This window comes from Mycobacterium sp., assembly GCF_035633495.1.
Taxonomy (GTDB): Bacteria; Actinomycetota; Actinomycetes; order Mycobacteriales; family Mycobacteriaceae; genus Mycobacterium.
Genome location: NZ_DASQEU010000098.1, coordinates 57,045 through 102,794 on the forward strand (window position 1 = coordinate 57,045; position 45,750 = coordinate 102,794).

The following is a 45,750-nucleotide window of genomic DNA, read 5'->3' on the forward strand; positions in this document are numbered from 1 at the left end:
GCACGTCGCCAACTCCTCGGCGAATTAGCTCAGCCGGGAAGGACCGGAAGGGCACCTGCCACCATGAGCGGCCGCACCTCGGCCCACATCAGGTCGTTCTCGGCGGCTGACCCCGAAAGCTGCAGCACCCCGCGCTGATCCGCGACGTACAAGGTCGACGGATTCGCCGCGACCGTCGACACCGGGGCAAGCAGGTTCTGGCTCGGACCGTCGGAGTTCACGCCGTCGAGGTTGACGTAGGACACCGGATGCTGCCGATCGGTACGGCTGACGACGATGTCGTCACCGGTGCGCCACGACAGCGACACGGCAGTGTCTCCGAGGCCGAAGCCCAGTCGACGGGGATAGGTGAGTGCGTAGAGCCCGCCCTGCGTCTGCTCGACACCAGCCATGATGACCTGACCGTTGATGACCATCGCCGCTCGCGTGCCGTCGCGCGACAACTGCAGTTCGGACACGGGGCCTGGGAACTTGGTGAGCACCGCGGTGGCGTCCACGGGAATCCGGGCGGGTTGTCCAGAAGCCGCCTCCTGGATCACGCGAACAATGTTGTTGCCGTCCACCGCCACCCAGATCGCATCGTCGAGCGACCAGCTGGGCCGCGACAGCGTACGCCCGTCGATGGCCTGGGACGCGTTCCCGCCCACCTGACCGATCCACAGCGACGACGCCATGTCCGGCGCCCCGGGGCGCAGCGTCACCACCGATGCCGCCTCTTGCCCGCTGCGGGACAAGGTCGCCGCCGTCTGGTCCGGCATGTCACCGAAGGAACCGGGCACCCGCGGTGCCCGCTGACCGTCGAGTGACACGAGCGAGCCACCGATCAGCGCATGCAGACCGGCGGCCGCACCGGGATCGGCGCCGGGGTCGGTCGCAGCGACGTCGGAGGTGTTCCAGCCCTCGGCGAACCGGTCGTCGAGCGCTGCGCCGTCGGAGTTGATCACGTACGGCCCGTTGATGCCCGCCCGATTCAGGGTCCAAATGATCTGCGCGGCAAGCAGTTGCCGGGAATGCGGGTCGGTGGTTGACAGGGTCTCCAGGTCGATCTGCGCGCCGCCGTACCCGCGGCCGACGCCCGTCTTGCCACCGTCGGCGCGCGTGACCGGCCCGCGCAACCGCAGCGGCGGGCCGAGCAGGTTGCGCACGGTGTTGGCCATCTCCGGCCGCGGCCCGGCCACCAGCTTGCTCACCAGCTCGGTGGCCAACTGATCCGGCTCGGACACGGCTACGTAGCGTGGGTCCGGAACGACCGTCTTGCCGGTCGGGTCGACGAAGTACAGCGTGTTGCGCTTGTAGGTCGACTGGAATTGCTGCCAGTCGAGGAAGACGCCGTTGGGCAACTTGTCGATGCGCCAACCACCCGGCGTCTTCACGAGTTCGATCGGACCGGGGTCCGGCAACGCGCCCTCTCCGGTCTCGAACACCCCCATGTCCGACAGCGAACCCAGGATGTCGGCCTTCATGGTCACCGAAACTCGTTCGGGGCCGCGCGTTTCCACGAACACCACGAGGTCGATCAGCAGCGCGCTGCCGGCGTCGTCCCACTCGTTCGACGCCGACTCGGTGAGAAACTGCCTGGCGGCGAGATGCCGGTTCGCCGGATCGGCGGTGGCCTTGAGGAACTCGCGCAACAGGACGTCGGGGTCCATGTCGGGTGTCGGGGTCGGCAGGCTCGGCGGGGCGGGGCGGTCCATGGTGCCGAGAGCCTGCGGCGCCGACGAACTCGGCACACCTGCACACCCGGCGAGGGCCAGCACGAAGGCCAGCAGCAGCGAAGCCACCGCCAGCGTGCGTGTCACGTGCGGTCCCCGGCTGGTTCGCGCTCGCGAACTGGGCGGCGCGGCGGGTTGTCGGGTCCAATGGGCTTGAGCGGCAACGGGCTCGCCGTCACCTTGTGGCCGCGCACCAACGGCAGCGTCAACCGGAAGCATGCGCCCTTGCCCGGCTCTCCCCACGCCTCGAGCCTGCCCTGGTGCAGCCGCGCGTCCTCGATGGAGATGGCCAGTCCCAGCCCGGTCCCGCCGGACCCACGTACGCGCGACGGGTCGGAGCGCCAGAACCGACTGAACACCAGCTTCTCCTCGCCGGGGCGGAGTCCGACGCCGTAGTCGCGCACCGTGACAGCGACGGTGTCCTCGTCGGCAGCCATCCGGATCCGCACCGGCTTGCGCTCGGCATGGTCGACGGCGTTGGCGATGAGGTTGCGCAGGATGCGTTCCACCCGCCGCGGGTCGACCTCCGCGATGACGGCCTCCGCAGGCATGTCCACGATCAGGTCGACGGAGGCGTCCTTGGCCAGGTGACCGACGTCCTCCAGTGCGCTCTCGACAGTCAGCCGCAGGTCCTCGGACTCGACCGACAGTTCCGCGACGCCCGCATCGTGGCGGGAGATCTCGAGCAGGTCGTTGAGCAGTGTCTCGAACCGGTCCAGTTCGTTGACCATCAACTCGGTCGCCCGTCGCAATGCCGGCTCGAGGTCGTCACTGTGGTCGTAGATCAGATCGGCGGCCATGCGCACGGTCGTCAGGGGGGTGCGCAGCTCGTGACTGACGTCAGAGGTGAAGCGGCGCTGCAGGTTTCCGAATTCCTCGAGCTGGGTGATCTGTCGCGAGAGGCTCTCTGCCATGTCGTTGAACGACACCGCAAGGCGAGCCATGTCGTCCTCGCCTCGGACCGGCATGCGCTCGGTGAGATGCCCTTCGGCGAATCTCTCGGCAATGCGCGAGGCGGACCGCACCGGCAGCACGATCTGACGTCCCACCAGGAGCGCGATCGCGGCTAGCAACCCGAGGAGGACGACGCCAGCGGTGGCCATCGTGCCGCGCACCAGCGCAATGGTGTTCTCTTCATTGTTCAACGGAAAGATCAGGTAGAGCTCGAGATTGGTCACCGGTGACGACGTCGGACTGCCGACGATCAACGCCGGGCCCGAGAAACCGTCGGTGTGCACCGTCGCGTACTGATAACTGACCTGCCCGGCCTTGACGAACTCCCGCAACGCGTCGGGCACCTCTTGCACGGGACCCGCAGCAGTGGCCGCCCGTGGTCCGTCGCCCGGCACGACGAGCACCGCGTCGAAAGCACCCGCGAGCCCCGCGCCGGTGTCGACCTTGCGGTCGACGAGCGTATTGCGCGCCAGTTGCAGGCTGCTGTCCAGTGACCGCGTCTCCTCGCCACCGACGATGCCGCTGACCGTGGTGCGGGCCCGCTCGATCTCCTCGGTGGCCGCGCGGAGCTTCACCTCCAGGATGCGGTCGGTGATCTGGCTCGTCAGCACGAAGCCGAGAACGAGAATGACCGCCAACGACAAACCAAGGACGAGGGTGACGACACGCAGTTGCAGCGAGCGACGCCACGCGAAACCGAGCGCCCGGCCCAGAGTGCCGAGGCCCCGCAGCATCGGGGCCGAACGGCTCCGGATGCGCCGCCTCGAACCCCAGATCACGGAGGTCCGGCCTTGTACCCCACTCCTCGAACGGTGAGCACCACCTGCGGGTTCTCCGGATCAGTCTCGACCTTGGCGCGCAACCGCTGGACGTGCACGTTCACCAGACGGGTGTCAGCGGGGTGTCGGTAACCCCACACCTGTTCAAGCAGCACATCCCGAGTAAACACCTGCCGCGGTTTGCGTGCCAGCGCCACCAGCAGATCGAACTCCAACGGTGTCAGCGAAATCTGCTCACCTTGCCGGGTGACCTTGTGGGCGGGCACGTCGATCTCGACGTCGGCGATCGACAGCATCTCGGCGGGACCGTCGTCATTGCGCCGCAGCCGCGCCCGGACGCGGGCGACGAGCTCCTTCTGCTTGAAGGGCTTCATCACGTAGTCGTCGGCGCCGGACTCCAGGCCGAGCACCACGTCGACGGTGTCGGTCTTGGCCGTCAGCATGACGATCGGGACACCCGAGTCGGCGCGCAGCACGCGGCACACGTCGATGCCGTTCATCCCGGGCAACATGAGGTCGAGCAACACCAGATCGGGTCGCAGTTCGCGGACCGCCGTCAACGCCTGGCTGCCGTCACCGATGACCGCGGTGTCGAAGCCCTCGCCCCTCAGGACGATCGTGAGCATCTCGGCGAGCGACGGATCGTCATCGACGACCAGAATCCTTTGCCTCATGGTGTCCATCGTGTCACCAGATCGCGATAAACCCGGGATACCACACCGGGCGTTTTGCCTGCGGATCAGCCCGTCAGCGCCTGCGCGAGGTCGTGCGAGACCACGTCGGGCCCGGCGACCGCCCACCGTCCGCACCAATTCGCCGCGGCCAACGCGGCGTAGGCGACACCCGTCCGGCGCTGCAGACCGTCGTCGCGTTCGTACGCGTCGCGGGCGCGGTCGGCCTCCGACTCCTCGCGCCGCCGGGCACGTTCGGCCGCCAACTCGGTCGGTACCGCGAGCAGCACCTGACAATCGGGCGCAGGCATCCCGAACCGGTCGAACTCCAACTCCCGCACCCAGGCGACCACGTCGCCGTCGATCCCCTGATGCAGCCGCGCCGCGCTGTAGGCGGCGTTGGACGCCACGTAGCGGTCGAGGATGACGACGTCGTGCGCCGTGCGCAACCGCTCGATCTCACCCTTGGCATCGCACCGGTCGAGCGCGAAGAGCGCGGCCATCGCGTACACCGACGACGACAGGTCTCCATGCTCACCGTGGAGCGCCTCGGCAGCGATGTCGGCGTGCACGGACTGGTGGTAGCGCGGGAAGGCGAGACGGGCGACGGTCTTGCCCGCCGCCTCGAACGAGGATCTCAGCCCGTCGGTCAGCGTGCGCTTGCCTGCGCCGTCGACACCCTCGATCGCGATGAGCACGGGGCGAGCGTAGCGCGCTAGAACTGCCCGCAATTCGGCGTGGTCGGCACGCCGTTGAATCGATCGGCGATCCACTGCATCGCCGCCTCACCGTCCACCAGCATCGGCAACTCGTGGTTCATGACCAGCTTGTTGAGGAAGGGCGGCTCCTCATTGGTGCGGAACTCGACGTCGGCTCCCTGGGCACACCAGTCACGGCCCAGCTGGTTGGCACCCGTCCACGGCACCAGCGGATCGAACCGGTTGCTGTTGATGCATGTCGGACAGCGTCCGGAACGGTTCCTCACCGACGAGCTGGTTGACGTCCTCGTTGAAGTAGGGCTGCAGATGCCGAAACATGAACTTGGCGAGGGTCCGCGATGCACTGACCGGCAACCTTTTGGAGCAGATCCTCACCGCGCGGTGTGAGAGTCGCCCGGATCGCCCCCTCGAACTCCGGGTAAGTCGCGATCACGGAGTTCAGGGCATACCCGACCACCCCCACCAGCGCACTACCGTCCGCGTAGGGGAAGAGCTCCTCGAGGTTGGCGGGCGGGGCACCGGCGTAAGAGCCGACGACGAGCAGCTCGGGCGCATACGACGCCGCCAGTTCGGCGGCGGAGGCCGCCGCTCCCCCACCTTGCGAATATCCCCAGAAGACGAGGGGCCCATCAGGATCCAGCGACGTGTGTCGGGGAGCCGCATCGAGGCCCGCGCCGCATCGAGCATCACATCGCCCGCGGCTACCCGATTCACGTGGGTGTGGACGCCGGGAGTTCCCAGACCCTGGTAGTCGGTCATGACGATCGCGAATCCACGGGCCACCATCGTCGCGACGAACAACTCCTCGTAGTTGAACGCGACGTCGAGATACGGTGAGAAGTGGATGCCCTGGTTGAACTGCCGCGACGGCGCGCACTGGTCGCCTTGGCCCTGGGTGCCGGGCCCGTACACGATCAAGGGCCGCGGACCCCGACCCGGCCAGTCGTCAAACGGCTCGAAGTAGGTACCCGTCACCGCCATGGGGCTGCCGCGAGCATCGTTGCTGCGGTACATGATTCGCGTTCCGGTCGCCATGATGGCGCCCAGTTGGCCCGAGGATTCGAGCACCAATCGCGAAGGCTCGCTGCGGATCAGGTCACCCGGCTGCCCCGCGGGCAACGGATCGGGCGGCGTGTAGAACTCGATGTAGGAGTCCTCATTGAAGTACGGATCGTGATTGCGGTCGGCGCTCGCGGGTGGGGTAATGCCGATGCATCCGATCAGCACCAGCGAAACCAGACCCCCCCCAGACCCGACACACGAGGCCGAACCGTAACAGAACGGCGTGTCACTCAGGGCCGTATTCGTAACGTTGACGAGACTCCCGAATCCGGTTTCACGGCAATGGATTTGCCAGTTCTGCACCAGGTCAGTCATCCAGCGTGGAGATCACCAGCTGGTGGGCGTTCCGGTCGAGGTACGTCGAGCTTCGCCAGCGGGACGAACTAAGCGCTTCGTCCAACGACGCGGACACGACGAAGGGGCATGCGGGAACCTCCGCGGCAAGCAGCGACTGAACGGTGGGGCGCTTGCCGCCGTCGGTCGGATGATGGGTCGCCATCAGCGCCGCCGTCGTCTCGGGTGTCAACGTCACCACCGCGTCGATCCAGTACGTCGTCGGCGCCGCGGGTCCACCGGTCGCACTGTTCCACGTCACCCAACTCGCCGACACGGGGGTGCCGATCACGGGGAACCTCTTCGTCAACGGATCCAGGTCGTGCCGCACGTCCGTCGGCGGTGGCGGACCGCTGACCGACTGCTCGTCACCCCTCTGGCAGCCCGCCACCATCGCGCCGATCAGCACGACGAAAAGTCCCTGGCACACCAGGTGCGCCAGGGACTTTCGCATGTCTCAGTCGATCAGTAGCGGTAGTGCTCGGGCTTGTACGGGCCGTCGACGTCGACGCCGATGTACTCCGCCTGCTCCTTGGTCAGCTTGGTGAGCGAGCCACCGAGCGCCTCGACGTGGATCTTGGCGACCTTCTCGTCGAGATGCTTGGCCAGTCGGTAGACCTCGTTGTCGTACTCGTCGTTCTTGGTCCACAGTTCGATCTGCGCGATCACCTGGTTGGAGAAGCTGTTGCTCATCACGAACGACGGGTGACCGGTCGCGTTGCCGAGGTTCAGCAGGCGACCCTCGGACAGCACGATGATCGAGTGGCCATCGGGGAAGATGAACTCGTCGACCTGCGGCTTGATGTTGATCCGACGGATGTCCTCGTCACGCTCGAGGCGAGCCATCTCGATCTCGTCGTCGAAGTGGCCGATGTTGCCGAGGATCGCCTGGTGCTTCATCGACCGCATGTGGTCAAGGGTGATGATGCCCCGGTTGCCGGTGGCGGTGATGACGATGTCCGCCCAGCCGATGGCCTCTTCGACGGTCTTGACCTCGAACCCGTCCATGAGCGCCTGCAGGGCGTTGATCGGGTCGATCTCGGTGACCGCGACGCGCGCACCCTGAGCCTTGAGCGCCTCGGCGGAGCCCTTGCCGACGTCGCCGTAACCGCACACCAACGCAGCCTTGCCGCCGATGAGGACGTCGGTGCCGCGGTTGATGCCGTCGATCAGCGAGTGGCGGGTGCCGTACTTGTTGTCGAACTTGCTCTTGGTGACCGAGTCGTTGACGTTGATGGCCGGGAACGACAGCTCACCCGCGGCGGCGAACTGGTACAGCCGCAGCACACCGGTGGTGGTCTCCTCGGTGACGCCCTGGATCGACGCGGCGATCTTCGTCCACTTGGTCTTGTCGGTCTCGAAGCGCTTCCGGACCAGCGCCAGGAAGACCTTCCATTCGTCGGAGTCGTCGTCCTCCATGGGGGGCACGACGCCGGCCTTCTCGTACTGCGCGCCGCGCAGTACGAGCATGGTCGCGTCACCACCGTCGTCGAGGATCATGTTGGCGGGTTCCCCCGGCCAGGTCAGCATCTCCTCGGCGCACCACCAGTACTCCTCCAGCGTCTCGCCCTTCCAGGCGAAGACCGGAATGCCCTTGGGCTCCACGGGGGTGCCGTGCGGGCCGACGACGGTCGCCGCGGCCGCGTGGTCCTGGGTGGAGAAGATGTTGCATGACGCCCAGCGCACCTCGGCGCCCAGAGAAACGAGCGTTTCGATCAGGACGGCGGTCTGCACAGTCATGTGCAGCGAGCCGGACACCCGTGCGCCCTTGAGCGGCAGCACGTCGGCGTATTCGCGGCGCAGCGTCATCAGACCGGGCATCTCGTGCTCGGCGAGGCGGATCTCCTTGCGGCCGAACTCGGCCAATTCCAGGTCGGCCACCTTGAAGTCGATGCCGTTGCGGACATCGGCGGTGAGTGTTGGTGCAGTCATGTAGAGCCCTTACTTCGTTGGTCTTCTTGGGTCGTCATTGCCTATGTGCGCACGCAGGTGCGCCGGCGACATCCGAAGCCTGCGGGCTCGCGGGACAGGCGCTAGGGCGCTCTGCCGGCTAGGAGATGTCCATTACACCGTATCGCTCGGCGAAGGGTGTCATCAAACGGGCCAGGTCTCGGGCAACGTCGTGATCGGCTTCGGGCGGCATGGAAACGTAGCTCATCGCCAGCCTGACGATGGCTCTGGCCAGCACTCCTGCGTCTTCCTCACTCACGCGGACCCAGCTGTCTATCAACGTCGACGTGAGTCGCTGCGAACAGCGCGTGATGATCGGCGCGCTGTCGGTGGTGATGATCTGAAGGAGCTCGGGCTTGGCCGCGCCGGTGAGCAGGGAGATGACGAGCGGGTCGGACGCCGACTCTGCGAAGAACGCCCGGAACCCCTCGAGGAACGCCGAATAGACGTTGCCGACGTTGCCGGCGATCGCACCGTCGACCGCATCCACCAGCCGGTCGGCCAACCGCAGGGCGTACCCCTCGGCCAGACCCTGGCGTGACCCGAACTCGTTGTAGATGGTCTGCCGGCTGATGCCGGCCGCCTTGGCGACGTCGGACAGCGTGATGGACGACCAGTCACGGGTCAGCAGCATGTCCCGCATGCCGTCGAGGATCGAGCCGCGCAAGAGCACTCGCGACGCCTCGGCGTACGGCACGCGAGGTGCCGTACGCCGATCGGTCGGACTGTCCATACGCGCGACAGTATCGTTCCCCGACACTCCGCTAGCCCAGACCGCCGTCACGGACGGGCAACCTCCACCATCTCGAAGTCCGACTTGGCCGCGCCGCAGTCCGGGCAGCTCCAGCCCTCGGGGATGTCGTCCCAGCGCGTGCCCGGGGCGATCCCGTCCTCGGGCCAGCCCTTCTCCTCGTCGTACTCGAATCCGCATTGCACGCAGACGAACAACTTGAAGTCATTCACGGGGAAACTCCGATCTCTTCGAAATCAACCTTCTCGCGGACTGCGCAGTCCGGGCAGCACCAGTCGTCGGGCACCTGGTCCCACGGCGTCCCGCCCGGAAAGCCCTCGCGCGGAGCGCCGTTCGCTTCGTCGTAGACGTAGTCACAGCCGGGACAGCAATAGGCCGTCATGCCACGACATCCTCAGTCCCGTACTTCGCCAGCACCTTGTCGCGCATCCGCGGATGAATGTTGACCCGACTGAGGTCGCCGCCGTAGTGCGAGAGCACGCGGTGGTCCATGACCTTGCGCCACAGGGGCGGGAAGTACGTCAGCCCGATCATCGACGCGTAGCCGCTGGGCAGGTTCGGCGCGCCCTGCATGCTGCGCAGCGTCTGGTAGCGGCGCGTCGGGTTGGCATGGTGATCGCTGTGCCGCTGCAGGTGGTATAGGAACAGGTTGGTCACCAGATGATCGGAGTTCCAGCTGTGTTCGGGCGCGCAGCGCTCGTAGCGTCCGCTGGCGGTCTTCTGCCGGAGCAGGCCGTAATGCTCGAGATAGTTGACGGTCTCGAGCAACGTGAAGCCGAACACCGCCGAGATGACCACGTACGGAATCAACGCGAGGCCGAAGATCGCGATGAGCGAGCCGTACAGCACCACCGACATCGCCCACGCGTTCAGCACGTCGTTGGAGGGATGCCACGGGCTCTTGTTCACGCGGCGGAGCCGCTGGGCTTCGAGCTCCCACGACGACTTCAGGCTGCCCCACACGCTGCGCGGCAGGAACTCCCAGAACGTCTCACCGAAGCGTGCCGACGCCGGATCCTCCGGAGTGGCGACCCGGACGTGATGACCGCGGTTGTGCTCGATGAAGAAGTGGCCGTAGCACGTCTGCGCCAGGGTGATCTTGCTCAGCCACCGTTCGAGGGTGTCCTTCTTGTGCCCCAGCTCGTGCGCGGTATTGATCCCGACGCCACCCATCATTCCCACCGACAGCGCCAGGCCGATCTTCGCGGGCCATCCCAGCGACCCGTCGAAACCGAGCCAACCCAGGTCGGAGGCGGTGAACAGGTACGCGCCGAGGATGACGGTGACGTACTGGAACGGGATGAAGCCGTAGGTGCAGTAGCGGTAGTACTTGTCGTTCTCCAACCGCTCCACGACCTCGTCGGGCGGGTTCTCCCCGTCCGGGCCGAACCGTCGATCCAATAGCGGCAGGACGAGGTAGACCAGGATGGGGCCGATCCAGAACGGCACCTGCGCGGCACCGCGCCAGCCGAGTTCGTTGAGTGCCCACACGATGGGGAGCATCACCAGCACCGCGGTGGGCACGATCAAGCCCATCAGCCACAGGTACCGTTTCTTGTCCCGCCACTGTTCGACCGGGGTCGTGGGGTCCATCTGCGTCGTCACGGTCAATTCACCTCCATGTGAGTGCCATCACTGCTCGGAGTTGACTATAGAGCGACATTTGTCCGTTGTCTAGACACAGGGTGTTGTTTTGTAAAGCAACGTTTGGCGCAATGGCTCACCGAGGTCTACGTCAGGGTCGTGATTCGGCCGGAAGCCAGCCGTCATGCAGAAATCGGCGAGGGGCCGCGCGGGCCGCGGGTCAGCTTTCCGCTTCGACGGACGCGGTGATGGTGAACATGCCCGCCAGGTCAGGTCTTGCGGAGCCGGGTATCGGGCTCGTCGGTGTCGGCGATCGACTGCTCGACCGACTTGATGCGCCATCGATCCGTCATATCTCGCCGCCCTTCGTGGTTCGTGTGACGGGCACCCTACCTAGTACGGTCCCGGTCATGGGCAAACACGCAGTCGTCATCGGCGCGAGTATCGCGGGCATGTGCGCCGCACGGGTGCTCTCCGATCACTACGACAAGGTCACGGTCTACGAACGCGACGACCTACCCGGCGAACCCGGCAACCGGACCGCCGTGCCGCAGGGCAAGCACGTACACCTGCTGATGGCGCGTGGTGCCAACGAATTCGATGGCCTCTTCCCCGGACTGCTCGACGGCATGGTGGCCGACGGCGTCCCGAAGCTCGCCAATCGGCCGGACTGCATTCACTTCGCCGCCGCGGGACACGTGCTCGGGACCAAGACGACGTTGCGCAGGGAGTTCACCGCCTACGTCCCGAGCAGGCCGCACCTGGAGTGGCAGATCCGCAAGCGGGCGCTGGCGATCCCGAACGTCGAGTTGGTGCGCACCAGCGTGGCCGAGCCACGGTTCGACTCGGCGCAAGAGCGCGTGACGGGCGTGCTGCTAGAGGCCGGTGACGAGTCGAGTGCGGTTCCGGCCGACCTCGTAGTCGATGCGACCGGGCGCGGCACCCGCCTCCCGGTGTGGCTCGAGCAATGGGGTTACGGCCGCCCGCCGGAAGACACCGTCGACGTCGGCATCAAGTACGCGACGCACCAGGTCCGCATCCCGGACGGCCTCGTCAAGGAGAAGGTCGTGGTCGCCGGGGCGTCCCGCGAACACCCCGTCGGCCTCGGCATGCTCCTCTACGAGGACGGCAACTGGAGTCTGACCACGTTCGGCACCGGCAAGGCCGAACCGCCGAAGGACTTCGCCGAGATCTGCGACCTGGCGGACGTGCTGCTGCCGCCCCACCTCAGCGCGGCGGTGCGCGCCGGCGAGCCGCTCGGCGAGATGGCGTTCCACAACTACCCGATGAGCCGGTGGCGCCGCTACGACCAGATGGAGCGCTTCCCCGCCGCCATAATCCCGTTCGGGGACGCCGTCGTGAGCTTCAATCCGACCTACGGCCAGGGCATGACGATGACGTCGATCCAGGCGGGCAACCTGCGCACGGTGCTGCGATCCGGCGATCCGGACATCGCGGGTCGGCTGTCGCTCGCGACCAAGAAGACGACCTGGCCGGTCTGGACGATGAACGCCATCGGCGACCTGGCATTGCACAACGCGAAGGCCGAGGACGTGCCGTGGTGGTACCTCCGCGTGGGCAACCTCTTCGATCAGTTCCTCGGGGCCGCGGAGACGGAAGCCGATCTGGCCGAATGGTTCCTGCGTCGGTTCAGTCTGCTGGACAGCCTCTACATGGTCCCGGACGCCAGGACTCTCGGCCGGACCGTCCGACACAACATGGGTCTCCTGTTGGCCGAGAAGTTCGGCCGGGCCAAGAGACGGACTAGGTCGTCGACGCGCGATCGAGATCCGGTTCCAAGTAGATGACCGTCGCCGCGGGCACCGCGGCACGAACCGCCACCTCGGCAGCATCGATGGTGACCGCCACGGTGGCGAGGTCGGTCCCCGCTGCCAACGCGATCTTGGCGCCGACCAGCATGTCGTCGGGGCCCATGTACTGCGTGCGGAGGTGAATCACGCGGTCGATGTGCGGGGTCTGCTCCAGCGCGGCGCGGATGGCATCGTCTTCCCGTGGCGTCGCACCCTCACCGATGAGCGCGCTGTGCATCTCGATCATCAGAATCACGGCGATCACCGCGAGCAGCGCACCGATGCAGAGGGTGCCGACGCCGTCCCAGACCGGGTTGCCCGTGACCATCGTCAACCCGACGCCGACGAGCGCAAACGCCAGTCCGATCAACGCACCGGTGTCTTCGAGCAGCACCACGGGCAGTTCGGGGTTGCGTGAGCTGCGGATGAATCGCCACCACCCGCCAGAGCCCTTCAGCGGCCGGGACTCCTTCATCGCGGTCCGAAAGCTGTAGGACTCCAAGCAGATTGCCGCCACCAGGATGACGAGCGCCACCAGCGGTGACGTCAGCTCGTGCGGGTGGACGACCTTTTCGTAGCCCTCGTACAGCGCGAATGCCGCGCCGAGGGAGAACAACACCAGCGCCACCACGAACGAGTAGAAGTAGCGGCTGCGTCCGTACCCGAACTGATGCAGCGCATCGGCGTCCTTGCTCGCTTCCCGCTGGCCCCACAGCAGCAGACCCTGATTCGACGTGTCGGCGACGGAATGCACGCCCTCCGCCAGCATCGACGAACTGCCGGTGATCGAGAAGCCGACGAACTTGGCGGCCGCAATGCCCGCGTTCGCCAGCAGGGCGGCAATGATGGCGCGCCTGCTCCCGGACGCCGACATGGTCGAGCCCCCCTCAGATGCCGACCGTGGCACGGAACAACGCGGCCGGCTGCTCGGCGACGAGGCGGATGGGCCCGTCATCGGCTGCCACCCACGCCGCCGCTCCCCGGTCGAGGGTCAGCGTGCTCGACTTGGCGTGCACCTGAACCGAGCCCTCGGTGCACAACAACACCTGCGGACCGTCATGCCGAGCGGGCACATCGGTCTCGTGCCCGAGTTCGCGACCGTCGAGTCGCAGCACGGACACGGCGAACTCGGGTGCAGGCGTGTAGTAGACGAGCTCGATTCCGTCACTGGCAGTCCTCGGTTTGAGCGCCAGTTCGTCGGTGGGCGTGAAGTCGAGCACCCGGAGAAGCTCGGGAACGTCGACGTGCTTCGGAGTCAGACCTCCGCGCAACACGTTGTCGGAGTTGGCCATTACCTCGAAGCCCATCCCGTGCAGGTAGCTGTGCAGGTTTCCGGCGGGCAGGTAGATTCCCTCCCCCGGCTGCAGGGTGATCCGGTTGAGCAGCATGGAGGCCAGCACTCCCGCGTCACCGGGATACAGTTCACCCAGCTGCAGCGTCGTCTTGGTCTCGTTCGCGAATTCCGTTGCACCCGAACGCAGGTAGCTGACGGCGCCGTCGAGCACCGCGGGCACCAGAGCGTCGAGATTGGCCTGCGGCGCCGTGATCCACGTGGTGAACAGCGCACGCAGCCCGTCGGCGTCCGCCGGGCCGGACAGCAGGTTGACGAACGGGTCCAGTTCCGCCACCTCCAGCGCCTGCAGGAGTTCGACGCTGCGGGCGACGGGCCGGAAGCCCGCGAGCGCCTCGAAGGGGGTCAGCGCGACGATCAACTCCGGTTTGTGGCTTCGGTCGCGGTAGTTCCTGGTGGGTGCCGAGATGGGGATGCCGAGGCGATCCTCTCGCGCGAATCCCTCCGCCGCCTGAGCCGCACTGGGGTGCGCCTGTAGCGACAGGGGTTCCTCCGCGGCGAGCACCTTGGCCAGGAAGGGAAGCGCGTCACCGAACCGCTCGCGTGCGACCGCCCCCAGCTGGCCCTCGGGATCTGCGATGATGGTGTCGAGCAACGACCGCTCCCCGCCGTCGCACTCCAGCCACGCGGGGTCGCCCGGATGCGCGCCCAGCCAGAGTTCGGCCTCGGGATGCGGTGTGGGACTGGGCCTTCCCGCGAATTCGGCGATCGCAGTATGCGATCCCCACGCGTAGGTCCGCAGCGCGCCGCGTAATACGTCCACTCGCCTAACCTCGAACCAGTCTCAGGTACGCTGCCGTCATTTCGAGGCGCACCGCCAACATCGCCAATTGCTGTTCGGGGCGCCCGCTCGACCGTGGCGTCACGGCGTCGGGTACGTCGTCGGCGCTGACCACGTCGACGTCGTCATATCCATTGAGTGTCGCGATCATCCCCGGCCGCTCCTCGTCGGTGGCGAACACGACGGTCCGCACTCGCGCGGGCAGCGGGCCGTCGATCTCCTCGTCGTGGAAGATGGAGGACTCGGAACCGGTTGCACTGCTTGTCAATCCGCGACGCAGCGCAACTAGCACGTCGGCCAGTCCCACGGCAGCCACGGGCTGTTGCGCTACCCGGAGCAGGATCGAGCCGACGTGCCTCGCGAGTGCCACGGTGGCGGCATTGCCACCGGCCAGGACGATGTCGCGGCCCGACATGCGCTCGGCGAGTGACTTGGCGGGGTTGGTGAACGACTCGCGGCCTGCGCTGTTGCGCAACGCCTCGGCGTCGAGCGCGTCGGCAAGTCCGGCAAGGTCGACGCTCAACCCGGGGAGGACGACGTGCAGGGCGGCCAGTCCGGCGGCGAGGTAGCGCACGAGGGCGAACTCGTCGGACACGAGCAGTCGCGGTGGGAGTACCACGGCCCTCCCCGCCGCGACCTCTCGAAGCGGTCCCTCGTCGGGAGCGACCACGACCACCCTTGCGCCACGCCGAATTCCACTCGCCGCGGCCGACACCAGCACCTGGTCGGCGGGATCGTCACCCGCCACGACCATGACGTCGAGAGCCCCGATCCAGGGAGGCGCCTCCGATGCGACGACGATCGGCGCCGCGCTCGACCCGCCGAGGGCAGCCGCCAGCATGGCGCCGGCAGCCTCGGCAGCCCCTCTACTTGCCACCCAGATCACGGTGCGCGGCGGCTGATCCCCGCGAAGGGGCTCAAGGACGCCCTCCTCCAGAGCGGCGGCCACCGCCCGCATCTGCGCACCCGCCATCGACGCGGCTCTCAGCAATCCCTCCCGGTCGGCCGCGAGCAGACCCTCGACGTCGTCGAGGTCGATGGTCGCATGCGCGGCACTCACGTGACAGTCTCGCTGAGCGCTGCGATCTGGGCCGCGACGTCATCGACGATCGCGGAAACGCCCTCCGCGCTCCTGGCTTCGACGTTGAGCCGCAGCAACGGCTCGGTGTTGGACGTGCGTAGGTTGAACCAGCTGCCGTCACCGAGATCGACGGTGACGCCGTCGAGGTGGTCGATCGACTGGATGCGGCTGCTGAAGGACTTCAGGACCGCGTCGACGCACGCCGGCGCGTCGGCCACGGTGAAGTTGATCTCCCCCGACCCTTCGTACCGCTGGTAGTCGGCCATCAACTGAGACAGCGGTCGGTCCTGCTCCCCCAGTGCCGCAAGCACGTGCAGCGCGGCCAGCATCCCGGAGTCGGCGCCCCAGAAGTCACGGAAGTAATAGTGCGCCGAGTGCTCCCCGCCGAAGATCGCGCCCGATTCGGCCATCAACGCCTTGATGTAGGAATGCCCAACTCTCGAGCGAATGGCCGTACCACCGCGTTCGGCGATCAACTCCGGCACCGTCCGCGAGGTAATCAGGTTGTAGATCACCGTGGCACCGATCTCTCGACCGAGTTCGCGCCCGGCCACCAACGCCGTCACCGCTGACGGCGACACCGGATGGCCGAGTTCATCCACGACGAAGCAGCGGTCCGCGTCACCGTCGAAGGCCAGCCCGATGTCGGCACCGGTCTCGACCACGTGACGCTGCAGATCGACCAGGTTCGCCGGATCGAGCGGATTGGCCTCGTGGTTCGGGAACGTACCGTCGAGCTCGAAGAACAGCGGCAGCAGCGTGATTGACGTCAGGGGACCGAGTACCGCAGGTGTGGTGTGCCCGCCCATCCCGTTCCCCGCATCGATCGCTACCCGGAGCGGCCGGAGGCCGGCGATGTCGACGAGCGACCGCAGGAAGGCTCCGTAGTCGCTGAGCACGTCACGGTCCTCGATGGTCCCGGGTGCGCCGTCGAAGGCCGGCACGCCGTTGACGACCTCGTCGCTGATGGTGGTCAGACCGGTGTCCTTGCCGACGGGTCTTGCTCCGGCGCGGCAAAGTTTGATGCCGTTGTAGGCCGCGGGATTGTGACTGGCGGTGAACATGGCCCCGGGGCAGTCGAGCAGACCGGACGCGAAGTACAGCTGATCCGTCGACGCCAGGCCGATCCTGATGACGTTCAGACCCTGCGCGACGACTCCTTCGGCGAACGCCGCGGCCAACGACGGGGAACTGGCCCGCATGTCATGGCCGATCGCGACGCGGTCGGCACCCGGCCGACCCTCGTCGCGTACCAGCCTGGCGAACGCGCCACCGACGTCGGCGACGAATTCTTCGTCGAGTTCTTCGCCGACCAGTCCACGGACGTCATACGCCTTGATGACGCGGTTGACAGCCGCAGCGGGCCGAGACATAGATCTCCTCGCGAAGGGGACTCTTGGGGCCAGCCTATCGGCTGGACACCGGCTCGGGTGAAACCACGGGTAGGCCGAGCCGTGTCAGGGCTCTCGCTAGTCCATGGGATCCGGCAGCACGCGCAAGTGCCCGCGCCTGCGCAGGTTCTGCTCCGACCGAGTCACCGGCGGGGCCATCAGCGCGCCGCCGTGCGCACCGGTGACCGGATCGGAGAACCCGGCGGGTGGTCCTCCCACCGCAGCGTCGCGACCCTCGCGCACCGCGTCGGCGAGTGCGACGAGGTCGTCGTCGTCGGAATGCGAGGGCAGCGGTCCCGCGTGCCTGACCAGTTCCCATCCCCGCGGCGCAGTGATCCGTCCGGCATGGATTACGCACAGGTCCCAGGAGTGAGGCTCGGAAGCGGTGGCGAGCGGGCCGACGACGGCAGTCGAGTCCTTATAGACGAAGGTCAGCGTCGCCACGGCGTAGTGCGGGCACCCGGGCCTGCAGCAGCGACGGGGAACGTTCACGGACACGAGGCTATCGCGCGGGCACGTCTCGAGTCGGCGACACGCGCAGCACGCAACCGGCCGATCTCCAACCGTTACGATCGCCGAATGGTCGAGCGGCAGCCTGGACGAGCGCACCGCGGACGCCGGCAGATGCGCGGCCCGCTGCTGCCTCCCACGGTGCCGGGCTGGCGCAGCCGAGCGGAGCGTTTCGACATGGCCGTGCTCGAGGCGTACGAGCCCATCGAGCGGCAGTGGCAGGACCGGGTGTCCGGTCTGGACGTCGCGGTCGACGAGATCCCACGGATCTCACCGAAGGATCCGGACAGCGTCCAGTGGCCACCCGAGGTGATCGCAGACGGGCCGATCGCCCTCGCCAGGTTGATACCCGCGGGCGTCGACGTCAGGGGAAATGCCACTCGGGCGCGAATCATGCTGTTCCGCAAGCCGATCGAGCGACGGGCCAAGGACACCGTCGACCTGTCGGACTTGCTCCACGACGTCCTGGTGGCGCAAGTGGCCACGTACCTGGGCGTCGAACCCTCCGTCATCGACCCGACGATCGAGGACGACTGACCGGCCCGGGTCAGAGGTCGATCAGATGATGCCGCGCTTGAGGCGGCGCCGTTCCCGTTCCGACAGGCCGCCCCAGATGCCGAAGCGTTCGTCGTGGGCCAGGGCGTAGTCGAGGCACGCGTCCTTCACCTCGCACCCGAGGCAGATGCGCTTCGCCTCGCGGGTCGAGCCACCCTTCTCGGGGAAGAACGCCTCGGGGTCGGTTTGCGCGCACAGTGCGCGTTCCTGCCACTGCTCGTCGTCGATCTCCGGTTCGTCGTAGAGGTTGGAGTGGTCGGGAACCACGCTCAACTGGGGACGGCCGATCACCCCACCCTGCGACGGCCCGGTTTTGGTATGCGGTTCGTTGCCTACTGAGCCGAGCATCCGACTGTCGAATCGGATGACACGATCGAAATCTACGTGCTCATAGGACATCTTCCGCCTCCTTACCTGGTTTAAGCGTTCCCTGTTGTCAACCCCACTGCGAACCGTGCGGACACTTCAATTCGAACAAGTGATCGAATCTCGGTCTGCGACACTGGAACCGGAAGCGAACCGGGAAATGACACTGATGTGATTAGACACGCGTTAGCTGCGGGGGTCAAGCGCTAGAACGCGTTTTCATACCATCCCGTGACCTAATGTCGGCGCGTCGGTTACCTGGCGTGTCGCGAAAGTGACCAATTCAACCCCCGCCGTGGACCACGGTCGCGCGGATGCGCCTAGTGTCGATCGATGTGAAAGTCAGTGTTCTGGTGGGCGGCGTCGGCGGCGCGCGCTTCCTCCTCGGCGTCCAGCAGTACCTCGGCCTCGGCCAATTCGCGGGGACTGCAACGGGGCCGGCGGGAGACCACGAGCTCACCGCAGTCGTCAACGTCGGTGACGATGCCTGGATGCACGGTGTCCGCATTTGCCCGGACCTCGATACGTGCATGTACACCTTAGGTGGAGGTATAGATCCCAACCGAGGCTGGGGCCACGCGAACGAAACCTGGCACGCCAAGGAAGAACTCGCCGCCTACGGCGTGCAACCCGACTGGTTCGGTCTGGGCGACCGCGACCTGGCCACCCACCTGGTGCGCAGTCAGATGCTCAGGGCCGGCTACCCGCTGACTCAGGTCACCGAGGCACTGTGCGCGCGATGGCAACCGGGGGCCCGGCTTCTGCCCGTCACCGACGACCGAAGCGAAACCCACGTCGTCGTCACCGATCCCCAACCCGGCGCCGACGAAGGCACCCGGCGGGCCATCCACTTTCAGGAGTGGTGGGTACGCTACCGCGCCCAAATCCCCACGCATGCCTTCGCATTCGTCGGTGCCGATAAGGCCACCGCGACACCGGGTGCGCTCGCGGCCATCGCCGAAGCCGACGTCGTCTTCGTGGCACCGTCCAACCCGGTCGTCAGCATCGGCGCGATCCTCGCCGTGCCGGGAATCCGTGGGGCACTTCGATCGACGGCGGCGCCGGTGATCGGGTACTCACCCATCGTCGCGGGACGAGCGCTGCGCGGGATGGCCGACGAATGTCTCTCCGTCATCGGGGTCGAGACCTCGTCGCAGGCCGTCGGTGCCCACTTCGGAGCGCGCTCGGGCACCGGCCTGCTCGACGGCTGGCTCGTCGACGGGGGTGACACCGCCACCGTCGACGGCATCGAGGTTCGCGCCATCGCGCTCTTGATGACCGACCCGAAGGCCACGGCCGAGATGGTGCGCAACGGAGTCGAACTCGCTGGAATCGGGGCGGGCGCGTGACGTCCCCCGACCACACGTCCGATCACGGTGCGGCGGCCGCGGTCGAGATCCTGCCCGTGCCCGGACTGCCCGAGTTCCGGCCCGGCGACGACGTGGCGGCGGCGATCGCCGCGGCCGCCCCGTGGCTTCGCGACGACGATGTCGTCGTGGTGACGAGCAAGGTCCTCTCGAAGAGCGAGGGTCGAATCGTCAAGGCGCCGACCGACCCCGAGGAGCGGGATGCCCTGCGACGCAGGCTCGTCGACGCCGAGGCCGTTCGAGTCCTGGCCCGCAAGGGCCGGACCCTGATCACCGAGAACGCGATAGGCCTGATACAGGCCGCGGCAGGAGTCGACGGCTCCAACGTCGATTCGGCCGAGTTGGCTCTGCTCCCAGTCGATCCCGACGGCAGCGCCGCAACCCTCCGCAGCCGACTCCGGACACTGCTCGGTGTCGACGTCGGCATCGTCGTCACCGACACCATGGGACGGGCCTGGCGCAACGGTCAGACCGACACCGCCATCGGCGCCGCAGGCCTCGCCGTGCTGCACGGTTACGGCGGGGCCCACGACGCCCACGGCAACGAATTGGTGGTCACCGAGGTTGCCGTCGCCGACGAGATCGCCGCGGCCGCAGACCTGGTGAAGGGGAAGCTGACCGGAATCCCGGTCGCGGTCGTGCGCGGTCTGGCGTTGCGCGACGACGGCTCGAATGGTCGCACCCTCGTCAGGGCCGGCGAGGAGGACCTCTTCTGGCTCGGCACCCAAGAGGCCATCCAGACCGGACGGCTGCAGGCTCAGCTGCTGCGCCGTTCGCTTCGCCGGTTCAGCCGGCAACCCGTCGACGCAGAAGTCGTCGAGGCCGCCGTCGCCGAGGCACTCACCGCCCCGGCGCCGCATCACACGCGGCCGGTGCGCTTCGTGTGGGTTAGCGACCACGAGGTGCGGCGGCGCCTGCTGGACGAGATGAAGGACAAGTGGCGTGCCGACCTCCTAGGTGACGGCCGTGCCGAGGATGCCGTCGAGCGGCGCGTCAGCCGTGGCCAGATCCTCTACGACGCGCCGGAGCTGGTGATCCCCTTCATGGTGCCCGACGGCGCGCACACCTACCCCGACGCGACGAGGACGGCTGCCGAGACCACCATGTTCACCGTCGCGGCCGGTGCCGCGGTGCAGGCTCTGCTGGTGGCGTTGGCCGTCCGCGGCGTCGGGAGCTGCTGGATCGGTTCGACCATCTTCGCCGCCGACCTGGTGCGGCGGGAGCTGCAGCTCCCGGCGGACTGGGAACCGTTGGGCGCCATCGCCATCGGTCATCCCGAGGATCTACCGGAGCCACGCGACCCGGCGCCGACCGATGGTCTGCTGATAGTCCGGTGAGCCTCCACGAATCGGTCGTCGACACGCTCCGCCGTTGGCAGCCAGGCGATCCGGCACAGGATTCGCTGCGCCATGCGGTGCTCGCCTTCGTACTCGGCCGCGCCGATGCGTGCCACCGTGCATGCGCCCCCGGTCACGTCACGGCGTCGGCACTGGTGCTCGATCACACCGGCAGCCGCACGGTGCTGACGCTGCACCCGCGACTCGGTCGCTGGGTGCAGCTCGGCGGTCACTGCGAGGAATCCGACGCCGACATCGCCTCCGCGGCCTTGCGGGAGGCCGAGGAGGAATCCGGTATCAGCGGGTTGACCATCGGCGCCATGCCCGCTGCGTTGCACGTCCACGCGCTCACGTGCTCACTGGGAGTGCCGACCCACCACCTCGACCTTCAGTTCGTCGCCCGCGCCCCGGAGCACGCCCAGATCGCCATCAGCGACGAATCGCTGGACCTTCGCTGGTGGCCCCTGGACGACCTGCCCCCGGGGTCCGACTTCGGGCTGAAGCAGTTGGCGCGAGCCGCTCAGACGTCCGTCGAGTAACGGATTCCGCCGTCGGGAATGTGCACCCCGGGCCATACCCGCGCACCGCGGAGCAACTCGCACCGCGCCCCGATGTTGGCACCGTCGCCGATGACACCGTCGCGGATCAGGGCGCGCGGACCGATGCGGGCGCCGAACCCGATGATCGAACGTTCGATGACCGACCCGGCCTCGATGCGTGCGCCGTCGAAGATCACCGCGCCGTCGAGCCGAGCACCGGGCCCGATCTCGGCACCACGGCCGACGACCGTTCCGCCGATCAGCAGAGCGCTGGGCGCGACGGCGGCACCGTCGTGGATCAAGTTCTCGCCCCGGTGCCCGTTGAGGGCGGGTGACGGCGCGATGCCCCGGACGAGGTCCGCCGAGCCGCGCACGAAGTCGTCCGGCGTGCCCATGTCCCGCCAATAGGTGGCGTCGACGTAGCCGCACACCTTGAGTCCCTCGGCGAGCAGCGCCGGGAACACCTCGCGCTCGACCGACACCGCCCGCCCCTTGGGGATCCGATCGATGACCGCGCGCTTGAAGACGTAGCACCCTGCGTTGATCTGATCCGTCGGCGGATCCTGCGTCTTCTCGAGGAACGCCGTCACGCCTCCATCGGAATCGGTTGGCACACAACCGAATGCTCGTGGATCGCCGACCCGGACCAGGTGTAGCGTCACGTCCGCATCGCGGTCGTGATGGCTTTTCAGAAGGGCGCCGAGATCGGCGCCGGAGAGCACGTCACCGTTGAACACCAGTGCGGTGTCGTACCGCAGCTTCGACGCCACGTTCGCGATGCCACCGCCGGTGCCCCGTGGCTCGTCCTCGACGACGTAGTCGATCTGCAGCCCGAGCTTGGACCCGTCGCCGAACTCGGCCTCGAACACCTCGGCCTTGTACGACGTCCCCAACACGACGTGCTTGATGCCCGCCGCCGCGATCCGCGACAGCAGATGCGTCAGAAACGGGAGCCCCGCAGTGGGCAGCATCGGCTTCGGCGCGGACAACGTCAGCGGACGCAGGCGAGTGCCCTGCCCACCGACGAGCACGATGGCGTCGACCTCTGCCGGATTGACCGAACCACTCATCGTCAGCCCTGCCTTCTGCTCTTCGCAATCCTCCGCCGAGAGTTGCCCACCACCAACCCCGCTCGGGCCGCGAGAGCCCACCTGATGGTCCACCGCAGTGGAGCCTGCCACCAGCGAGGGTGTCGGTCGGCCAGGAAAGTGTAGGTGCTGGTGTGATGGGCAGCCAAGTTGCGGGCCGGTTCGCGGCCCGTCGAGTGGCCCTTGTCGTGCAGCACTTCCGCCGACGGCACGTAGACGTTCTGCCAACCCGCCCCGACGAGACGATCTCCGAGGTCAACGTCCTCCATGTACATGAAATACCGCTGGTCGAAGCCTGCGATCGCGTCGAACGCCTGCCTGCGTAGCAGCAGACACGATCCCGAGAGCCAGCCGACGGGACGTTCGCTGGGCTCGAGTCGCTCCTGGCGGTACGCGGCCGTCCACGGATTCGACTTCCACAGCGGACCGACGACGGCGTGCATGCCACCCCGAACGAGGCTGGGCTGGTGGCGGGCCGACGGATAGATCGATCCGTCGGGATTGCGGATGAGCGGTCCGAGCGACCCGGCGCTCGGCCATCGTTCGGCCGCCTCGAGCAGTACGTCGATGCTGCCGGGACCCCAAACGACGTCGGGATTGGCCACGATGAAGAACTCGGGATCACTGGCCGGGCCGTCCCCGTCGGCCGTCGTCAGGTACTTGCGCACCGCCCGATTGACCGCGGACCCGTAACCCAGGTTGGCACCGGTGTGCAGAAGCCGAGCGTTCGGATACCGCTCGAGCGCCTCCTCGGGGACACCGTCGGTGGAACCGTTGTCGGCCATCACGACGGTCACCGACCGCTCGGTGGCGTGATTCAACGAGGCGAGGAACCGGTCGAGATGGGGACCCGGCGAGTAGGTCACCGTCACCACCATCAGGTCCGGGGTCACGGCGTAGAGGGTAGCGGGCCGTCCGAGAGCGCCGCGGCGAGCGCGTCCCGCCAGGGCCGCAGCGGCGCGAGGCCGGCCTCTTCGGATCGATGGGAGGCCAGCGCCGAGTACGGCGGCCGGGGAGCGGGGCGCGGATGGTGGTCCGTGCCGACCGGCCGGACCCGCTCCGGATCGGCCCCGACGAGCTCGAACACCGCACGAGCCTGCTCGAAACGGCTCGTCTCGCCCTGGTTCGCGGCGTGCAGGACGGATTCCTCGATCGATCCGCTCGCCACCTGGAGTAGCGCGCCGACGAGGTCGCCGACGTAGGTCGGTGACCCGACCTGGTCCGCGACGACGTCCACCGAGCCGTCGCCGGCGGCCAGTCTCCGCATCGTCGCGACGAAGTCACCGCCGTCGCCTCCCGAGAAGATCCAGGCGGTGCGGACGACGTGGGCGTTGGGCATCGCGGAGAGCATCTCGAACTCGCCCTCGAGCTTTGTGCGGCCGTAGACGCTCACCGGACCGGCCTCGTCGTCGATCTCGTACGGTCGCGGCTGCCCGCCGCCGAAGTCTCCGCTGAACACGTAGTCGGTCGAGACGTGGATGAGCTGCGCCCCCACCCGGGCACAGGCATGCGCCACGTTCTCGGCTCCACCGGCGTTGACGGCACGGGCGCCCGCCTCGTCGGCCTCGGCCTGATCCACCTTGGTGTAGGCGGCACAGTTGATCACCACGTCACCGGACGCGAAGTGACGTTCCGGCGACGTGGGGTCGGTGACGTCGCAATCCGCCGAGGTCAGTGCCAGCACCTGGTGACCACGGCGTCGGGCCTCGGCCGCCAACCTTCGCCCCACGAGCCCCCCTGCACCGGTGATCACCAAACGCTCAGCCATGCCCCCGAGTCTGGCACGCCGCACGGCGTTACCCGGTCTTCGGGCGACTCGCCAGTAGCCTGGGCTGATGCCAGGCCGACTCACCCGCATCGTTGCCGTGGTCGCAGCAGCGGTGATCGTCATCGGCACCGGTGTCGCGTGGGGCAAGATCCGTTCCTTCGAGAACGGGATCAATCACGTGTCGGCCGCCGCACTCGGAGGCGGCGGCGAAGACGGCGCGATCGACATCCTGCTCGTCGGCATGGACAGCAGGACCGACGCGCACGGGAATCCGCTCTCGGCGGACGAACTCGCGGCGCTGCGCGCCGGCGACGACGTCTCGACCAACACCGACACCATCATCCTCGTGCGGATCCCCAACAATGGACGGTCCGCCACCGCGATCTCCGTTCCGCGCGACTCCTTCGTGGAGGCTCCCGGGCTCGACAAGACGAAGATCAACGGCGTCTTCGGCCAGGTCAAACTCGAGAAGATGAAGGAACTCGTCGAGCAGCAGGGCGAGGATCCCGCCGTAGCCGAGCCGAAGGCCACCGAGGCGGCCCGCGAGGCGTTGATCAAGACCGTCGCCAACCTGACCGGTGTCACCGTCGACCACTACGCGGAGATCGGGTTGCTCGGCTTCGCCTTGATCACCGATGCGCTGGGCGGCGTCGACGTCTGCCTCAAGGACGCCGTCTACGAGCCGCTGTCCGGCGCGGACTTTCCCGCGGGCCCGCAGAGGCTGGACGGCCCCCAGGCATTGAGCTTCGTCCGGCAGCGCCACGACCTGCCGAGGGGCGATCTCGACCGGGTCACCCGCCAGCAGGCCGTGATGGCCGCACTGGCCCATCAGGTCATCTCGGGCAAGACGCTGTCGAGCCCGGCCACGCTAAACCGGCTGCAGGACGCCGTGCAGCGTTCCGTCGTGCTGTCCGAAGGCTGGGACATCATGGACTTCGTCCAGCAGATGCAGAAGCTGGCGGGCGGCAACGTCGCCTTCGCCACCATTCCGGTCCTGCAGGAGGACGGGTGGAGCGACGACGGCATGCAGAGCGTCGTGCGGGTCGATCCCACGCAGGTACAGGACTTCGTCTCGGGCCTTCTGCAGGAACAGGACGCGGGCAAGACCGAGCAGCTCGCCTACTCGCCGGCGAAGACCACCGCGGACGTCATGAACGACACCGACGTCAACGGGCTCGCCGCCTCGGTGTCCGAGGTGCTCACCGGCAAGGGGTTCGTCGCGGGCTCCGTCGGCAACAACGAGACCGGTCGCGTGGCGAGTAGCCAGATCCGCGTCGCGAAGGCCGATGACCTTGGTGCGCAGGCGGTTTCGAAGGAGTTGGGCAACCTCCCCATCGTCGAGGACCCGTCGGTGGCACCCGGTTCGGTCCAGGTGGTGATCGCGGGCGACTACACCGGTCCGGGGTCGGGACTGGGTACCGAGGTCTCGGCGGGCGATACGACCGACGCGGCGGGCGACACCATCGACACGGCGGCCGTCGAGTCCACGGACACACCGCTTCCCGCGCCGCCCATCATCACCGCAGGCGCGGACGGCCCGGAGTGCGTGAACTGACGAATCTCGGCTCGGCAGTGATGGATCCGCTGCTCGCCCTCCCCTCGGCGCCGCGCATCACCTTCTACGACGACGCGACCGGCGAACGCATCGAACTGTCGACGGTGACGCTCGCCAACTGGGCGGCCAAGACCGGCAACCTGCTGCGCGACGAACTCGGCGCGGGGCCCGGCAGCCGCGTCGCCGTCCTGCTGCCCGCACACTGGCAGACCCTGGGCGTGATACTCGGCGTGTGGTACGTCGGCGCGGAAGTCGTTCTGGGACAGGACGGCTGCGACATCGCCTGCTGCACGGTGGATCGCCTGGACGACGCCGACGCGGCCGTGGCGCCCGCGGGTGAAGTGGTCGCGTTGTCGCTCGACGCCTTCGGCAGGCCGGTTGCCGGCCTCCCGTTCGGCATTACCGACTATGCCACGTCGGTCCGCGCGCACGGCGATCAGATCACACCGGAGTTCAACCCCGGGCCTGCGTTGAATGGGCGGTCGGTCGCCGAAATCCTCTCCGCCGCAGCGAGTTCAGCCACTGCCCTGGGCCTGACTGCCGCCAGCAGAGTGCTCTCGTCGAAGGCCTGGGACACCGCCGACGAGATGACCGACCACGTGCTGGCGGTGTTGGTGGCCGGCGGGTCGCTGGTCCAGGTTGCACATCCCGATCCGGACGTGCAGGCTCGACGGCGCGAGGCCGAGAAGGTTACCGCGGAACTGAACTAGCTGCCCGCTCCTACTTCAACAATGCGCGGGACATCACGACCCGCTGAATCTGGTTGGTGCCCTCGTAGATCTGGGTGATCTTGGCATCCCGCATGAACCGTTCGACGGGGAAGTCCACGGTGTAGCCGTACCCGCCGAACAATTGCACCGCATCGGTGGTCACCTGCATCGCCACATCCGAGGCGAAGCACTTGGCGGCCGCGGAGATGAAGCCGAGGTTCTGCTCCCCGCGTTCGGCGCGCGCGGCGGCCGAGTACACCATCAGGCGGGCGGCCTCGATCTTCATCGCCATGTCGGCGAGCATGAACTGGACGGCCTGGAAGTCGCTGATCGACTTGCGGAACTGCTTGCGCTCCTTTGTGTAAGCGATCGACGCCTCCAGCGCGCCCTGCGCGATGCCGACGGCCTGCGCTCCGATCGTCGGACGCGTGTGATCAAGCGTCGCCAAGGCCGTCTTGAAACCAGTCCCCGGCTCGCCGATGATGCGATCACCGGGAATCCGGCAGTCCTCGAAGTACAGGTCCGTGGTCGGAGACCCCTTGATGCCCATCTTGCGTTCCTTGGCACCGACGGTGAAGCCGGGATCGTCGGCGTGCACGACGAACGCCGAGATTCCGTTGGCGCCCTTCTCGGGATCGGTCACCGCCATCACCGTGTACCACGTCGACTTGCCGCCATTGGAGATCCAGCACTTCGATCCGTTGAGCACCCAGTCGTCACCGTCCTGCTTGGCCCGGGTACGCATCGCCGCGGCGTCACTGCCCGCCTCGCGTTCGGACAGCGCGTAGGACGCGGTGGCCTCCCCCGCCCCGATCGAGGGCAGCACCTGCTTCTTGAGTTCCTCCGAACCCTTCAACAGCATGCCCATGGTGCCGAGCTTGTTGCAGATCGGGATCAGCGACGACGAGGCGCACACCCGGGCGACCTCTTCGATCACGATGCACGCCGCCAAGGAGTCACCGCCCTGACCGCCGTATTCCTCAGGAATGTGGATCGCCGAGAAGCCCGACGAATTGAGCGCTAACAGCGCTTCATCGGTGTAGCGGGCCTTCTCGTCGACGTCGGACGCGTACGGTGCGATCTCCTTGTCGCACAGATCACGTAGGACCTTGCGCATCTCAACGTGTTCTTCGGACAGCTGAAAGACCTCGAACGACGGGTTACCTACGGACATGCGCTACTCCTCGCCACTCGCCGGTAACTTTACTCCGCTGAGTCACGGACCCAACAGTCGCTCCCGCAGCGCCGCATCCTTTTCCAGCACCATGTCTTCCAGACTCGCCTGGAAGGCCTCCATCCGGCGCCGCAGGCCCAGGTCCGATGCGCCGAGGATGCGCACCGCGAGCAGACCGGCGTTGCGGGCGCCACCGATCGACACCGTCGCGACCGGCACCCCGGCGGGCATCTGCACGATCGACAACAGGGCATCGAGACCGTCGAGTTGCGCGAGCGGCACGGGAACGCCGATCACCGGCAGCGGGGTGGCCGAAGCGACCATGCCCGGGAGATGGGCTGCACCGCCCGCCCCGGCGATGACGACCTCGATGCCCCGGTCCGCGGCGCTTCGCGCGTAGTCGAGCATGCGGCCGGGCGTGCGGTGCGCGGACACCACGCCGACTTCGAAGGGCACGTCGAATTCCGCGAGGGCCGCCGCCGCGTCCTCCATCACCGACCAGTCGCTGTCGCTGCCCATTATGACGCCGACCCGGGCGCTATTCGGCATGTTCATTCCATCCGTCCGTCCATTCGCCACGAGACAACCAGTGCGCCGCGCGAACGGCACGTTCCCGGACCTCGGCGACGTAGTCGGCGTCGTCCAGTGAGCCCGAGGCCGCACCGAGCACGTTGACGTGGCCGATCTTGCGCCCTGGGCGTTCGGACTTGCCGTAGAGATGCACGTTCGCCTCGGGTGCCCGCGCGAAGAGGTGATGCAGCCGCTCGTCCATGCTCATCGGGGGCGCCTGTGGTGCGCCGAGCACGTTGGCCATCACCGTGACCGGTGCGATAGGCCCGGTGGCCCCCAGCGGATAGTCCAGGACCGCCCGCAAATGCTGCTCGAACTGGCTGGTGACGGCGCCGTTCATGGTCCAGTGCCCGGAGTTGTGCGGGCGCATCGCCAGCTCGTTGACCAGCAGCGTGCCCTCGACCGTCTCGAACAACTCCACCGCGAGCACGCCCACGACTCCCAGCTCGCCGGCAATGCGCAGGCCCAGCTGCTCCGCTGCGGAGCCGAGTTCGGCGTCGAGATCGGGCGCTGGTGCGATGACCTCCACGCAGATGCCGTCCCGCTGCACCGTCTGCACGACGGGCCACGCCGCACCCTGCCCGAACGGCGACCGCGCGACCAACGCCGACAGCTCGCGCCGCATGTCGACCCGTTCCTCGACCAGGACCGCGGTGCCGTCGGCGAGGTAGCGCTCGGCCACCGCGCGCGCCTCGGCGAGGTCCTTGGCCAGCGTGACGCCGCGCCCGTCGTATCCACCGCGAACGGTCTTGACGACGATCGGCCCGCCTACCCGCGCCGCGAAGGCGTCTACGTCAGAGGGCGCGGTGACCTCCGCGAACCGGGGAATGGGCGCTCCGAGCGCCTCGAGCCGACGGCGCATCACCAGCTTGTCCTGGGCGTGAACCAGCGCCTGCGGCGGCGGTGCGACGTTCACGCCCTGATCGACGAGCACTTGCAACAAGTCGGTGGGGACGTGCTCGTGGTCGAAGGTCAAGGCCGAGGCACCCGCGGCGGCGCGGGCCAGCGCGTCGGCGTCGGTGTGCGAGCCGATGACCACGTCGGGGGTGACCTGGGCGGCGGGATCGTCCGGCGAAGCGGCCAGCACCCGCAGGGTCTGGCCCAATGCGACGGCGGCCTGGTGGGTCATCCTGGCCAACTGGCCGCCGCCGATCATGGCTACGACTGGAGGTGCACTCACGGTCCTATGTTGTCATGGTCCCGATCCTTGGGCGGACCCGTCGCGACCTGCACGGCTACGCGTCAGATGCCTGATTTCCGTAGACTGCCCTCTTGTGTCTTTCACCGATGCCACCATCGCGCGCCTACAGCGCATGGTTCGGCCCTACGCCGAGCGGCATCACGAGCTCATCAAGTTCGCGATCGTCGGTGGCACGACGTTCATCATCGACTCCGCGATCTTCTACACGCTCAAGCTGACGATCCTCGAGCCGAAGCCGGTCACGGCCAAGATCATCTCCGGCATCGTCGCCGTGATCGCGTCCTACATCCTCAATCGGGAATGGAGCTTCCGGGACCGCGGCGGTCGCGAGCGCCATCACGAAGCGCTGCTGTTCTTCGGCGTCAGCAGTATCGGCGTCATGATCTGCATGGCGCCGCTGTGGTTCTCCAGTTACGTGCTGGAACTGCGAGTCCCCATGGTGAGCCTGACGATGGAGAACATCGCCGACTTCATCTCCGCCTACATCATCGGCAACCTGCTGCAGATGGCGTTCCGGTTTTGGGCGTTCCGGCGTTGGGTGTTCCCCGACGAGTTCGGCCGCGCCCCGGACAAGGCGGTCGAGGCGTCAATCACCGCGGGCGGGCTCGCCGAGGCGCTCGAGGACGAGATCGAGCAGGGCCACACCAGAAACACGGTCACCCCGCTTCGAGGCCGCCGGGCGCGGCGCGCAGCTCAGCTGGGCGATTCCTCCGAGCCGAGCGTGTCGAAGACTTCATGATAGAGCAGTGAGTGAACCTGCTCCACACGCGGAATGTCGTGAAATTCCAGGGGATCTTGCGAGGCTGACTCGATGATCAGGGTTCCGGTGCGGAGTACGCGATCGATCAGGCCGTGACGGAACTCCACGCTGTTGATCCGCGCCAGCGGAATGTCGATGCCGGAGCGCGTCATGACCCCGTGGCGGAACATCACCCGGCGGTCAGTGATGACGAAATGCGTTGAGCGCCAATTCAAGACCGGCCACAACGTGAGCCACCCGACGAGAATCAGCCAGATCACCCCAATGACGATCATCACGATGTTCTTCGCCATCTGATCCCAGGTCATGTGATTGACCACGCCCAAGCCGAAACCCGCCACGGCCGTCGCCAGTAGGAGCACGAACACCGGGCCGATCAATCGCTTCCAGTGCGGATGGCGATGCAGTACGACACGCTCGTCTGCGGCCAGCACGTTGTCCGGATAGCCCACGATGGCACTCTACCCAGCCGTAATCGGCTACCCGGGGCGAAGGTGCACGATGTCTCCGGCGGACACCACGACGACCTCGCAGCCGGTGTCGATGCGCAGGCGACCCTGGTCGTCGATGGCCAACGCGTCGCCCACCACCTGCCGGTCACCGGGCAGCGTGGCCCGCACGCGTGAGCAGATCGTGAGGCTGTTCGCGACATAGTCCGCCATCAGCGCCTCGTCCGCCCCACCCGCCGCCTTGAGGCCTTCGACGCGCCGGCTCAGCTCCCGCAACAAAGCGCCGATGAGTGCCGCACGGTCAGGTTCGGCGGCGCCGAGAACCGTCAGCGAGGTGGCCGTCGGCTCGGGCAGCTCGTCAGCCCGGAGCGAGACGTTGAGTCCGATGCCGACGACGATGACCGACGCGGGCGTCGCCACCTCGGCAAGGATGCCTGCGAGTTTGCGACCGTCGTTGGCCGCGAGGACGTCGTTGGGCCACTTGAGCCCCGTCCGGATCCCGGTGACCTCGGCGACGGCGTCGACGACGGCGAGACCCGCCGCCAGGGGCACCCATCCCCATGCGGCCGCGGGCGTGCCGTCCGCGGGCACGCCGACCGACATGGTGATCTGCGCTCCAGGCACCGCCGACCAGCTGCGGCCGTTGCGACCACGGCCTGCAGTCTGGTTCTCGGCGATGAGCACGGCCCAGGAGACGTCCTCACCGGCCGAAGCCCGCGCGATCAGATCCGCGTTGGTCGAACCGGTTTCGGGCACGACACTCAACCGGCGCCAACCCGACGCACCGAGTATGCGTGCGCGCAACGCCGCCTCGTCGAGAGGGTCCCGCGCACCTTCAGCAGTCATTTTGGACGGGCTTTCCCTCGAATCGACCAGTCATCCCGCGGATCACGTCCAGACCGTCGCACGGATTGTGTCCGCCCTCGGATCGAAGCGGATGGTGATGGTCCCGCCCAATTAGCACGCCCTTTCGACGGCCGCCCTCGTCCACTCGGCATCGATGTAGGGTTCATTGCCACCGTAGTACTTCGATTATTGTGATGCGCATCACATGCGCTGCGGGTAAGTCGCCTGCTGGCGCAGTCGTGCATGCTGTTTCTTCTGCGAAGACTTTACTGTGGGCAAACTCACTTAGCCACGCACTGGCCAACCCGTGCGCCCGCGCACGCGCACAACTGTGAATTCCTTGCTGTGGTCGTCCAACCGTCTAGCACGATCGATCCTGCTAGATCAGGGTACTAATGACATGTCGGAAACCTCGGCGAAGCGAATCCGGCAAATTTTGCCCAGCAACATTTTCGCAAATAGGCCCGACGCACGTCGGGTGCTGTCAGTCCGTGGCATGCCGCGGACTGTTCGGGGGCGATCGGTCACCTGCACCCACTGCCGATAGCATCGACACCCATGACGAGCGTCACCGAAACCGACAAGACCGCAGCCGGGGCCGAGATCGACATCCACACCACGGCGGGCAAGCTCGCCGATCTCCGCAAGCGGGCCGATGAAACGCTGCACCCGGTCGGTGAAGAGGCCGTCGAGAAGGTGCACGCGAAGGGCAAGCTGACTGCACGCGAGCGCGTCTTCGCACTGCTGGACGAGGGGTCGTTCGTCGAGCTCGACGCGCTGGCCAAGCACCGCAGCAAGAACTTCGGGCTCGACGCGAACCGCCCAGTCGGTGACGGCGTGGTCACCGGCTACGGCACCATCGACGGACGCGACGTCTGCATCTTCAGCCAGGACGCCACCGTGTTCGGCGGCAGCCTCGGCGAGGTCTACGGCGAGAAGATCGTCAAGGTGCAGGAACTGGCCATCAAGACCGGCCGTCCCTTGATCGGCATCAACGACGGAGCGGGCGCGCGCATCCAGGAGGGTGTCGTCTCGCTGGGCCTGTACAGCAAGATCTTCCGCAACAACATCCTGGCCTCAGGCGTCATCCCGCAAATCTCGCTTATCATGGGCGCCGCCGCCGGCGGGCACGTCTACTCCCCCGCGCTCACCGACTTCGTGGTGATGGTCGACCAGACCAGTCAGATGTTCATCACCGGTCCGGACGTCATCAAGACGGTCACCGGTGAAGAGGTGACCATGGAGGAACTTGGTGGTGCGCACACCCACATGGCCAAGTCGGGCACCGCGCACTACGTGGCCTCCGGTGAGCAGGATGCCTTCGACTACGTCCGCGACCTGCTCAGCTACCTGCCGCCCAACAGTGCGTCCGAGCCGCCGCGCTACCCGGCCCCGCCCCATCCTGGCGCCGTCGAGGACAACCTCACCGACGAGGACCTCGAGCTCGACACGCTGATCCCCGATTCGCCGAACCAGCCCTACGACATGCACGAGGTGATCACCCGCATCCTCGACGACGACGAGTTCCTCGAAGTGCAGGCCGGTTACGCAGGCAACATCGTCGTCGGCTTCGGACGGGTCGACGGCCGCACCGTGGGCATCGTCGCCAACCAGCCCACCCAGTTCGCCGGCTGCCTGGACATCAACGCCTCGGAGAAGGCGGCGCGGTTCGTGCGGACCTGCGACTGCTTCAACATCCCGATCATCATGCTGGTGGACGTCCCGGGCTTCCTGCCGGGCACCGACCAGGAGTACAACGGCATCATCCGGCGTGGCGCCAAGCTCCTGTACGCCTACGGTGAGGCGACCGTCGCCAAGATCACCGTCATCACCCGCAAGGCCTACGGCGGCGCGTACTGCGTCATGGGCTCCAAGGACATGGGCTGCGATGTCAACGTCGCCTGGCCGACCGCGCAGATCGCCGTGATGGGCGCCTCCGGTGCCGTCGGCTTCGTCTACCGCGGTCAGCTCAAGGAAGCCGCCAAGGAGGGAGCCGACGTCGACGCGCTTCGCCTGGAGTTACAGCAGGACTACGAGGACACCTTGGTCAATCCCTACGTGGCCGCCGAGCGGGGCTATGTCGACGCGGTCATCCCGCCGTCGCACACCCGCGGTTACATCGCGGCCGCGCTACGCCTACTGGAGCGCAAGATCGTGCAACTGCCGCCCAAGAAGCACGGCAACATTCCTCTGTAAGCCTCCCGGCGTAAACCTGCCCGCCCCCCGACGAACGGACTTCCCGTGTCACAAGACGTCGACATCACCGAGGTCTCCGACCCGCAGAACCTCACCATCGACGCCCCCATCGACTCGTCGGTGCCCGAGATCAGGATCCTCAAGGGCAACCCCAGCGACGAGGACCTGGCCGCGCTAGTGACCGTGCTCGCCGGCGGCAGCGGCGGTACCACGGAGCCCGGTCCGCAGGAACTCAATCTGTGGGGTCATCCGGTGGACAAGCTGCGCTATTCGGTAGTCAGCTGGCAGCGCGTGACTCAGTTGGAACGCACGCACGTTCGCCGATGACGCGGGTGATCCTCGCGTCGGCATCCGCCGGCCGGCGGAAGGTCCTGCGAGGCGCGGGCATCGACCCGCTGGTGATGGTGTCCGGCGTCGACGAAGACGCATTCGCCGCGTCGTTGCCGGCTGACGCCGGCCCCGCGATCGTGACGACCGCCCTCGCCACCGCGAAGGCCGAGGCCGTGGCGCATACGTTGGACGCCCAGTTGAGCGCGGATTGCGTTGTCATCGGCTGTGATTCGATGCTGTACCGCGCCGGTCGCCTGTGGGGGAAGCCTTCGACCGAGGCAGCCGCGATCGAGGGCTGGCGGGCGATGGCCGGCACGTCGGGCGAGCTCTACACCGGGCACAGCGTGATTCGCCTGCGCGCCAATCAGATCGAGGCCCGAGCCGCGGAGCACGCGGTGACCACCGTGCACTTCGGTCACCCGTCGGACGCGGACGTAGAGGCCTATGCCCGCAGCGGTGAACCCACCGCCGTGGCAGGGGGCTTCACGCTCGATGGCCTCGGCGGCTGGTTCGTCGACGGCGTCGAGGGGGATCCGTCGACGGTGATCGGCATCGGGCTGCCATTGATGCGGACCCTCTTCGAACGGGTCGGCCTCACCGTTGCGGGTCTCTGGCGCGCAAACGCCGCCGCCAACTGACGCTGCGAGCCCCGGCCTCCGCGCGGAAGCAAACCATGCGGGCAACTGAGATTCTGCCCTGGTCGTCACCAACTGGGGCAGCGGCAGCCCGCGCCGGGAGTTCCTGCACGTCGACGATCTCGCGGGCGCCTGCCTGCACCTGCTGGAACACTCCGACGGACCTCGTCAGGTCAACGTCGGCACCGGTGAGGATCACACCATCCGGGAGATCGCCCAGATGGTCTCGGTCGCATCGAGCGTCGGTGAGGATCTGGCCCGCAGCAGGCGAGCCGGTAGGCTCGTTCGCGTGCCGCTACCTGCAGACCCGTCACCATCCCTGGCTGCCTATGCCCACCCGGAACGATTGGTCACCGCCGACTGGCTGGCGGGCAACATCGGCCGACCGGGTCTCGCCATCGTGGAGTCCGACGAGGACGTCCTGCTCTACGACACCGGGCACATTCCCGGCGCCGTGAAGATCGACTGGCACACCGACCTCAACGACCCGCACGTCCGCGACTACATCGACGGGGCGCAGTTCGCCGCGTTGATGGATCGCAAGGGCATCAGCCGGGACGACACCGTCGTGATCTATGGCGACAAGAGCAACTGGTGGGCGGCCTATGCACTCTGGGTGTTCACCCTGTTCGGTCATCCCGACGTCAGGCTGCTCGACGGTGGACGCGACCTGTGGGTGTCCAACGGCCGCGATACCAACCTCGACGTGCCGTCGAAGCAGACGACGGGCTACCCGGTCGTCGAGCGCGACGATGCCCCGATCCGCGCCTACAAGGACGACGTGCTGGCGATCCTCGGACGCCAGCCTCTAATCGACGTCCGCTCCCCCCTGGAGTACACCGGGGAACGCACCCATATGCCGGACTACCCCGAAGAGGGCGCACTGCGTGGCGGCCACATCCCGACGGCGATGTCGATCCCGTGGGCCAAGGCCGCGCTGGACAGCGGGCAGTTCCGCAGCCGGGCCGAACTCGAGGAGCTGTACGGATTCCTGCAGCCGGACGACAAGACCGTCGTGTACTGCCGCATCGGTGAGCGCTCCAGTCACACCTGGTTCGTGCTGACCCACCTGCTTGGCAAGGAGGGCGTGCGCAACTACGACGGTTCGTGGACCGAATGGGGTAACGCGGTGCGCGTCCCCGTCGCCGTCGGAGAAGAGCCCGGCGAAGCGCCATGACGATGCCGGCCGCGCTGGCCGAGGTCGTGTCGGACTTCGCCGACATGCAAGGCCAGGACAAACTCCACCTCCTGCTCGAGTTCGCGAACGACCTGCCACCCATACCGGCCGACCTCGAAGAGGCCGCCATGGAGCCGGTGCCCGAGTGTCAGTCACCATTGTTTCTGCACGTCGACGCCGCTGACCGTGACCACGTCCGGTTGTACTTCAGCGCGCCGGCGGAGGCGCCGACCACGCGGGGGTTCGCGGCGATCCTGGCCGCGGGCCTAGACGAGCATTCGGCCGACGAGATCCTCGCCGTGCCCGACGACTTCTACGCAGACCTCGGCCTGGCCAAGTTGATCAGCCCACTGCGGTTGCGCGGGATGTCTGCGATGTTGACCCGGATCAAACGACGGCTCCGCGAAACCTGATGAGCGGCAGGTAAACCTACCGGCGAGTAACGGACACCGCTTGACGCGGTACTCGGTCCCGCCGCTTAAACTGCCTCCGATACATTCTTAAAGAGGTTTCTTAGAGACATGCCATCAGGAGGCGCAGTGCCAAGTCACGCCAGCTCGAAGATCTCCAAGGTGCTCGTCGCCAACCGTGGCGAGATCGCCGTCCGGGTGATCCGGGCCGCCAAGGACGCGGGGCTGGCCAGCGTGGCCGTGTACGCCGATCCCGATGCCGACGCACCACACGTCCGCCTCGCCGACGAGGCCTTCGCCCTGGGTGGCCAGACCTCGGCGGAGTCCTACCTCGACTTCGTCAAGATCCTCGACGCAGCCCACAAGTCGGGCGCGAACGCCATCCACCCCGGCTACGGGTTCCTCTCCGAGAACGCCGACTTCGCCCAAGCCGTCCTCGATGCCAACCTCATCTGGATCGGACCCAGCCCGCAGTCGATCCGCGACCTCGGCGACAAGGTGACCGCCCGCCACATCGCCGCGAAGGCCGACGCGCCGCTGGTCCCCGGCACCCCCGACCCGGTCAGGAACGCCGACGAGATCGTCGCGTTCGCCACGGAGTACGGCGTCCCGATCGCCATCAAGGCCGCGTTCGGTGGCGGTGGTCGCGGCATGAAGGTCGCCCGCACCATCGAGGAGATCCCCGAGCTGTTCGACTCCGCGACCCGAGAGGCCGTCTCGGCGTTCGGCCGCGGTGAGTGCTTCGTCGAGCGCTACCTGGACAAGCCACGCCACGTCGAGGCTCAGGTCATCGCCGATACCCACGGCAACGTCGTCGTCGCCGGCACGCGCGACTGCTCGTTGCAGCGACGCTTCCAGAAGCTGGTGGAGGAAGCGCCTGCTCCATTCCTCTCCGATGCGCAGCGCAAGGAGATCCACGAGTCCGCCAAGCGCATCTGCAAGGAAGCCGGCTACTACGGCGCGGGGACCGTCGAGTACCTCGTCGGCCAGGACGGACTGGTCTCGTTCCTGGAGGTCAACACCCGCCTGCAGGTCGAGCACCCGGTCACCGAGGAGACCTCGGGGATCGACTTGGTGCGCCAGCAATTCCGGATCGCCAACGGCGAGGCTCTCGACATCACCGAGGACCCCACCCCCCGCGGTCACTCGTTCGAGTTCCGCATCAACGGTGAGGACGCCGGCCGTGGCTTCCTGCCCGCACCGGGTCCCGTCACCAAGTTCGACCCGCCGACCGGCCCGGGCGTGCGCCTGGACTCCGGTGTCGAGACCGGCTCGGTGATCGGCGGCCAGTTCGATTCGATGCTGGCCAAGCTGATCGTCACCGGCGCCACCCGCGAGGAGGCCTTGGACCGGTCGCGTCGCGCGCTGGCCGAGTTCGACGTCGAGGGTCTGGCGACCGTCATCCCGTTCCACCGCGCGGTGGTGTCCGACCCGGCGTTCATCGGCGACGACAACGGCTTCACGGTGCACACCCGGTGGATCGAGACCGAGTGGGACAACACCGTGGAACCGTTCACCGCGGGCGAGCCCGTCGACGAGGAGGACAGCCTGCCCAGGCAGAAGGTCGTCGTCGAGGTCGGCGGACGCCGCGTCGAGGTATCCCTGCCCGGTGATCTGGCCATCGGTGGTGGAGGCGGCGCAGCACCCGGCGTGATCCGCAAGAAGCCCAAGCCGCGCAAGCGGGGCGCGAGGAACGGCGCCGCGGCGTCGGGTGACGCCGTCACGGCCCCCATGCAGGGCACCGTCGTCAAGGTGGCCGTCGAAGAGGGCCAGCAGGTGTCGGCCGGTGACCTCGTCGCCGTCCTCGAGGCCATGAAGATGGAGAACCCCGTGACGGCCCACAAGGACGGGACCATCACCGGGCTCGCCGTCGAGCCGGGTGCGGCCGTCACTCAAGGCACCATGCTCGCCGAGATCAAGGACTGACGGCTCGCCCCGACGTGGAACCCGTCGAGATCAACAACGGAACGTGGTACCTGCGGGCGCTGCGCTACGACGACCGCGTGGACGACCGACCAGCACTCGCCGAGCTCGGAGAGACCGACCTCGACTACATCGACGAGGCCGAGGACGGCTGGACCGACGACACCCTGTACACGTGGGCCGTGTGCGAACCGTCCACCGGTGAGCTGCTCGCCGAGATAACCCTGGACCCCAAATCGGGGTTCATGGGTAGCAGGGCGCGCCCAGGGCACGAGGATGCAGCGGCCATGTCCGAGGACACCGTCCGCCGTTACGCCTCCGAGATCCTCAACATTCGGGTGTCGACGTGACGGTCGCCCAGCCGAAACCCAAGGTCGTCACGGTGACCGGCGCCGCGGGCCAGATCGGCTATGCCGCACTGTTCCGGATCGGTGCGGGCGCACTGCTGGGTCGGAGCGTACCGGTGACGCTGCGACTGCTCGAGCTGCCGTCGGCAGTCCGCGCGGCCGAGGGCGTGGTGATGGAACTCATCGACAGCGCCTTCGACCTGCTCGCCGGGGTGGAGATCCACGACGACCCCGTCCGTGCGTTCGATGGCGTCGACGTCGCCCTGCTCGTGGGTGCCAAGCCCCGGAGCAAGGGGATGGAGCGCGCCGACCTGCTGGCCGCCAACGCCGCGATCTTCGCCGAGGCCGGCAGGGCGCTCAACGCGGGCGCATCGTCGGACGTCCGCATCGCGGTGGTTGGCAACCCCGCCAACACCAATGCACTCGTCGCCTCCGCCCACGCGCCCGACATCCCGGCAGAACGATTCACCGCGCTGACAAGACTCGACCACAACCGTGCCGTCGCCGCGCTCGCCGCACATGCGCGGGTCCACATAACCGACGTCTCGCGGGTGACGGTGTGGGGCAACCACTCCCCGACCATGTACCCCGACATCTTCCACGCCGACGTCGGTGGCCGGCCAGGCGCCGAGTACGCGGCCGACACCGACTGGCTGACAAAGGATTTCATCCCCACGGTGGCCAAACGCGGCACGGCCATCATCGAGGCCCGCGGCACGTCGTCAGCCGCGTCGGCCGCCAACGCGGCCATCGACCACGTCCGCGACTGGGTGGACGGCACCGATGCAGACGACTGGACGTCGGTGGCGCTGCCCTCGCCCGGCGTCTACGGCATCCCCCAGGGCGTCGTGGCGTCGCTGCCCGTCCGTGCGGTCGACGGCGCATGGCAGATCGTGGAGGGCCTGGACATCAACGATTTCTCCCGCGCCCGCATCGACGCATCGGTCGCCGAACTCGAAGGGGAACGCGCGGCCGTCGCCGCGCTGGGATTGCTCTAGCCCTCGAAGTTCGCAGACCTGTAGGCATCCACCGCGCCGAACGGCAGCGGCCCCCGCCTGCCGATGCGGTAGCCGTTGTCGTTGTCGTTGCACCATTCCCGGATGACGACGCCCTCGTGACCGCTGACCTGCTTACGCCACGGGTCGACGCGTGCGAGGTGTCGTCGCCGCGGACCTCCCGCCCGTCGCCCGCGATCGCCCACCCCATCATGGTGCGGCGCATCGATCAGCACGACGATCTTCTTCGTTCCCATGGCGAACGACCTCTCACCTCGTGGCGCAAGAGGCGCCATCCCCCCGGGAAGCCGATCGCCGACCACCGTCCGCGAGATGTCCCCAGACCCGCGTCATAGCTGTGCACCACCGCCGAGGGGATCGCTATCTACCGTTCGTCGATGTCCACGCCGCTCGCGAGGTCACCGCATTCGACGGCCACCACGTCCTCCCGGTCGTTAAGAAACACGCGCGCTCCCTCGTCGTCGCGTAGCGTCGCCGACAGAGCCGCCCAGTGCCTCCGTGCGATCGCCACGGGATGACCCGGCCGTCCGCCGTAGGTGGCCCGGGCCAGTCCCGACGTCGACGACCCCACCGCGCTCAGGACGCGGGCGACGACGTCGGCGCCGACGTCCGGGGTGTCGACCAGATGCAGAAGCACCACATCGGCGGCGCCCGCCGCACCAATCCCGGCGCGCAGCGAGGCACTCATGCCCGTGGCCCAGTCCTCGGCCAGCACCGCGCGGGCGGGTGGGGGAACGTCGACCAGGGCGGCACCCAACACCACCACGACGTCGGAACATCCGCCGTCGGCCAAGGCATCTACCGCTCTGCGCAGCCACTCCCCTTGATCCGCAAGGGCTTTCGGCATGCCGTAGCGAGATCCAGCTCCTGCGGCCAGCACCACGCCGGCTACGGAGCGCGTCCTCGACATGCGAACATCATCAACCTGGTCGATTCTTGACCGATGTCCGCCCCGGTCACCAAGACTCCGAGGAAGCGCGTGCACCCGGCGACGAGGTGCTCCCGCTGCCCAAGGTGGCCGCCGTCGTCTCGTCCATTCCGAATCCGGTGCTCGGCGGCGCGGCACTCACGCTGTTCGCGACGGTCGCGGTGGTCGGCATCCAGACCCTCGGCAAGGTCGACTTCACCGATCACCGCAACCTGATCATCGTCACGACCAGCCTGGCGCTGGCGCTGTGGGTGACCTCGTATACCGACGTCGCCAAGGCGATGCCGCCGGGCATCGACCTGCCGTTCGGCAGTGGCATCAGCATCGGGGCGATGGCCGCCATCCTGCTCAACGTCGTGTTCTTCCATCTCGGCATCAGAAAGGGCCCCCGCGTGGCGGGCGGCGGCACCATTAGCCTCGACGAAGTGAACTCGATGACCGAGGAGCGCTTCATGGAGGTGTTCGGGCACGTGGTGCAGGACGTTCCATGGGCCGTCGAGCGGGCCTTCGAGCAGCGTCCGTTCGCCGACACCTGGGCATTGCCGGAGGCGTTCCAGGACGCGGTGTTGACCGGGTCCTCCGAGCAACGGCTTCAGCTAATCAACGTCTTCCACGACCTCTGCGCCGAGGACGAGACGGGCCACGCGCTCGCCGTCGACCACGTGGCACTGAGCAATCTCGCCGAGGAGGACCACAACGACGTCGTCGAACTTGCCGGCGCATATCGCGAGCACTTCGGGTTCCCGCTGGTGATTTGTGCGCGCGAAACCGAACACTTCGACCGCGTGATCAAGAATGGCTGGTCACGGATGGACAACTCCACACCCGCGGAGAAGGCGTTCGCGCTGATCGAAATCGCCAAGATCGCCAACTACCGCTTCGACGACCTGGTGGCCGACGCCAACCCCATCGCCGCGGCGCGGTTTGGCCGGCTCAACGAATTGCAGTAGATGCCCACCCAGGGAGCTCTCGGCTTGGACGGCCTCAACGGGCTGACTGACCGCCAGCGCATGAACCTTTTGTTCGGCGTGTGCTCGTCGACCATCTGGGCGCAACGGGTGCTGGCCGGTGGCCCCTTTCGTGACGTCGATGCTCTGCTGGATCGCGCCGACCGGGTGCTTGCCGAGCTTCCCGACGCTGAGATCGACGCAGCCTTGGACGGTCATCCGCGGATCGGCGCCCAGGTCGACAACGCGTCCTCGGCGCGCGAACAGGCCGCCGTGGTGACGGCCGCCGATTCCGTGAAAGCCGAATCGGCCACGAGGAACGCCGAGTACGACGAGAAGTTCGGGTACGTCTACCTGGTGTGCGCCAGCGGCCGGTCCGCCGAAGAGCTGCTGGCCATCCTGACCGAACGCCTGCACAACGATGCCGAGACCGAGCGGCGGGTGATGCGCAGCGAGTTGGCAGAGATCAACCGGCTGCGACTGGAACGGCTGCTCAGCGCCCCCTCGACATGACACTTCTCCCGCCCCGAGTGGCCAGCTGTCGAACGGTTTTCCCGGCTTTGCGTGTCGCAAGTGGCCACTCGCGGTCAGGATCGACGACATGAGTCTCTCCACCCACGTCCTCGACGCCATGTCCGGCAAGCCCGCCGCAGGTGTCGCCGTCACCCTGACCGACGCCGCGGGCGCGCAGCTCACAATCGCAGCCACCAACGACGACGGACGCATCGCCAACCTGGGCGACGACCTGCCCGCCGGGGTATACCGCCTGCACTTCGACACGGGAAGCTACTTCGCCGAGCTGGACGTTCCCACGTTCTACCCCGAGATCGTCGTCGCGTTCGAAATCACCGACGCAGCAGGCAGATACCACGTCCCGGTGTTGCTCTCGCCCCATGCCTATTCCACCTACCGAGGGAGTTGAGCGGTGTCCAACATCATTCTGGGCAAGAACCAGTACGGCAAGGCAGAGAGTCGCGTCGTCAGGATCTATCGCGACACCCCACGCCACGAGATCCATGACATCAACGTATCCACCTGCCTACGAGGCGATTTCAGTGCAGCTCACCTGGCGGGCGATCAATCCGACGTGCTGCCCACCGACACGCAGAAGCAGACCGCCTACGCCTACGCCAAGTCCAACGGCCTGCTGTCGATCGAAGACTATGGCCTGACGCTGGCGCGGCACTTCGTCAACGACGTCGAACCGGTCGACGGCGCGCGCATCGAGATCGAGGAGTACGCCTGGGAGCGCGCGATCGTCGACGGCGCAGAGCACGACTACACCTGGATTCGCAAGGGCCAGGAGGTCCGTACCGCCGCGATCACCGTCGATGCCGATGGCGAATGGGTCGTCGGCGGGCTCAAGGACATGGTCATCCTGAAGTCCACCGGTTCACAGTTCACCGGATTTCTAAGCGACCCGTACACCATCCTGGAGCCGACGCACGATCGGGTGATGGCGACATCGCTTGTCGCACAGTGGCGGTTCACCTCCACCACCGTCGACTGGGAGGCGACCTTCGCGGGTGTCAAGACCCAACTGGTCAAACAGTTCGCCGTCGTCCAGTCGCTCGCCCTGCAACAGACCCTCTTCGAGATGGGCAAGGCCGTGCTCGAGACGTACCCGTTCATCGCGGAGGTCCGACTGTCCGCGCCGAACAAGCACCACTTCGTCTACGACCTGTCACCGTTCGGGCTGGAGAACGACAAGGAGGTCTTCAACGCCGACGACCGGCCCTACGGCCTCATCCAGGCCACGGTCACGCGTGACGATGCCGCGCCGACAGGCGCCGCCTGGGACGTCTATCGGGGTTGGCTGTCGTAGAGCCCGCTATTCGAGTTGATCTCTCAGCCGCGCAAGCGATTTCGCAAGCAGCCGCGACACGTGCATCTGAGAGATGCCCACCCGTTCCGCGATCTGTGTCTGCGTCATCGACTCGAAGAACCGCAGAAGGAGTACCTGACGCTCGCGTTCGGGAAGGCTGGCGAGCAAGGGCCGCAAGGACTCCCGGTTCTCGATCTGGTCGAGATTGAGGTCGACGTCACCAAGGGTGTCCGCGATGGCGGGGGCCTCTTCGGTTCCGCCACCCGCACCATCGATCGACAACGTGTTGTAGGAGCTGCCCGCCACCAGGCCCTCGACGATCTCCTCGCGGTCCATCTCCAGTTCCGCGGCCAGTTCCGACGGGGTGGGGGCGCGCTCGAGTCGCTGCGACAACTCGGCCGTCGCCGCGCCGAGTCGCAGGTGGAGTTCCTTGAGCCGACGCGGCACCTTCACCGACCAGCTGTTGTCCCGGAAGTGGCGGCGAACCTCACCCATGATGGTCGGCACCGCGAACGACACGAAGTCCGAGCCGGCGTCCACGTCGAAGCGGATGACGGCATTGACCAGACCCACCCGGGCCACTTGGACCAGATCGTCACGAGGCTCGCCGCGGCCGTCGAAACGCCTCGCGATGTGGTCGGCAAGCGGCAGGCATCGTTCCACGATCGCGTCGCGCTGACGCATGAACTTGGTGGAACCCTCCCGCAGCTCCTGCAACGCGCGGAACATGACGACCACGTCCGCGTATTCAGAGTCCGAACGTGAAGCCGAACCCCGAGAGGACGACGCCGTCACTGCAACGAGCTCGCTCGTCTCGTCGTCATGGATATGCCGAAGACCTGCGAGTCCTCAATGCCATGGCCGTCGTGGAAGATGCTGACCTCGTCGGTCAGAGAACTCAGGACGTGCCAGCTGAAGCTGCCGGGAACGACGATGTCGGGTGACGAGCAAGCGGTCGAGACGTCGACGACGAGTTGCTCCTCGAGCGGATGCACCACCAGGACGAGAGTCGCCTCGGGTGTGGCCGACCTGATCAGCCGGGTACAGGCTTCGTCCACCGCCAGGCGGAGGTCGGCGACGCTGTCGAAGTCGAGATCCTCGTACGTCCCAACGGCGCCCACCACGGTGCGCAACACCGCAAGATTCTCCAGCTTCGCCGCGACCCGCACCTCGACGGATCGTGGGCTCCGACGCCCCCCGTCGTGATCGTACTGACCGTCTGACACGCGCCCTCCAACTGATCTCCAGGCGAGATTACCCCGAGGGGGCTCCCAGCTAACCACGAGCACTCCGATCATCAGTTGATCGTGCGCCAGAGCAATCGACGAGGGTCGTCGCCGCGGGCTTGCTCGCGCTGATGGTCGCACCTCCCGCTCGATTCGCCGTAATCATTCGAGGCAAGGATGCCCAGCCAATCCGCGCTTAAACCCATGTGACGACCGCCTCCAACGGGAACCGTTCCAAATCGGGCCGAAAAAACAGGCTCTACTGACGGATCCGTGGGTGTTTGGTGCGTCCCGGTAGCGCGGGGCGGTGGCCGCCGAGGGCAAGCATGGCCAGGGCCACGAGTGCTTCTGGGGAGCGGAATCCGAAGGCGATTCGGGTCAGTAGCCGGATTTTGGTGTTGGTGGATTCGATGAGTCCTTGGGATAGGCCGTGTTCGAGTGCGGCGTTGATGGCCACCCGGTGTCGAACGATGCGGCCGGCCAGTTCCACGAACACCGGGATGCGACAACGACGCGCCCAGGAGATCCACCGGTCCAGAGCCTGTTTGCCTTCCTCGCCCTTGACCGAGAACACATGTCGTAAGCCCTCTTTGAGCAGATAGGCACGATAGAGGCGGGTATCGGTCTTGGCGACCCACGCCAGTTTGGCGTTCTGACGGTCGGTGAGGTCCTCGGGATTCTTCCACAGCGCGTAGCGGGCGCCCTTGAGCTTGCGGGCGTGCTCGTGCCCCGGCCGCGGCGCGGTGTCCTTGCCGGGCCGACCCCGGCCCCACTTGGGCTCGGTGCGCGCCAGCGCTCGCGCGTCGTTCCAGGCCCGGCGCCGCTCGACGTCGAGCGCCTCGGTGGCCCAGGCCACCACGTGAAACGGGTCCGCACAACGGATCGCGTCCGGGCAGCGTTCGGCGACGACGTCGGCGATCCAGTCGGCGGCATCAGCGGAGACGTGGGTGATCTGCGCGCACCGCTGGGCGCCCAAGGCGTCGAAGAACCGCCGCAGCGTCTTGGTGTCGCGCCCGGGTGCGGCCCACACCAGCCGGCCACTGTCGTGATCGACCACCACCGTCA

49 protein-coding genes and 4 pseudogenes (1 of these 53 cut by a window edge) are annotated in these 45,750 nt (G+C 67.2%); 22 read left to right on the plus strand and 31 right to left on the minus strand.

Features of this window, described 5'->3' with window-relative positions:
* Positions 1–28: the 3' portion of a hypothetical protein gene (locus VET27_RS15070; RefSeq protein ID WP_526519555.1), read on the plus strand. The gene continues 158 nt to the left of window position 1, outside the view; the window shows 28 of its 186 coding nt (coding positions 159–186); its start codon lies off the left edge, out of view; the stop codon is at positions 26–28.
* Between the two features lies 1 nt (position 29).
* On the opposite strand, the gene lpqB is transcribed toward VET27_RS15070, so the two are convergent.
* From lpqB to VET27_RS15130, 12 genes and pseudogenes are all read right to left on the minus strand, one after another.
* Positions 30–1,781, minus strand: coding sequence for an MtrAB system accessory lipoprotein LpqB (gene lpqB / locus VET27_RS15075; protein ID WP_526519539.1), 1,752 nt, complete (start codon positions 1,779–1,781; stop codon positions 30–32).
* A gap of 14 nt (positions 1,782–1,795) precedes the next feature.
* Complete coding sequence (mtrB, locus tag VET27_RS15080; protein ID WP_526519436.1) at positions 1,796–3,445, minus strand: MtrAB system histidine kinase MtrB; 1,650 nt, start codon at positions 3,443–3,445, stop codon at positions 1,796–1,798.
* Positions 3,442–4,128, minus strand: a complete 687-nt coding sequence (mtrA, locus tag VET27_RS15085; RefSeq protein WP_526519439.1) for a two-component system response regulator MtrA — start codon at positions 4,126–4,128, stop codon at positions 3,442–3,444. The genes mtrB and mtrA overlap by 4 nt, the downstream gene beginning before the upstream one ends.
* A gap of 56 nt (positions 4,129–4,184) precedes the next feature.
* Positions 4,185–4,814 (minus strand): dTMP kinase, encoded by a 630-nt coding sequence (locus tag VET27_RS15090; protein WP_526519441.1) that lies wholly within the window; start codon positions 4,812–4,814, stop codon positions 4,185–4,187.
* A 17-nt stretch (positions 4,815–4,831) separates the two neighbouring features.
* A pseudogene (locus VET27_RS15095) lies at positions 4,832–6,212 on the minus strand (lipase family protein).
* A complete protein-coding gene (locus VET27_RS15100; RefSeq protein ID WP_526519443.1) occupies positions 6,205–6,684 on the minus strand; it encodes a hypothetical protein in 480 nt (159 codons plus the stop codon). Before VET27_RS15100 ends, VET27_RS15095 begins: the two are co-directional and overlap by 8 nt.
* 11 nt (positions 6,685–6,695) lie before the next feature.
* Positions 6,696–8,162, minus strand: coding sequence for an adenosylhomocysteinase (ahcY, locus tag VET27_RS15105; protein WP_526519445.1), 1,467 nt, complete (start codon positions 8,160–8,162; stop codon positions 6,696–6,698).
* 118 nt (positions 8,163–8,280) lie between these two features.
* The gene (gene alkX, locus VET27_RS15110; RefSeq protein ID WP_526519447.1) at positions 8,281–8,913 is read right to left on the minus strand and encodes a TetR family transcriptional regulator AlkX; all 633 of its coding nucleotides are present in this window, start codon (positions 8,911–8,913) and stop codon (positions 8,281–8,283) included.
* 47 nt (positions 8,914–8,960) lie between these two features.
* The gene (locus VET27_RS15115) at positions 8,961–9,143 is read right to left on the minus strand and encodes a rubredoxin (protein WP_526519449.1); all 183 of its coding nucleotides are present in this window, start codon (positions 9,141–9,143) and stop codon (positions 8,961–8,963) included.
* Positions 9,140–9,313, minus strand: a complete 174-nt coding sequence (locus VET27_RS15120; RefSeq protein ID WP_526519451.1) for a rubredoxin — start codon at positions 9,311–9,313, stop codon at positions 9,140–9,142. Before VET27_RS15120 ends, VET27_RS15115 begins: the two co-directional genes overlap by 4 nt.
* Positions 9,310–10,524 (minus strand): alkane 1-monooxygenase, encoded by a 1,215-nt coding sequence (locus tag VET27_RS15125; protein WP_526519541.1) that lies wholly within the window; start codon positions 10,522–10,524, stop codon positions 9,310–9,312. Before VET27_RS15125 ends, VET27_RS15120 begins: the two co-directional genes overlap by 4 nt.
* Before the next feature lie 266 nt (positions 10,525–10,790).
* Positions 10,791–10,868, minus strand: a pseudogene (locus VET27_RS15130) (hypothetical protein); the annotation flags it as partial.
* A gap of 57 nt (positions 10,869–10,925) precedes the next feature.
* On the opposite strand from VET27_RS15130, the gene VET27_RS15135 reads away from it, so the two are divergent.
* Positions 10,926–12,323, plus strand: a complete 1,398-nt coding sequence (locus VET27_RS15135; protein WP_526519453.1) for an FAD-dependent oxidoreductase — start codon at positions 10,926–10,928, stop codon at positions 12,321–12,323.
* On the opposite strand, the gene VET27_RS15140 is transcribed toward VET27_RS15135, so the two are convergent.
* From VET27_RS15140 to VET27_RS15160, 5 genes are all read right to left on the minus strand, one after another.
* Positions 12,280–13,200, minus strand: a complete 921-nt coding sequence (locus VET27_RS15140) for a cation diffusion facilitator family transporter (RefSeq protein ID WP_526519455.1) — start codon at positions 13,198–13,200, stop codon at positions 12,280–12,282. The genes VET27_RS15135 and VET27_RS15140 overlap by 44 nt on opposite strands.
* A gap of 13 nt (positions 13,201–13,213) precedes the next feature.
* On the minus strand, positions 13,214–14,440 hold the full coding sequence (manA, locus tag VET27_RS15145; protein ID WP_526519457.1) for a mannose-6-phosphate isomerase, class I: 1,227 nt from the start codon (positions 14,438–14,440) through the stop codon (positions 13,214–13,216).
* 4 nt (positions 14,441–14,444) lie between these two features.
* Complete coding sequence (locus VET27_RS15150) at positions 14,445–15,518, minus strand: TobH protein (protein ID WP_526519459.1); 1,074 nt, start codon at positions 15,516–15,518, stop codon at positions 14,445–14,447.
* Complete coding sequence (locus VET27_RS15155) at positions 15,515–16,912, minus strand: phosphomannomutase/phosphoglucomutase (RefSeq protein ID WP_526519461.1); 1,398 nt, start codon at positions 16,910–16,912, stop codon at positions 15,515–15,517. The genes VET27_RS15150 and VET27_RS15155 overlap by 4 nt, the downstream gene beginning before the upstream one ends.
* Before the next feature lie 96 nt (positions 16,913–17,008).
* Positions 17,009–17,422: a DUF3499 family protein gene (locus VET27_RS15160; RefSeq protein WP_526519463.1), complete on the minus strand. Its 414-nt coding sequence runs from the start codon at positions 17,420–17,422 to the stop codon at positions 17,009–17,011.
* A 132-nt stretch (positions 17,423–17,554) separates the two neighbouring features.
* Between VET27_RS15160 and VET27_RS15165 the strand changes: the two genes are divergently transcribed.
* Entirely contained in the window at positions 17,555–17,977 is a 423-nt protein-coding gene (locus tag VET27_RS15165; protein ID WP_526519543.1) for a metallopeptidase family protein, read from the plus strand.
* Between the two features lie 21 nt (positions 17,978–17,998).
* Here the strand turns inward: VET27_RS15165 and VET27_RS15170 are convergent, their stop codons facing one another.
* Positions 17,999–18,268 carry a WhiB family transcriptional regulator gene (locus VET27_RS15170; protein WP_526519545.1) on the minus strand — a complete coding sequence of 90 codons (270 nt, stop codon included), beginning with the start codon at positions 18,266–18,268 and terminating at the stop codon, positions 17,999–18,001.
* Between the two features lie 428 nt (positions 18,269–18,696).
* Here VET27_RS15170 and cofD point away from each other — a divergent pair, with 428 nt between their 5' ends.
* The 3 genes from cofD to VET27_RS15185 are packed head-to-tail and all read left to right on the plus strand — an operon-like array spanning position 18,697 to position 21,604.
* Positions 18,697–19,710, plus strand: coding sequence for a 2-phospho-L-lactate transferase (cofD, locus tag VET27_RS15175; protein WP_526519547.1), 1,014 nt, complete (start codon positions 18,697–18,699; stop codon positions 19,708–19,710).
* Positions 19,707–21,065: a coenzyme F420-0:L-glutamate ligase gene (locus VET27_RS15180; protein ID WP_526519465.1), complete on the plus strand. Its 1,359-nt coding sequence runs from the start codon at positions 19,707–19,709 to the stop codon at positions 21,063–21,065. The genes cofD and VET27_RS15180 overlap by 4 nt, the downstream gene beginning before the upstream one ends.
* The gene (locus VET27_RS15185; RefSeq protein ID WP_526519467.1) at positions 21,062–21,604 is read left to right on the plus strand and encodes an NUDIX hydrolase; all 543 of its coding nucleotides are present in this window, start codon (positions 21,062–21,064) and stop codon (positions 21,602–21,604) included. Before VET27_RS15180 ends, VET27_RS15185 begins: the two co-directional genes overlap by 4 nt.
* Here VET27_RS15185 and manB read toward each other — a convergent pair.
* Genes manB through rfbD form a run of 3 tightly spaced genes read right to left on the minus strand, consistent with a single transcriptional unit; the run spans position 21,586 to position 24,460 of the window.
* Positions 21,586–22,674, minus strand: a complete 1,089-nt coding sequence (gene manB / locus VET27_RS15190) for a mannose-1-phosphate guanylyltransferase ManB (RefSeq protein WP_526519469.1) — start codon at positions 22,672–22,674, stop codon at positions 21,586–21,588. The genes VET27_RS15185 and manB overlap by 19 nt on opposite strands.
* 2 nt (positions 22,675–22,676) lie before the next feature.
* Positions 22,677–23,570, minus strand: coding sequence for a glycosyltransferase family 2 protein (locus VET27_RS15195; RefSeq protein ID WP_526519549.1), 894 nt, complete (start codon positions 23,568–23,570; stop codon positions 22,677–22,679).
* A gap of 11 nt (positions 23,571–23,581) precedes the next feature.
* The gene (rfbD, locus tag VET27_RS15200; RefSeq protein WP_526519471.1) at positions 23,582–24,460 is read right to left on the minus strand and encodes a dTDP-4-dehydrorhamnose reductase; all 879 of its coding nucleotides are present in this window, start codon (positions 24,458–24,460) and stop codon (positions 23,582–23,584) included.
* 67 nt (positions 24,461–24,527) lie between these two features.
* Between rfbD and VET27_RS15205 the strand changes: the two genes are divergently transcribed.
* Both VET27_RS15205 and VET27_RS15210 read left to right on the plus strand, forming a co-directional pair.
* Positions 24,528–26,015: an LCP family protein gene (locus tag VET27_RS15205; RefSeq protein WP_526519473.1), complete on the plus strand. Its 1,488-nt coding sequence runs from the start codon at positions 24,528–24,530 to the stop codon at positions 26,013–26,015.
* Positions 26,016–26,035: 20 nt separating this feature from the next.
* On the plus strand, positions 26,036–26,725 hold the full coding sequence (locus VET27_RS15210) for a TIGR03089 family protein (RefSeq protein WP_526519551.1): 690 nt from the start codon (positions 26,036–26,038) through the stop codon (positions 26,723–26,725).
* Positions 26,726–26,735: 10 nt separating this feature from the next.
* Here the strand turns inward: VET27_RS15210 and VET27_RS15215 are convergent, their stop codons facing one another.
* Genes VET27_RS15215 through VET27_RS15225 form a run of 3 tightly spaced genes read right to left on the minus strand, consistent with a single transcriptional unit; the run spans position 26,736 to position 29,625 of the window.
* Entirely contained in the window at positions 26,736–27,899 is a 1,164-nt protein-coding gene (locus VET27_RS15215) for an acyl-CoA dehydrogenase (RefSeq protein WP_526519475.1), read from the minus strand.
* 42 nt (positions 27,900–27,941) lie between these two features.
* The gene (purE, locus tag VET27_RS15220; protein ID WP_526519477.1) at positions 27,942–28,454 is read right to left on the minus strand and encodes a 5-(carboxyamino)imidazole ribonucleotide mutase; all 513 of its coding nucleotides are present in this window, start codon (positions 28,452–28,454) and stop codon (positions 27,942–27,944) included.
* Positions 28,438–29,625: a 5-(carboxyamino)imidazole ribonucleotide synthase gene (locus VET27_RS15225; protein WP_526519553.1), complete on the minus strand. Its 1,188-nt coding sequence runs from the start codon at positions 29,623–29,625 to the stop codon at positions 28,438–28,440. The genes purE and VET27_RS15225 overlap by 17 nt, the downstream gene beginning before the upstream one ends.
* Positions 29,626–29,743: 118 nt before the next feature.
* On the opposite strand from VET27_RS15225, the gene VET27_RS15230 reads away from it, so the two are divergent.
* Positions 29,744–30,409: a GtrA family protein gene (locus VET27_RS15230; protein WP_526519479.1), complete on the plus strand. Its 666-nt coding sequence runs from the start codon at positions 29,744–29,746 to the stop codon at positions 30,407–30,409.
* Here VET27_RS15230 and VET27_RS15235 read toward each other — a convergent pair.
* Together VET27_RS15235 and VET27_RS15240 are read right to left on the minus strand one after the other, a co-directional pair.
* The gene (locus tag VET27_RS15235; protein ID WP_526519482.1) at positions 30,364–30,882 is read right to left on the minus strand and encodes a PH domain-containing protein; all 519 of its coding nucleotides are present in this window, start codon (positions 30,880–30,882) and stop codon (positions 30,364–30,366) included. The genes VET27_RS15230 and VET27_RS15235 overlap by 46 nt on opposite strands.
* Positions 30,883–30,909: 27 nt before the next feature.
* The gene (locus VET27_RS15240; protein ID WP_526519484.1) at positions 30,910–31,725 is read right to left on the minus strand and encodes a biotin--[acetyl-CoA-carboxylase] ligase; all 816 of its coding nucleotides are present in this window, start codon (positions 31,723–31,725) and stop codon (positions 30,910–30,912) included.
* A gap of 558 nt (positions 31,726–32,283) precedes the next feature.
* Here VET27_RS15240 and VET27_RS15245 point away from each other — a divergent pair.
* From VET27_RS15245 to VET27_RS15285, 9 genes and pseudogenes are all read left to right on the plus strand, one after another.
* On the plus strand, positions 32,284–33,921 hold the full coding sequence (locus tag VET27_RS15245) for an acyl-CoA carboxylase subunit beta (protein WP_526519486.1): 1,638 nt from the start codon (positions 32,284–32,286) through the stop codon (positions 33,919–33,921).
* A 45-nt stretch (positions 33,922–33,966) separates the two neighbouring features.
* Positions 33,967–34,248 (plus strand): acyl-CoA carboxylase epsilon subunit, encoded by a 282-nt coding sequence (locus tag VET27_RS15250; RefSeq protein WP_526519488.1) that lies wholly within the window; start codon positions 33,967–33,969, stop codon positions 34,246–34,248.
* On the plus strand, positions 34,245–34,889 hold the full coding sequence (locus VET27_RS15255; protein WP_526519490.1) for a nucleoside triphosphate pyrophosphatase: 645 nt from the start codon (positions 34,245–34,247) through the stop codon (positions 34,887–34,889). The genes VET27_RS15250 and VET27_RS15255 overlap by 4 nt, the downstream gene beginning before the upstream one ends.
* Positions 34,890–34,953: 64 nt before the next feature.
* Positions 34,954–35,133: pseudogene (locus VET27_RS15260) on the plus strand (NAD-dependent epimerase/dehydratase family protein); the annotation flags it as partial.
* Between the two features lie 42 nt (positions 35,134–35,175).
* A complete protein-coding gene (locus tag VET27_RS15265) occupies positions 35,176–36,063 on the plus strand; it encodes a sulfurtransferase (RefSeq protein ID WP_526519492.1) in 888 nt (295 codons plus the stop codon).
* Entirely contained in the window at positions 36,060–36,476 is a 417-nt protein-coding gene (locus tag VET27_RS15270; protein ID WP_526519494.1) for a SufE family protein, read from the plus strand. The genes VET27_RS15265 and VET27_RS15270 overlap by 4 nt, the downstream gene beginning before the upstream one ends.
* A gap of 126 nt (positions 36,477–36,602) precedes the next feature.
* Entirely contained in the window at positions 36,603–38,399 is a 1,797-nt protein-coding gene (locus VET27_RS15275; protein ID WP_526519496.1) for an acetyl/propionyl/methylcrotonyl-CoA carboxylase subunit alpha, read from the plus strand.
* A gap of 14 nt (positions 38,400–38,413) precedes the next feature.
* Complete coding sequence (locus tag VET27_RS15280; protein ID WP_526519498.1) at positions 38,414–38,746, plus strand: hypothetical protein; 333 nt, start codon at positions 38,414–38,416, stop codon at positions 38,744–38,746.
* On the plus strand, positions 38,743–39,741 hold the full coding sequence (locus VET27_RS15285) for a malate dehydrogenase (RefSeq protein WP_526519500.1): 999 nt from the start codon (positions 38,743–38,745) through the stop codon (positions 39,739–39,741). The genes VET27_RS15280 and VET27_RS15285 overlap by 4 nt, the downstream gene beginning before the upstream one ends.
* Here VET27_RS15285 and VET27_RS15290 read toward each other — a convergent pair.
* On the minus strand, positions 39,738–39,995 hold the full coding sequence (locus VET27_RS15290) for a hypothetical protein (protein ID WP_526519502.1): 258 nt from the start codon (positions 39,993–39,995) through the stop codon (positions 39,738–39,740). The two genes, VET27_RS15285 and VET27_RS15290, sit on opposite strands and share 4 nt — an antisense overlap.
* 128 nt (positions 39,996–40,123) lie before the next feature.
* Entirely contained in the window at positions 40,124–40,669 is a 546-nt protein-coding gene (locus tag VET27_RS15295; protein WP_526519504.1) for a nucleotidyltransferase family protein, read from the minus strand.
* A 95-nt stretch (positions 40,670–40,764) separates the two neighbouring features.
* On the opposite strand from VET27_RS15295, the pseudogene VET27_RS15300 reads away from it, so the two are divergent.
* The 4 genes and pseudogenes from VET27_RS15300 to pucL form a co-directional block, all read left to right on the plus strand.
* Positions 40,765–41,637: pseudogene (locus VET27_RS15300) on the plus strand (solute carrier family 23 protein); the annotation flags it as partial.
* Complete coding sequence (gene uraD / locus VET27_RS15305; protein WP_526519506.1) at positions 41,638–42,147, plus strand: 2-oxo-4-hydroxy-4-carboxy-5-ureidoimidazoline decarboxylase; 510 nt, start codon at positions 41,638–41,640, stop codon at positions 42,145–42,147.
* An 88-nt stretch (positions 42,148–42,235) separates the two neighbouring features.
* Positions 42,236–42,556: a hydroxyisourate hydrolase gene (gene uraH / locus VET27_RS15310; RefSeq protein WP_526519508.1), complete on the plus strand. Its 321-nt coding sequence runs from the start codon at positions 42,236–42,238 to the stop codon at positions 42,554–42,556.
* Between the two features lie 3 nt (positions 42,557–42,559).
* Positions 42,560–43,459 carry a factor-independent urate hydroxylase gene (gene pucL / locus VET27_RS15315; protein ID WP_526519510.1) on the plus strand — a complete coding sequence of 300 codons (900 nt, stop codon included), beginning with the start codon at positions 42,560–42,562 and terminating at the stop codon, positions 43,457–43,459.
* A gap of 6 nt (positions 43,460–43,465) precedes the next feature.
* Here pucL and VET27_RS15320 read toward each other — a convergent pair whose 3' ends face one another.
* The 3 genes from VET27_RS15320 to VET27_RS15330 form a co-directional block, all read right to left on the minus strand.
* Entirely contained in the window at positions 43,466–44,254 is a 789-nt protein-coding gene (locus VET27_RS15320) for an RNA polymerase sigma factor SigF (RefSeq protein WP_526519513.1), read from the minus strand.
* Positions 44,251–44,685 carry an ATP-binding protein gene (locus VET27_RS15325; protein ID WP_526519515.1) on the minus strand — a complete coding sequence of 145 codons (435 nt, stop codon included), beginning with the start codon at positions 44,683–44,685 and terminating at the stop codon, positions 44,251–44,253. The genes VET27_RS15320 and VET27_RS15325 overlap by 4 nt, the downstream gene beginning before the upstream one ends.
* Before the next feature lie 259 nt (positions 44,686–44,944).
* Positions 44,945–45,750, minus strand: an 806-nt coding sequence (locus VET27_RS15330; protein ID WP_526519517.1) for an ISL3 family transposase, incomplete at its 5' end; no start/stop codon positions are given.

Coding starts and splice junctions, on each gene's coding strand:
- VET27_RS15165 (WP_526519543.1), top strand. CDS start 17,555: ATGCGCGGCCCGCTGCTGCCTCCCACGGTGCCGGGCTGGCGCAGCCGA.
- VET27_RS15225 (WP_526519553.1), bottom strand. CDS start 29,625: ATGATCGGCGGCGGCCAGTTGGCCAGGATGACCCACCAGGCCGCCGTC.
- ahcY (WP_526519445.1), bottom strand. CDS start 8,162: ATGACTGCACCAACACTCACCGCCGATGTCCGCAACGGCATCGACTTC.
- uraH (WP_526519508.1), top strand. CDS start 42,236: ATGAGTCTCTCCACCCACGTCCTCGACGCCATGTCCGGCAAGCCCGCC.
- mtrA (WP_526519439.1), bottom strand. CDS start 4,128: ATGGACACCATGAGGCAAAGGATTCTGGTCGTCGATGACGATCCGTCG.
- purE (WP_526519477.1), bottom strand. CDS start 28,454: ATGAACATGCCGAATAGCGCCCGGGTCGGCGTCATAATGGGCAGCGAC.
- VET27_RS15205 (WP_526519473.1), top strand. CDS start 24,528: ATGCCAGGCCGACTCACCCGCATCGTTGCCGTGGTCGCAGCAGCGGTG.
- uraD (WP_526519506.1), top strand. CDS start 41,638: ATGCCCACCCAGGGAGCTCTCGGCTTGGACGGCCTCAACGGGCTGACT.
- VET27_RS15270 (WP_526519494.1), top strand. CDS start 36,060: ATGACGATGCCGGCCGCGCTGGCCGAGGTCGTGTCGGACTTCGCCGAC.
- manB (WP_526519469.1), bottom strand. CDS start 22,674: ATGAGTGGTTCGGTCAATCCGGCAGAGGTCGACGCCATCGTGCTCGTC.
- VET27_RS15240 (WP_526519484.1), bottom strand. CDS start 31,725: ATGACTGCTGAAGGTGCGCGGGACCCTCTCGACGAGGCGGCGTTGCGC.
- VET27_RS15290 (WP_526519502.1), bottom strand. CDS start 39,995: ATGGGAACGAAGAAGATCGTCGTGCTGATCGATGCGCCGCACCATGAT.
- VET27_RS15255 (WP_526519490.1), top strand. CDS start 34,245: ATGACGCGGGTGATCCTCGCGTCGGCATCCGCCGGCCGGCGGAAGGTC.
- VET27_RS15120 (WP_526519451.1), bottom strand. CDS start 9,313: ATGACGGCCTATTGCTGTCCCGGCTGTGACTACGTCTACGACGAAGCG.
- VET27_RS15215 (WP_526519475.1), bottom strand. CDS start 27,899: ATGTCCGTAGGTAACCCGTCGTTCGAGGTCTTTCAGCTGTCCGAAGAA.
- VET27_RS15295 (WP_526519504.1), bottom strand. CDS start 40,669: ATGTCGAGGACGCGCTCCGTAGCCGGCGTGGTGCTGGCCGCAGGAGCT.
- alkX (WP_526519447.1), bottom strand. CDS start 8,913: ATGGACAGTCCGACCGATCGGCGTACGGCACCTCGCGTGCCGTACGCC.
- VET27_RS15125 (WP_526519541.1), bottom strand. CDS start 10,524: ATGGACCCCACGACCCCGGTCGAACAGTGGCGGGACAAGAAACGGTAC.
- VET27_RS15100 (WP_526519443.1), bottom strand. CDS start 6,684: ATGCGAAAGTCCCTGGCGCACCTGGTGTGCCAGGGACTTTTCGTCGTG.
- VET27_RS15210 (WP_526519551.1), top strand. CDS start 26,036: ATGGATCCGCTGCTCGCCCTCCCCTCGGCGCCGCGCATCACCTTCTAC.
- VET27_RS15135 (WP_526519453.1), top strand. CDS start 10,926: ATGGGCAAACACGCAGTCGTCATCGGCGCGAGTATCGCGGGCATGTGC.
- VET27_RS15245 (WP_526519486.1), top strand. CDS start 32,284: ATGACGAGCGTCACCGAAACCGACAAGACCGCAGCCGGGGCCGAGATC.
- rfbD (WP_526519471.1), bottom strand. CDS start 24,460: ATGGCTGAGCGTTTGGTGATCACCGGTGCAGGGGGGCTCGTGGGGCGA.
- VET27_RS15140 (WP_526519455.1), bottom strand. CDS start 13,200: ATGTCGGCGTCCGGGAGCAGGCGCGCCATCATTGCCGCCCTGCTGGCG.
- VET27_RS15195 (WP_526519549.1), bottom strand. CDS start 23,570: ATGGTGGTGACGGTGACCTACTCGCCGGGTCCCCATCTCGACCGGTTC.
- VET27_RS15155 (WP_526519461.1), bottom strand. CDS start 16,912: ATGTCTCGGCCCGCTGCGGCTGTCAACCGCGTCATCAAGGCGTATGAC.